The sequence below is a fragment of the Stenotrophomonas sp. PS02301 genome (assembly GCF_029959485.1).
In the GTDB taxonomy this organism is placed as follows: Bacteria; Pseudomonadota; Gammaproteobacteria; order Xanthomonadales; family Xanthomonadaceae; genus Stenotrophomonas; species Stenotrophomonas maltophilia_Z.
This window is the reverse complement of record NZ_JASCOO010000012.1, coordinates 1-56,043: the sequence shown is the minus strand read 5'-3', so window position 1 is coordinate 56,043 and position 56,043 is coordinate 1. Positions and strand designations below refer to the sequence as shown.

The 56,043-nt window shown below is 67.1% G+C and carries 48 protein-coding genes (1 of these 48 only partly in view); 26 read left to right on the top strand and 22 right to left on the bottom strand.

The window, feature by feature from the left end; all coding sequences use genetic code 11:
- Both QMX81_RS05240 and smpB read right to left on the bottom strand, forming a co-directional pair.
- A protein-coding gene (locus QMX81_RS05240; RefSeq protein ID WP_282259351.1) for a GNAT family N-acetyltransferase crosses the window boundary here: on the bottom strand, positions 1-407 show its 5' portion. The gene continues 22 nt to the left of window position 1, outside the view; the window shows 407 of its 429 coding nt (coding positions 1-407); its start codon is at positions 405-407; its stop codon lies off the left edge, out of view.
- A complete protein-coding gene (smpB, locus tag QMX81_RS05235) occupies positions 407-910 on the bottom strand; it encodes an SsrA-binding protein SmpB (RefSeq protein ID WP_088433158.1) in 504 nt (167 codons plus the stop codon). Before smpB ends, QMX81_RS05240 begins: the two co-directional genes overlap by 1 nt.
- Positions 911-967: 57 nt before the next feature.
- Here smpB and QMX81_RS05230 point away from each other — a divergent pair, with 57 nt between their 5' ends.
- Both QMX81_RS05230 and QMX81_RS05225 read left to right on the top strand, forming a co-directional pair.
- A complete protein-coding gene (locus tag QMX81_RS05230) occupies positions 968-1,396 on the top strand; it encodes a type II toxin-antitoxin system RatA family toxin (protein WP_026069778.1) in 429 nt (142 codons plus the stop codon).
- Positions 1,397-1,399: 3 nt separating this feature from the next.
- Positions 1,400-1,660 carry an RnfH family protein gene (locus QMX81_RS05225; protein ID WP_121042054.1) on the top strand — a complete coding sequence of 87 codons (261 nt, stop codon included), beginning with the start codon at positions 1,400-1,402 and terminating at the stop codon, positions 1,658-1,660.
- A 16-nt stretch (positions 1,661-1,676) separates the two neighbouring features.
- Here QMX81_RS05225 and bamE read toward each other — a convergent pair whose 3' ends face one another.
- A complete protein-coding gene (gene bamE, locus QMX81_RS05220) occupies positions 1,677-2,069 on the bottom strand; it encodes an outer membrane protein assembly factor BamE (protein WP_121042056.1) in 393 nt (130 codons plus the stop codon).
- A gap of 104 nt (positions 2,070-2,173) precedes the next feature.
- Here bamE and fur point away from each other — a divergent pair, with 104 nt between their 5' ends.
- Positions 2,174-2,581 carry a ferric iron uptake transcriptional regulator gene (gene fur / locus QMX81_RS05215; protein WP_070470227.1) on the top strand — a complete coding sequence of 136 codons (408 nt, stop codon included), beginning with the start codon at positions 2,174-2,176 and terminating at the stop codon, positions 2,579-2,581.
- Positions 2,582-2,707: 126 nt separating this feature from the next.
- On the opposite strand, the gene recN is transcribed toward fur, so the two are convergent.
- A complete protein-coding gene (gene recN / locus QMX81_RS05210) occupies positions 2,708-4,369 on the bottom strand; it encodes a DNA repair protein RecN (protein WP_121042058.1) in 1,662 nt (553 codons plus the stop codon).
- Between the two features lie 125 nt (positions 4,370-4,494).
- On the opposite strand from recN, the gene hrcA reads away from it, so the two are divergent.
- From hrcA to QMX81_RS05180, 6 genes are all read left to right on the top strand, one after another.
- Positions 4,495-5,562, top strand: a complete 1,068-nt coding sequence (gene hrcA / locus QMX81_RS05205) for a heat-inducible transcriptional repressor HrcA (protein ID WP_088433152.1) — start codon at positions 4,495-4,497, stop codon at positions 5,560-5,562.
- Between the two features lie 82 nt (positions 5,563-5,644).
- Positions 5,645-6,160 carry a nucleotide exchange factor GrpE gene (grpE, locus tag QMX81_RS05200; RefSeq protein ID WP_121042061.1) on the top strand — a complete coding sequence of 172 codons (516 nt, stop codon included), beginning with the start codon at positions 5,645-5,647 and terminating at the stop codon, positions 6,158-6,160.
- A 175-nt stretch (positions 6,161-6,335) separates the two neighbouring features.
- Positions 6,336-8,264 (top strand): molecular chaperone DnaK, encoded by a 1,929-nt coding sequence (gene dnaK / locus QMX81_RS05195; RefSeq protein WP_121042063.1) that lies wholly within the window; start codon positions 6,336-6,338, stop codon positions 8,262-8,264.
- A gap of 164 nt (positions 8,265-8,428) precedes the next feature.
- Positions 8,429-9,571: a molecular chaperone DnaJ gene (gene dnaJ / locus QMX81_RS05190; protein ID WP_282259328.1), complete on the top strand. Its 1,143-nt coding sequence runs from the start codon at positions 8,429-8,431 to the stop codon at positions 9,569-9,571.
- Positions 9,572-9,759: 188 nt separating this feature from the next.
- Positions 9,760-10,668, top strand: coding sequence for a pyridoxal kinase (pdxY, locus tag QMX81_RS05185; protein ID WP_282259327.1), 909 nt, complete (start codon positions 9,760-9,762; stop codon positions 10,666-10,668).
- Positions 10,665-11,777 (top strand): prephenate dehydrogenase, encoded by a 1,113-nt coding sequence (locus tag QMX81_RS05180; protein ID WP_282259325.1) that lies wholly within the window; start codon positions 10,665-10,667, stop codon positions 11,775-11,777. The genes pdxY and QMX81_RS05180 overlap by 4 nt, the downstream gene beginning before the upstream one ends.
- 147 nt (positions 11,778-11,924) lie before the next feature.
- Here the strand turns inward: QMX81_RS05180 and QMX81_RS05175 are convergent, their stop codons facing one another.
- The 5 genes from QMX81_RS05175 to QMX81_RS05155 all read right to left on the bottom strand — a co-directional run bounded on the left by QMX81_RS05175 (position 11,925) and on the right by QMX81_RS05155 (position 16,091).
- Positions 11,925-12,119: a hypothetical protein gene (locus QMX81_RS05175; protein ID WP_121042071.1), complete on the bottom strand. Its 195-nt coding sequence runs from the start codon at positions 12,117-12,119 to the stop codon at positions 11,925-11,927.
- Between the two features lie 67 nt (positions 12,120-12,186).
- Positions 12,187-13,953, bottom strand: a complete 1,767-nt coding sequence (locus QMX81_RS05170) for an ABC transporter transmembrane domain-containing protein (protein WP_282259322.1) — start codon at positions 13,951-13,953, stop codon at positions 12,187-12,189.
- On the bottom strand, positions 13,946-14,554 hold the full coding sequence (locus tag QMX81_RS05165) for a YigZ family protein (protein WP_121042075.1): 609 nt from the start codon (positions 14,552-14,554) through the stop codon (positions 13,946-13,948). Before QMX81_RS05165 ends, QMX81_RS05170 begins: the two co-directional genes overlap by 8 nt.
- A 44-nt stretch (positions 14,555-14,598) precedes the next feature.
- Entirely contained in the window at positions 14,599-15,540 is a 942-nt protein-coding gene (locus QMX81_RS05160) for a hypothetical protein (RefSeq protein ID WP_282259320.1), read from the bottom strand.
- Positions 15,537-16,091, bottom strand: a complete 555-nt coding sequence (locus QMX81_RS05155) for an RNA polymerase sigma factor (RefSeq protein ID WP_282259417.1) — start codon at positions 16,089-16,091, stop codon at positions 15,537-15,539. The genes QMX81_RS05160 and QMX81_RS05155 overlap by 4 nt, the downstream gene beginning before the upstream one ends.
- Positions 16,092-16,315: 224 nt before the next feature.
- Between QMX81_RS05155 and QMX81_RS05150 the strand changes: the two genes are divergently transcribed.
- Positions 16,316-19,177 carry an EAL domain-containing protein gene (locus tag QMX81_RS05150; RefSeq protein WP_282259415.1) on the top strand — a complete coding sequence of 954 codons (2,862 nt, stop codon included), beginning with the start codon at positions 16,316-16,318 and terminating at the stop codon, positions 19,175-19,177.
- Between the two features lie 21 nt (positions 19,178-19,198).
- On the opposite strand, the gene QMX81_RS05145 is transcribed toward QMX81_RS05150, so the two are convergent.
- Positions 19,199-19,792 (bottom strand): TIGR00730 family Rossman fold protein, encoded by a 594-nt coding sequence (locus QMX81_RS05145; protein ID WP_282259318.1) that lies wholly within the window; start codon positions 19,790-19,792, stop codon positions 19,199-19,201.
- A gap of 281 nt (positions 19,793-20,073) precedes the next feature.
- Positions 20,074-21,570 carry an aminotransferase class III-fold pyridoxal phosphate-dependent enzyme gene (locus QMX81_RS05140; protein ID WP_282259316.1) on the bottom strand — a complete coding sequence of 499 codons (1,497 nt, stop codon included), beginning with the start codon at positions 21,568-21,570 and terminating at the stop codon, positions 20,074-20,076.
- 211 nt (positions 21,571-21,781) lie between these two features.
- On the opposite strand from QMX81_RS05140, the gene queA reads away from it, so the two are divergent.
- The 6 genes from queA to fabV all read left to right on the top strand — a co-directional run bounded on the left by queA (position 21,782) and on the right by fabV (position 29,519).
- Entirely contained in the window at positions 21,782-22,849 is a 1,068-nt protein-coding gene (queA, locus tag QMX81_RS05135) for a tRNA preQ1(34) S-adenosylmethionine ribosyltransferase-isomerase QueA (RefSeq protein WP_336619080.1), read from the top strand.
- A gap of 66 nt (positions 22,850-22,915) precedes the next feature.
- Positions 22,916-24,046 (top strand): tRNA guanosine(34) transglycosylase Tgt, encoded by a 1,131-nt coding sequence (gene tgt, locus QMX81_RS05130; protein WP_121042085.1) that lies wholly within the window; start codon positions 22,916-22,918, stop codon positions 24,044-24,046.
- A gap of 154 nt (positions 24,047-24,200) precedes the next feature.
- A complete protein-coding gene (gene yajC / locus QMX81_RS05125; protein WP_121042087.1) occupies positions 24,201-24,545 on the top strand; it encodes a preprotein translocase subunit YajC in 345 nt (114 codons plus the stop codon).
- A 58-nt stretch (positions 24,546-24,603) separates the two neighbouring features.
- Positions 24,604-26,457, top strand: a complete 1,854-nt coding sequence (gene secD, locus QMX81_RS05120) for a protein translocase subunit SecD (RefSeq protein ID WP_121042089.1) — start codon at positions 24,604-24,606, stop codon at positions 26,455-26,457.
- Positions 26,458-26,476: 19 nt separating this feature from the next.
- Complete coding sequence (gene secF / locus QMX81_RS05115; protein ID WP_121042091.1) at positions 26,477-27,451, top strand: protein translocase subunit SecF; 975 nt, start codon at positions 26,477-26,479, stop codon at positions 27,449-27,451.
- 808 nt (positions 27,452-28,259) lie between these two features.
- Positions 28,260-29,519: an enoyl-ACP reductase FabV gene (gene fabV / locus QMX81_RS05110; protein ID WP_282259312.1), complete on the top strand. Its 1,260-nt coding sequence runs from the start codon at positions 28,260-28,262 to the stop codon at positions 29,517-29,519.
- A gap of 149 nt (positions 29,520-29,668) precedes the next feature.
- Here fabV and QMX81_RS05105 read toward each other — a convergent pair whose 3' ends face one another.
- From QMX81_RS05105 to QMX81_RS05095, 3 genes are all read right to left on the bottom strand, one after another.
- Positions 29,669-31,738 carry an EAL domain-containing protein gene (locus QMX81_RS05105; protein WP_282259310.1) on the bottom strand — a complete coding sequence of 690 codons (2,070 nt, stop codon included), beginning with the start codon at positions 31,736-31,738 and terminating at the stop codon, positions 29,669-29,671.
- 92 nt (positions 31,739-31,830) lie between these two features.
- Complete coding sequence (locus QMX81_RS05100) at positions 31,831-33,015, bottom strand: NAD(P)/FAD-dependent oxidoreductase (RefSeq protein ID WP_282259308.1); 1,185 nt, start codon at positions 33,013-33,015, stop codon at positions 31,831-31,833.
- Positions 33,012-33,563, bottom strand: coding sequence for a YaeQ family protein (locus QMX81_RS05095; protein WP_121042100.1), 552 nt, complete (start codon positions 33,561-33,563; stop codon positions 33,012-33,014). The genes QMX81_RS05100 and QMX81_RS05095 overlap by 4 nt, the downstream gene beginning before the upstream one ends.
- A 41-nt stretch (positions 33,564-33,604) precedes the next feature.
- On the opposite strand from QMX81_RS05095, the gene QMX81_RS05090 reads away from it, so the two are divergent.
- Complete coding sequence (locus tag QMX81_RS05090) at positions 33,605-34,489, top strand: pseudouridine synthase (protein ID WP_282259303.1); 885 nt, start codon at positions 33,605-33,607, stop codon at positions 34,487-34,489.
- A gap of 168 nt (positions 34,490-34,657) precedes the next feature.
- Here QMX81_RS05090 and QMX81_RS05085 read toward each other — a convergent pair whose 3' ends face one another.
- On the bottom strand, positions 34,658-35,125 hold the full coding sequence (locus tag QMX81_RS05085) for a YaiI/YqxD family protein (RefSeq protein WP_282259301.1): 468 nt from the start codon (positions 35,123-35,125) through the stop codon (positions 34,658-34,660).
- 301 nt (positions 35,126-35,426) lie between these two features.
- Here QMX81_RS05085 and QMX81_RS05080 point away from each other — a divergent pair, with 301 nt between their 5' ends.
- From QMX81_RS05080 to QMX81_RS05065, 4 genes are all read left to right on the top strand, one after another.
- Positions 35,427-35,636: a cold-shock protein gene (locus QMX81_RS05080; RefSeq protein WP_017356920.1), complete on the top strand. Its 210-nt coding sequence runs from the start codon at positions 35,427-35,429 to the stop codon at positions 35,634-35,636.
- A 161-nt stretch (positions 35,637-35,797) separates the two neighbouring features.
- Positions 35,798-36,490 (top strand): glutathione S-transferase, encoded by a 693-nt coding sequence (locus tag QMX81_RS05075; RefSeq protein WP_282259297.1) that lies wholly within the window; start codon positions 35,798-35,800, stop codon positions 36,488-36,490.
- A gap of 37 nt (positions 36,491-36,527) precedes the next feature.
- Entirely contained in the window at positions 36,528-38,093 is a 1,566-nt protein-coding gene (locus QMX81_RS05070; RefSeq protein WP_282259295.1) for a protein adenylyltransferase SelO, read from the top strand.
- 42 nt (positions 38,094-38,135) lie between these two features.
- Positions 38,136-38,672, top strand: coding sequence for an adenine phosphoribosyltransferase (locus QMX81_RS05065; RefSeq protein WP_121042110.1), 537 nt, complete (start codon positions 38,136-38,138; stop codon positions 38,670-38,672).
- A 104-nt stretch (positions 38,673-38,776) separates the two neighbouring features.
- Here QMX81_RS05065 and dbpA read toward each other — a convergent pair whose 3' ends face one another.
- Both dbpA and QMX81_RS05055 read right to left on the bottom strand, forming a co-directional pair.
- A complete protein-coding gene (dbpA, locus tag QMX81_RS05060; protein ID WP_259260417.1) occupies positions 38,777-40,159 on the bottom strand; it encodes an ATP-dependent RNA helicase DbpA in 1,383 nt (460 codons plus the stop codon).
- A gap of 33 nt (positions 40,160-40,192) precedes the next feature.
- A complete protein-coding gene (locus tag QMX81_RS05055) occupies positions 40,193-41,269 on the bottom strand; it encodes a YeiH family protein (RefSeq protein WP_282259287.1) in 1,077 nt (358 codons plus the stop codon).
- A gap of 104 nt (positions 41,270-41,373) precedes the next feature.
- Between QMX81_RS05055 and QMX81_RS05050 the strand changes: the two genes are divergently transcribed.
- Positions 41,374-42,270: a LysR family transcriptional regulator gene (locus QMX81_RS05050; protein ID WP_282259285.1), complete on the top strand. Its 897-nt coding sequence runs from the start codon at positions 41,374-41,376 to the stop codon at positions 42,268-42,270.
- Positions 42,271-42,305: 35 nt separating this feature from the next.
- Complete coding sequence (locus QMX81_RS05045) at positions 42,306-44,189, top strand: ATP-binding cassette domain-containing protein (RefSeq protein ID WP_282259283.1); 1,884 nt, start codon at positions 42,306-42,308, stop codon at positions 44,187-44,189.
- A gap of 45 nt (positions 44,190-44,234) precedes the next feature.
- On the opposite strand, the gene QMX81_RS05040 is transcribed toward QMX81_RS05045, so the two are convergent.
- Together QMX81_RS05040 and QMX81_RS05035 are read right to left on the bottom strand one after the other, a co-directional pair.
- Entirely contained in the window at positions 44,235-44,696 is a 462-nt protein-coding gene (locus QMX81_RS05040) for a cytochrome c (RefSeq protein WP_019183110.1), read from the bottom strand.
- Between the two features lie 8 nt (positions 44,697-44,704).
- Positions 44,705-45,097, bottom strand: a complete 393-nt coding sequence (locus QMX81_RS05035) for a c-type cytochrome (RefSeq protein ID WP_282259280.1) — start codon at positions 45,095-45,097, stop codon at positions 44,705-44,707.
- 204 nt (positions 45,098-45,301) lie between these two features.
- On the opposite strand from QMX81_RS05035, the gene QMX81_RS05030 reads away from it, so the two are divergent.
- From QMX81_RS05030 to QMX81_RS05020, 3 genes are read left to right on the top strand one after another with little or no spacing between them, the layout of a single operon-like run.
- Entirely contained in the window at positions 45,302-46,447 is a 1,146-nt protein-coding gene (locus QMX81_RS05030; RefSeq protein ID WP_121042120.1) for an efflux RND transporter periplasmic adaptor subunit, read from the top strand.
- A complete protein-coding gene (locus QMX81_RS05025) occupies positions 46,444-49,953 on the top strand; it encodes an efflux RND transporter permease subunit (RefSeq protein ID WP_282259275.1) in 3,510 nt (1,169 codons plus the stop codon). The genes QMX81_RS05030 and QMX81_RS05025 overlap by 4 nt, the downstream gene beginning before the upstream one ends.
- Entirely contained in the window at positions 49,950-53,048 is a 3,099-nt protein-coding gene (locus QMX81_RS05020; protein ID WP_152151647.1) for an efflux RND transporter permease subunit, read from the top strand. Before QMX81_RS05025 ends, QMX81_RS05020 begins: the two co-directional genes overlap by 4 nt.
- Before the next feature lie 138 nt (positions 53,049-53,186).
- Here the strand turns inward: QMX81_RS05020 and QMX81_RS05015 are convergent, their stop codons facing one another.
- Genes QMX81_RS05015 through QMX81_RS05005 form a run of 3 tightly spaced genes read right to left on the bottom strand, consistent with a single transcriptional unit; the run spans position 53,187 to position 55,849 of the window.
- A complete protein-coding gene (locus QMX81_RS05015; RefSeq protein ID WP_121042125.1) occupies positions 53,187-54,407 on the bottom strand; it encodes a TraB/GumN family protein in 1,221 nt (406 codons plus the stop codon).
- A gap of 4 nt (positions 54,408-54,411) precedes the next feature.
- Entirely contained in the window at positions 54,412-54,942 is a 531-nt protein-coding gene (locus tag QMX81_RS05010; RefSeq protein ID WP_121042128.1) for a GNAT family N-acetyltransferase, read from the bottom strand.
- Positions 54,943-54,961: 19 nt separating this feature from the next.
- Positions 54,962-55,849 carry a carbon-nitrogen hydrolase gene (locus QMX81_RS05005; RefSeq protein WP_121042130.1) on the bottom strand — a complete coding sequence of 296 codons (888 nt, stop codon included), beginning with the start codon at positions 55,847-55,849 and terminating at the stop codon, positions 54,962-54,964.
- Between the last annotated feature and the right edge of the window lie 194 nt (positions 55,850-56,043).

Below are 56,043 nucleotides of genomic sequence, written 5' to 3'. Positions count from 1 at the left end.
AGGCGCTGATGCCCGGGCGGAAACGCCTGCAGCCGGCCGAACACCTCATAGCCCTGCTTGAGATAGAAGCCCTCGGCCTGCCAGGAGAAGGTATCCAGCGTCACGGCGTGTGCGCCGAGCGTGCGCGCCTGTTGTTCGGCATCGGCCAGCAGCGCCTGGCCCAGGCCTTCGCCGCGACGGGTGTCGTCGACCCACAGCGCATGCACCATCAGCCAGCCCCCGCAGACATCGGCGGCGATCCCGGCCACCACCTGGCCGGCGGCGTCGTGGATCACGCGGTTGACCGGCTGGTCGTCCAGGGCGTCGCCACTGGCGGCCTGGTTGAAGGCCAGCAGACCAGCGAACACCGCGCGGGTGTCCTCGGCGCTGGCCGGCTGGATGCCCGCTGCGGGCACCGTGCGCGTCATCACGCGTCGCGGTTGTGCCGGCGCATCGTGCGCGACTTCTCGCGCGCCCAGTCGCGGTCCTTCTCGGCATCGCGCTTGTCGTGGGTCTGCTTGCCCTTGGCCAGCGCGATCTCGAGCTTGATCTTGTTCTTGCTCCAGTACATCGCGGTGGGCACGATCGTGTAGCCATCGCGCTGCACCTTGCCGATCAGCTTGTCGATCTCGCTGCGATGCAGAAGCAGCTTCCGCTCGCGACGGTCGTTGGCCACCATGTGCGAAGAGGCCTGGATCAACGGGGTGATCTGCGCACCGATCAGGTAGATCTCGCCATCACGCACATAGGCGTAGGCATCGATGATGTTGCCGCGCCCGGCGCGGATCGACTTCACCTCCCAGCCCTGCAGGGCCAGGCCGGCTTCGAAGCGATCTTCGATGTGGTACTCGTGACGGGCACGCTTGTTGAGCGCGATGGTTTTGTTGGCCGTCGCGTCCTTTGCTTTATCCTTGCCGCTGTTCTTGCTCATTTCCCTATTGTCTCCGATTCGGGCACGCCCGGTCGATTCATCAGACATCTGTATCGCATGCCAACTATCCGCCGTAGTGCCCTGGTCGAACATTCGGCTGCCCGCATGTTCGACCTGGTCAATGATATTGACGCCTATCCGCGCCGCTTCCGCTGGTGTTCGGCCTCGCAGATCCTGGAGTCCGGCCCGGACCGCCTGGTTGCGCGCCTGGATCTGGGCTTTGGGTCGTTCTCGACCTGGTTCATGACCGAGAACACGCTGCAGCGCCCGCACAGCATCGATATGCAGCTCAAGGACGGGCCGTTCAAGCGCCTGCACGGGCGCTGGGAATTCCATGCGCTGGCCGAGGACGCCTGCAAGGTTACCCTGACGCTGGAGTTCGAGCCGACCTCACGCCTGCTCGGTCCGGCCCTGGCGCTGGGCTTCCAGGGCCTGGCCGACCGCATGGTGAATGATTTCGTCCGCGTCGCCGACGCCCAGGACTGAGCCATGATCACCGTCGAGGTGGTGCTGGCCTGGCCCGATCGGGCCGCGTCGCGGGTGCTGTCGCTGCCCGAAGGCACTACGATCGCCCAGGCCATCGCCGTGGCCGCTATTGACGGCAGCGCGCAATGCCCGGCAGTGGCCGTGCACGGCCTGCTGGCCAAGCCGGATCAGGTGCTGCGCGAGGGCGACCGGGTCGAGCTGCTGCGTCCGCTGCTGGCCGACCCGAAAGACAACCGCCGCCGGCGCGCACGCGCCGGCGGCTGAGTGAAGAAGTCAGGCCTCAGCGGCCGCGCTTCTTCTTGTCCTTGGGCAGGTTGCGGCCGAACTGGCGCACCGTGCTGCGGGCCAGCTGGGCATCATCGCTGGCGAAGTACTCGCCGTCCCAGCGGGTGACCGCGTCGTTCTCGAAGTAGACGGTGAAGTTCTTCACGTCCGTCTTGCCCACGCGGTTCACGCGCTGGCTGGCGGTGTAGTCCCAGCGCTGGGCGTGGAACGGGTCCGCGACGGAGGGCGTGCCGAGCAGGGCACTGACCTGCTGCTTGCTCTGGCCCACCTGCAGCTGACCGACGGCCTGCTCCCGGATCAGGTTGCCCTGATAGATGGGTTGCTTGTAAATGATGCCGCAGCCCGTGGTGGACAGGGCAACGGCGGCGACCAGCAGGAGATTGCGCATCGGGGAATGGCGTTTGGGGAAATCGAGTCGATGATACACTCCTGACGTGTCGCCGCGACCCAATCCGAGGCAGCTGGCGCTAAATCGCCAATGAACGGAGAAGTATGGAAACCCACGACCTGCGCAAAGTCGGCCTGAAGGTGACCCATCCGCGTATGCGGATCCTGGCGCTGCTCGAGCAGCGCAATGCCAGTCACCACATGACCGCCGAAGACATCTACCGCCAGCTCCTGGAGCACGGGGATGAGATCGGCCTGGCCACGGTGTACCGGGTGCTGACCCAGTTCGAGGCCGCCGGCCTGGTGCTGAAGCACAATTTCGAAGGCGGCCAGGCCGTCTACGAGCTGGACCGCGGTGGCCACCACGACCACATGGTCGATGTGGACAGCGGCAAGATCATCGAGTTCGAAAGTCATGAGATCGAGGAGCTGCAGCGCAAGATCGCGGCCGACCATGGCTACGAGCTGGAAGAGCACTCGTTGGTGCTCTACGTCCGCAAGAAGCGTCGGTAACGGCCTGCCGGCCGCCCGGATGCGATCAAAAAACCCCGGGCATGCCCGGGGTTTTCGTTTTCAGGGGGAGGCGCCGGTTCCGGCGGGGCGCCGGCCAGCGGCCGGCACTAGCCGATCACGGGGGCCTCAGGCCTGCAGCAGCTTGCGCGCCGCCGCCCGGGCTTCCTTGCTGACTTCCACGCCGCCCAGCATCCGGGCCAGCTCTTCTTCGCGGGCCTTGGTATCGAGCTTTTCGACCGCGCTCTGGGTCATGCCGTCCACCGGCGCCTTGCTGACCCGGTAGTGGGCGTGGCCCTTGGAGGCGACCTGGGGCAGATGGGTGACGCACAGCACCTGACGCTTCTCGCCCAAGGCGCGCAGCTTCTGCCCGACGATGTCGGCCACGGCGCCGCCGATGCCCGAATCGACCTCGTCGAAGACCATGGTCGGCACCGCATCCAGGCCCAGCGCGGCGACTTCGATCGCCAGCGAGATACGGGACAGCTCACCACCCGAGGCGACCTTGCGCAGGGCGCGCGGTGGCTGGCCGGCGTTGGCGGCGACCAGGAACTCGACCCGCTCGGCGCCGTTCGGGTCCGGCTTGGCCACGGTCTGGGGCTCGATATCGATCAGGAACTGCCCGCCGCCCATGCCCAGCTCGCCGATCAGGGTGGTGGTGGTGTCCGACAGGGCCTTCGCGGCCTTGCGGCGGCTCGCGCTGAGCACCTCGGCCACGGTCTTCCACTGGCCGGCGGCACGGTCGATCTCGCCGGCCAGGGCCTGCAGACGCTCGTCGGCGCCGCGCAGCTGTTCGACTTCGGCTTCCATGGCGTCGCGGTGTTCGCCCAGCGCTTCCATCGGCACCCGGTGCTTGCGGGCGAGGTCGTGCAGGCGGCCCAAGCGGCGCTCGATATCCTCGAACTGCTCCGGGTCGGCATCCAGGTCGTCATGCACGCGATCGAGCAGGGACAGCGCTTCGTCCAGCTGGATGGCGGCGCTGTCGAGCAGGGCATCCACCTCGCCGAGTCGGCTGTCGTGTTCGGCCACGCGGGCCAGGTCATGGCGGGTCTGCTGCAGCAGCTGCAGGACCGAGACCTCGTCATCCCCATTGAGGCGGCTGACGGCCACGTCGCAGGCGCCGATCAGCGCGCTGGCATGGGCCTGGCGGCGGTGGCTGCTGCCCAGGGTGGCGATCGAGGCCGGGTCCAGATCCTCACGCTTGAGCTCGCTGAGCTGGTGCTCCAGGTAGCCGATCCGGTCGCTCACGTCGCCCTGGCGCGAGAGCGCCTCGGCTTCATCGACCAGCGTCTGCCAGCGTGCCGCGGTCTGGCGGACCTGGGCGCGCTCGGCGTCGTTGCGGGCGAAGGCATCCAGCAGCGAGAGCTGCGAGGGGCGCGAGAGCAGCGCCTGCTGTTCGTGCTGGCCGTGGATCTCCACCAGCATGCCGGCCAGCTCGGTGAGCTGGGTCAGCGTCACCGGGCGGCCGTTGATGAAGGCGCGCGAGCCACCGTCGGCGCGGATCACCCGTCGCAACTGGCACTGTTCTTCGTCGTCCAGCTCGTTGTCGCGCAGCCACTGGCGCGCCGGCGCGTCGGCCAGCGGCGCGAATTCGGCCGAGAGCTCGGCGCGCGCGGCACCGTGGCGGACCACGCCGCTGTCGGCGCGCAGCCCGGACAAAAAGCCCAGCGCGTCCACCATCAGCGACTTGCCCGCGCCGGTTTCACCTGAGACCACGGTCATGCCGGCGCCGAATTCCAGCTCGGTGGCGCGGACGACCGCGAAATCCTTGATCGATAGATGTCTAAGCATGGTCTACGTTGTACACGAGGGGTGTCTCCAAGCCGCGCACGCTAGCATGGGCCGGGGGCGTCTCCAATGACTTGCCAACGCCCCGTGCAGCCATTATCTAAGTGGGCGTCTCACAGGCTGATTCCATGCATCCTTCCGCGTCCCATCTCGCCCCGCGCGCCCGCCATCTGCTGCGGACGCTGATCGCGCGCCACATCCAGGATGGGGAGCCGGTCGGCTCGCAGACCCTTGCCCGGCATGCCGGCCTGGACGTCAGCCCGGCCACGATCCGCAACATCCTGGGCGACCTGGAAGACCTCGGCCTGCTCAGTTCGCCGCATACCTCGGCCGGCCGGGTGCCGACCGCGCACGGCTACCGGGTGTTCGTGGACAGCCTGGTCAAGATGCAGCCGCCGGGCGAGGGCGAGCTCAGCCGCCTGCGCACCGAGCTGGCCACCGGCACCGGCACCCAGGCCCTGCTCGGCAGTGCCTCGGAGCTGCTCTCGGCGATGAGCCATTTCGTCGGGGTGGTCAGCGCCCCGCGCCGGGAGCAGTTCGCGTTCCGGCATATCGATTTCGTGGCGCTGGACGCGCGCCGGGTGCTGGCGATCCTGGTGTTCGCCGACAACGAGGTGCAGAACCGGGTGATCGAGCCGCGCCGCGGCTTCAATCCCGGGGAGCTGGAGCAGGTCGCCAACTACCTCAATGCCAACTGCGCCGGTCGGCCGCTGGCCGAGATCCGGGCCCGCCTGCTGCTGGAGCTGCGCGATGCGCAGTCGGAAATGGAGCAGTTGCTGGCGCACAGCATCGAGCTGGCCGAGCAGGCGATGGTGCCGCCGGCCGATGACATGGTGCTGGCCGGGCAGACCCGCCTGATGGGCGTGCAGGACCTGTCCGATCTGGAGCGCCTGCGCGAGCTGTTCGATGTGTTCGCCAGCAAGCGCGAGATCCTGCAGCTGCTCGAGCGCACCATCCAGGCCCCGGGCGTGCGCATCTTCATCGGCGAAGAGACCGGGGTGATGCCGCTGGAGAGCGTCTCGCTGGTCACCGCCCCGTACTCGGCCGATGGCCAGGTGCTGGGGGTGCTGGGGGTGATCGGCCCGAAGCGGATGGCCTACGACCGCATGATCCCGCTGGTGGAAGCCACCGCCCAGGTGCTGGGGGCCGCGCTGGGCTCGCCCGCTGGCGGCGGATTGTCCCGCGATCGCGCATAAAGCGGCCCTGGACTCTTGAATCCCGTAGCCGCGCCCACATAGGGGTGGGTGGAGGCGGAGAGTCACCGCCAAGGATCCGGAAATGAACCAAGATCAGTCAGATATCGCATCCCAGAATCCCGCCGGCGAGCCCGGCGCTGAGCCGTCCCTGCAGCAGCAGCTGGACAGCCTGCACAACGAGCTGGCCCTGCTGCGTTCGGAGTCGCTGCGCGAACGCGCCGACCTGGACAACCAGCGCAAGCGCGTTGCCCGCGACGTGGAACAGGCGCGCCGCTTCGCCAACGAAAAGCTGCTTGGCGAGCTGCTGCCGGTGTTCGACAGCCTCGATGCCGGCCTCAATGCCGCCGGCAGCGAGCCGAGCCCGCTGCGCGAAGGTCTCGAACTGACCTACAAGCAGCTGCTCAAGGTCGCCGCCGACAATGGCCTGACCCTGCTCGACCCGACCGGCCAGACCTTCAACCCGGACCACCACCAGGCCATCAGCCAGGTCGACGCGCCCGGCGCGGCGCCGGGCAGCGTGGTGCAGGTGTTCCAGAAGGGCTACCTGCTCAACGACCGCCTGCTGCGGCCGGCGCTGGTCGTGGTGGCCCGCGACTGACCCACGGGTCGGTCCGCCGGGCCAGGCCCGGCGGTTCGACCGGACGCTGAACGCGTTGGGTCGCCATCGGACACTGTGTTTGATGGACGGCTTGAAAGTGTCCGCAGCGTCCCACACATCCCATTCATAACCCGGCAGCTGCCGGATGTACCCAGAACTTTCAGGAGTCTCCCTCATGGGCAAGATCATTGGTATCGACCTCGGCACCACCAACTCGTGTGTGGCGATCATGGACGGCGGCAAGGCCCGCGTCATCGAAAATTCGGAAGGCGATCGCACCACGCCCTCCATCGTCGCCTACACCAAGGACGGCGAAGTCCTGGTCGGCGCCTCGGCCAAGCGCCAGGCGGTGACCAACCCGAAGAACACCTTCTACGCTGTCAAGCGCCTGATCGGCCGCAAGTTCACCGACGCTGAAGTCCAGAAGGACATCGCGCACGTGCCCTACGGCATCCTGGCCCATGACAACGGCGACGCCTGGGTCCAGACCAGCGACGGCAAGAAGATGGCCCCGCAGGAAATCTCCGCCCGCGTGCTGGAGAAGATGAAGAAGACCGCCGAAGCGTTCCTGGGTGAGACCGTCACCGAGGCCGTGATCACCGTGCCGGCTTACTTCAATGACAGCCAGCGCCAGGCCACCAAGGACGCCGGCCGCATCGCCGGTCTGGAAGTCAAGCGCATCATCAACGAGCCGACCGCTGCTGCCCTGGCCTATGGCCTGGACAAGGGTGACGGCCGTGACCGCAAGATCGTTGTGTACGATCTGGGCGGCGGCACCTTCGACGTGTCGATCATCGAGATCGCCAACGTCGACGGTGAGAAGCAGTTCGAAGTGCTGGCCACCAACGGTGACACCTTCCTGGGCGGCGAAGATTTCGACAACCGCGTCATCGAATACCTCGTCGACGAGTTCAACAAGGACCAGGGCATCGACCTGCGCAAGGATCCGCTTGCCCTGCAGCGCCTGAAGGATGCCGCCGAGCGCGCCAAGATCGAGCTGTCCACCAGCCAGCAGACCGAAGTGAACCTGCCGTACGTCACCGCTGACGCGTCGGGTCCGAAGCACCTGAACATCAAGCTGACCCGCGCCAAGCTGGAAGCGCTGGTGGAAGACCTGATCAAGAAGTCGATCGAGCCGTGCCGCATCGCGCTGAACGATGCCGGCCTGCGTTCGAGCGACATCGGTGAAGTGATCCTGGTCGGCGGTCAGACCCGCATGCCGAAGGTGCAGCAGGCGGTGACCGAGTTCTTCGGCAAGGAACCGCGCAAGGACGTCAACCCGGACGAAGCCGTGGCACTGGGTGCTGCGATCCAGGGCGGCGTGCTGGGCGGCGACGTCAAGGACGTGCTGCTGCTGGACGTGACCCCGCTGTCGCTGGGCATCGAGACCCTGGGTGGCGTGTTCACCAAGATCATCGAGAAGAACACCACCATCCCGACCAAGGCCTCGCAGGTGTTCTCCACCGCCGAGGACAACCAGTCGGCCGTGACCGTGCACGTGCTGCAGGGTGAGCGTGAGCAGGCCCGCTTCAACAAGTCGCTGGCCAAGTTCGATCTCTCCGGCATCGAGCCGTCGCCGCGCGGCCTGCCGCAGGTGGAAGTGTCCTTCGACATCGACGCCAACGGCATCCTGCACGTGTCGGCCAAGGACAAGAAGACCAACAAGGAACAGAAGGTCGAGATCAAGGCCGGTTCGGGTCTGTCCGAGGACGAGATCGCACGCATGGTCGCCGACGCGGAAGCCAACCGCGAAGAAGACAAGAAGTTCCATGAGCTGGTCCAGGCCCGCAACCAGGCTGATGCGCTGATCCACGGTACCCGTACCGCGATCACCGAACACGGCAGCAAGGTCGGTGGCGATGTGATCGGCAAGGTGGAGTCGGCCCTGGCCGATCTGGAAATCGCGATGAAGAGCGATGACAAGGCACAGATCGAAGCCAAGTCGAAGGTGCTGGAAGAAGCCGGCCAGGCCCTGTTCGCGGCCTCCGCGGCGGCCGAGCAGGGTGGCGCGGCACCGGGCCCGGATGCCGGTGGCAACAGCGGCGCGCACGATGATGTGGTCGACGCCGAGTTCACCGAAGTCAAGGACGACAAGAAGTCCTGATCCGGACACGACACGGGACGTTGCGCAGGCAGCGTCCCGTTGTCATATCCCCCTTCTGGTCCTGACAGCCGTATCCCGGCCTGTCGGGGCGCCCGGCGAAAGAGCGGACCTGGTGCCGCTCTTCCGCTTTGACGAATCCCGACTTCCGGAACCCGATTCAAGTTATGAGCAAGCGCGATTACTACGAAGTGCTGAGCGTGTCCCGCACCGCCAGCGATGAAGAACTGAAGAAGGCCTATCGCCGTTGCGCGATGAAGTTCCATCCGGACCGCAATCCGGGTGACAACGAGGCCGAGGCCGCCTTCAAGGAATGCAAGGAAGCCTACGAAACCCTGTCCGACGGCAACAAGCGCCGGATGTACGATGCCCACGGCCACGCGGCGTTCGAGCACGGCATGGGCGGCGGTGGCGGTGGCGGTGGTCCGGGTGGCCCGGACATGGGCGATATTTTCGGTGACATCTTCGGCAACATCTTCGGCGGTGGCGCCGGTGGTGGTGGTCCGCGCCAGGCCCGTCGTGGCGCCGATATCGGCTACGTGATGGAGCTGGACCTGGAAGAAGCGGTGATGGGCGTGGAGCGCCGCATCGAGATTCCGAGTCTGGTCGAGTGTGATGACTGCAACGCCAGCGGCTCGGAAGATGGCAAGGTCGAGACCTGCTCGGTCTGCCGTGGCCAGGGCCAGGTGCGCATCCAGCGTGGCATCTTCGCGATGCAGCAGGCCTGCCACCACTGCAACGGCCGTGGTCAGATCATCCAGAACCCCTGCAAGACCTGTCACGGCAATGGCCGTGTCGAGGAAGACAAAGTGTTGTCGGTCAAGGTGCCCGCGGGCGTCGACACCGGCGACCGCATCCGCCTGTCCGGTGAAGGCGAGGCCGGTCCGGCCGGCACCCCGGCAGGCGATCTGTACGTGGAAGTGCGGGTGCGCGAGCACGCCATCTTCCAGCGCGACGGCGACGACCTGCACTGCGAAGTGCCGATCCGCATCTCGCAGGCGGCCCTGGGCGATACCGTCCGTGTGGCCACGCTGGGCGGTTACGCCGAAATCCGCATCCCGGCCGAGACCCAGACCGGCAAACTGTTCCGCATGCGTGGCAAGGGCGTGCGTTCGGTGCGCAGCCGCAGCGAAGGGGACCTGTACTGCCGCGTGGTGGTGGAGACCCCGGTCAACCTCACCCCGGAGCAGCGCAAGCTGCTGGAACAGTTCGAAACCACCTTCACCGGTGAGGAAGCGCGCAAGCATTCGCCGAAGTCGGCGACCTTCATCGATGGCGTGAAGGGCTTCTGGGACCGGATGACGTCTTAAGCGTCACGGGTTCCTGTGAACTACCGAAGGCCCCCTGGAAACAGGGGGCTTTTTTGTGCGCGGACGGCGGTGTGTGGTCCGCGCGCGGAAAAGCGGGCCTCTCCGGGCCGCCGGTGCTCTCGACACGGTCCCCCGCTCGACCCACCTTCCGCCGCGCCTGGAGAGACTCACAGGCGTAAAATGTCGGCATGAACGAATCCCTCGAAAGCCACCTGGTCCACGGCCGCCGCCAGCGCCCGGACGGTCCGTCGCCGGTCGACGTCATCTCGGTCCAGTCCCAGCTGGTGTACGGCTATGCCGGCAACAGCGCGGCTGTGCCACCGCTGCGCGCGCTGGGCGTGCGCGTGGCCGAAATCCCCACCACGCTGCTCAGCAACGCGCCGTTCTATGAAACCACGCGCGGCCGTGTGCTGCCCTCGGACTGGTTCGCCGACCTGCTGCTCGGCGCCGGTGAGCGTGGCCTGCCGCAGCGGGCGAAGATGCTGGTCTCCGGCTACTTCGGCAGCGTCGGCAACGGTGCGGCCTTCGCCGACTGGCTCGATGCGGTGCTGCCGTCCTCGCCGCAGCTGCGCTACTGCCTGGACCCGGTCATTGGCGACACCCACACCGGCCCTTATGTCGAGCCGGGCCTGGAAATCGTCTTCGCCGAGCGTCTGTTGCCGCATGCCTGGCTGGTCACGCCCAATGCCTTTGAACTGGGCCGCCTGACCGGCATGCCGAGCCTGGCCCAGGACGATGCGATCGCCGCCTCGCAGGCGCTGCTGGCGCGTGGCCCGGAGTGGGTGCTGGCGCACAGCGTCGGCGGCGATCCGGGCCAGCTGGTCACGCTCGCGGTGAGCCGCGACGCGATCTGGCGCTGGTCCTCCCCGCATCTGCCGGTGGACGTGGCGGGTACCGGCGACGTGCTGATGTCGCTGTTGGTGGCGTTCCTGCTGCGGGGAGAAACCTTCGAACAGGCGATCTCGCGCGCCATCGCCGGCGTGCATGTCGCGCTGGAGACCACGCTGGCCAACGGCCACGAAGAGTTCGATGTTCTGGCCGCGGCGCCGGCGGCGCTGGCACTGCCGGATCGCTTCGTTCCCGAGCGCCTGGCGTGAGTCTGACGCCGGTGGTGGGCATCGTCGGCAGCGACGGTGCCTACGGGCGCTGGCTGCGCCGGTTCCTGGAGCAGCGCCTGGGTCTGGAGGTGATCGGCCACGATCCAGCCGATCCGCAGTCGGAGAGCCCGGAGACCCTGCTCGAGCGCGCGCAGGTGCTGATCTTCTCGGCACCGATCCGGCACACGCCCGCGCTGATCGCCGACTACGTGGCCCGCTCGGCCGGTCGTGAAGCCGGTCGCCTGTGGCTGGATGTCACCTCGGTGAAATCGGCCCCGGTGGAGGCGATGCTCACCTCGCAGGCCGAGGTGGTGGGCCTGCATCCGATGACGGCCCCGCCCAAGGCGCCGACGCTGAAGGGCAGGGTGATGGTGGTCTGCGAGGCGCGCCTGTCGCGGTGGCAGCCGTTCGTGCAGCAGCTGTGCGAGGCACTGGAAGCGGAGTGCGTGCGTGCCACGCCCGAGCACCACGACCAGGTCATGGCGCTGGTGCAGGCGATGGTGCATGCCACGCATCTGGCCCAGGCCGGTGTGCTGCGTGAGTACGCGCCGCTCCTGGGTGCCTTGCCGGCGTTGATGCCGTATCGCTCGGCCTCGTTCGAGCTGGATACCGCGATCATCGCGCGCATCCTCTCGCTCAATCCGGCGATCTACGAAGACATCCAGTTCGGCAATCCGCACGTGGCACCGATGCTGGACCGGCTGCTGGCCCAGTTGCAGCAGTTGCGGGCGCAGCTGGAGAAGGGCGATGACGCGGCGCGCGCAGCGTTCCGCCAGCAGTTGCTGCTGGACAACCGCGACAGCCTGGGCGCGGAGGTGCTGGCCGATGGCAATTACACCTTTGAGCGGGTCGGCTACCTGCTGGCCGATCTCACCGAACGCAACGCGATCAGTGTGCACCTGCCCGAAGACCGGCCCGGCTCGTTGCGCGAGTTGCTGCACGTGTTCGAGCGGCACCGGGTCAGCCTGGCTTCGATCCATTCATCGCGTACGCCGGCCGGTGAGGTGCACTTCCGGGTGGGCTTCGTGGCAGGCAGCGATGCCCTCGCACTGCAGGCGGCGGCCATCGAGATCGATGCCTCCGGTATCGGCCGTGTGCTGGTTCGTTGACACGGTGCGCTGCAGCATTCATCCACAGGGGGTGTGGATGATCTGCGCACAAACGTGTGGATAAGTGCGTACGCGCCTTGCCGTAAAAGGCTGTCAAGATGCTTGGTCAAAAATTGACCAACATCCGCGTAACTTTTTTTCAACGCCTCAGGTGACGAGGGTCAGCTCGCCACCCGCCGTGCGGAACTCGCGGCCGTCGCGGATCAGATGGCGGCCATCGGCCAGCTCGTAACGCGCACTCTGGCCGCTGCCTGCAGCGGCATCGGCCTGCTCATCCTTGAACTCGATGATGACGTAATCGTCGCCGTTGGCATCCGTGGCGGGGAACTGTCGGAACGACATGAAACACCTCCTGCAGCGCATCCAGTGAGGGCTGCAGGATGCGATGGCCGGTGTTACCGGCCCGTCATCAATCGATGAATTGCAGGCGCGCCAGTTCGGCGTAGAGACCGCCCTCGGCCAGCAGCTCGGCATGCGTGCCCTGGGCGACGATGCGGCCGTGGTCCATGACCACGATGCGGTCAGCCTTGAGCACGGTGGCCAGGCGGTGCGCGATCACCAGCGTGGTGCGGCCGGCCATCAACCGCTCCAGCGCCTGCTGTACGGCGCGCTCGCTCTGTGCATCCAAGGCGCTGGTGGCTTCGTCGAGCAGCAGGATCGGGGCGTCCTTGAGCAGGGCGCGGGCGATCGCGATGCGCTGCTGCTGGCCACCGGAGAGGCGCGCACCGCGCTCGCCCAGCTCGCTGGCATAGCCTTCGGGCAGTGCCTGCAGGAACTCATCGGCCTCGGCGGCTTCGGCCGCGCGCTGCACCTCCTCATCGGTCGCCTCCAGGCGCCCGTAGCGGATGTTCTCGAACGCACTGCTGGCAAACAGGGTGGGCTGCTGCGGCACCAGCGCCAGCTGTTCGCGCAGCTGCGCCGGATCGACCTCGCGCAGGTCCACGCCATCGACCAGGATGCGACCGGCCGCGGGATCGTGGAAGCGCAGCAGCATCGACAGGATGGTGCTCTTGCCGGCGCCGGACGGGCCGACCAGCGCGACCGTTTCACCCGGGCGCACGTGCAGATCCACATGGTCCAGCGCAGCGGTATCCGGGCGCTGCGGGTAGTGGAACACCACATCCTCGAAACGGATCTCGCCGCGCAGTGGCTGCGGCAACGGGGTGGGATGGGCCGGGGCGGTGATCTCCACGTCTTCCTGCAGCAGCTCGGCAATGCGGCCCATGCCGCCCGACGCACGCTGCAGCTCGTTCCAGACCTCGGCCAGCGCACCGACCGAACCGCCGCCGATCAGCGCATACAGCACGAACTGACCCAGCGTACCGGCGCTCATGTTGCCGTCGATCACCTCGTGCGCGCCCAGCCACAGCACGCCGACGATGGCACCGAACACCAGCACGATGGCGCTGGCGGTGACGATCGACTGGGCGCGGATGCGGCGGCGGGCGGCACCGATCGCATCGCCCAGCGCGGCATTGAAACGGCCGCGCTCATACGGCTCACGCGCGTGCGCCTGTACGGTGCGTACCGCCCCCAGGGTTTCAGAGGCCAGGCTGTTGGCATCGGCGATGCGGTCCTGGCTGGCGCGCGCGATATTGCGCAGGCGGCGGGCGCCGATGATGATCGGCAATACCGCCAGCGGAATGCCGACCAGCGACCACGCCGCCAGATGCGGGCTGGTCACGAACAGCATCACCAGGCTGCCGACCACGGTCACGCTGCTGCGCAGGGCCACCGACATGGTCGAGCCGATCACGCTGCGCAGCAGTTCGCTGTCGGCGGTCAGCCGCGAGACCAGCTCGCCGCTGCGGCTGCGGTCGTGGAAGCCGGCACCCAGCGTGATCAGATGGGCGTAGAGGCGGCTGCGCAGATCGGCGACCACCTTTTCGCCCAGCAGCGAGACGAAGAAGAAGCGCGCGGCGGTGGCCAGCGCCAGCACCACCGCGACCAGGAACAGCAGGGCGAAGGCCTTGTTGATCTGGCCGCCACTGGTGAAGCCGTGGTCGATCATCTGGCGCACCGCGACCGGCAGGCTCAGGGTGGCCACCGAGGACACCGCCAAGGCCACCAGCCAGGCACTGAACAGCCCGACGTGCCGGCGGACGAACGGCCACAAGGTGTTCAAGCTGCCCAATCGGCGCATCGGCGTGTCGTTCGGAACGGGTGCGTCAGTCATTCGATGGGCCTGGTTCGATGCGGGATTCAATACGGACACGATCACGAGTGGCGTCGCGGAGGCGGTTTTTCAACGGTTCGACCTGATCGGCTGGCAAGCGCAGGTGCAGGTTCACACCGTCGGCGGTGAACGCTTCGTCCACTTTCTCGGCCAGATGGGCGCCCAGGGCGGCATGCAGCGGGCCCAGATCCTCGAAGCCGGCCTGCACGTCCAGCTCGGCCATGGCGATCAGGGGCAGCCGTGGTGCCAGCCGCAGGCACTCGGCGGCGGTACCGCCATACGCGCGGACCAGGCCGCCGGCACCGAGCTTGATGCCCCCGTACCAGCGTGTCACCACCACCATCACCCGATCGAAGCCCTGGCCATCAATGGCGGCCAGGATCGGGCGGCCGGCGGTGCCGGATGGCTCGCCATCGTCGCTGGAGCGGTAGTCGTTGCCGTAGCGGTAGGCCCAGCAGTTGTGGGTGGCATCGGCGACGGCGACCTGCTGCAGGAACTCCAGCGCGGCCGCCGCATTCTGGATCGGCGCGGCATGGGCGATGAAGCGGCTGTGCTTGATCTCCAGGCTGTGGCTGACGGGGGTGGCGAGCGTATCGGGCATTCCCATCATTCTAGTGGGGATGCCTGATCACCGTACGCGCCGCGTCAGTTCTCGAGCAGCTGGCGGAGATCGCGCGGGATGCGCACTTCCGGGTACTGCTGCAGATAACGCTCCAGGCTGGCACGTGCGGTATCCACATCGCCGGCATCGCGTCGCTCGCGGATGCGCTTGAGCCATTGCTTGCGCGGCAGTCCGGCATCGGCAGCGACGGCCTGGTGAAGGGCACGTACCGCCTCGTCTGCCGAGGCGGGCGCCGCCATCGGCCCGGCGGCGCGGCGCATCACGCCGGGAGCGCTGGGCGCGGGTTTGGCTGGCGCTGCGCTTTTTAGCGCCGCACGCGGTGCTTCGCGGTCCATCGTGGAGCCGGTCACCACGACGCTGTCCAGCGCCGGTTCGCTTGTGTCCATGGCATACGCCGATGCCGCCTCCGGCGCTGGTGCGGAAACAGGCGGCGCGGGTGCCGTGATCACTTCCGGGCGGGGCGGGGCGGCCGTCCGCGCATGCTCGGGCGCAGGCGCCGCGGTTGGCGCGGTGGCGGCCGCTGTGTCTTTCGCCATGCGCGCTTGCTGGACCACGGGCGGTGCAGCGACCGGGGCCGGTGGCGGTGCGGCGTCCAGCGCCGGCGCAGCCTCCGTCCTTGCCGTGCTCGATGCGGCGGCGCCCGGTACGGGTGCGGCAACCGGTTCGGCCAGCGGTGGCGCGGGTGGTTCTTCAGGCTTGAGCTGCCAGGCGATGCCGACCGCGAAGATCACCGAGGCGGCGAGGCCGAACACCGCCGGCAGGCGCGAACGCGGGCGCGTTGCCCGCACCGGCGCAGCCGGCGGCAGCTTCCAGGTAGCAGCGTCCGCAGCCGGTGCTTCCACGGCGGTACGCGCGGCCGCGAGTACGGCCTCGTCGATCGCCGGTGCGGGACCGGTCGCGCTCGGCCGACCCAGCAGCCGGGCCAGTTCGCGTTCTTCCGGGGTCAGCGAATCCGGGCGGTTCATCCGCTCAACCCCGCGCGTAGTTTGTCCATGGCATAACGCAGTCGCGATTTGACCGTCTCACGGCCGACGCCGGTAATCTCGGCGATCTCTTCCAGGCTCAATTCCTGTTCCAGACGCAGTTGCAGGACCTCGCGCTGCTCCGGCGGCAGCTGCTCCATTGCCAGCTGCAGCTGGCGGCGTTGTTCGAACTCTGAAAGCTGCGTTTCCGGGGTGCGCGCATCGGCGATCGCCGCGACCCGCTCATCGGCGTCGATCGGGGCCGCAGGCCGGTGCCTGGCCGCACGCCAGTGGTCGTTGAGGCGGTTGTGGGCGATCCGGAACAGCCAGGTGGTGAAGGCGGCGTCCGGCTGCCAGCCGGCGCGCGCGGCGATCACGCGCTGCCAGACATCCTGGAACATCTCATCGGCCAGCGCGCCATCGCGCAGCTGGCGCAGCAGGAAGCTGTACAGACGGCTGCGATGACGGCCATACAGCGCCCCGAACGCACGCAGGTCGCCGCCGGCCCAGGCCAGCATCAGCGCTTCATCGGTCGGCAGGGCAAGGGCGTCCACGCCGCACAGAGTAAGCGCTGCGGGGGTGTTCGCATAGTCGACGGCGCGCGCGGCGGCGGAGCGGGATGGCATGGCGATGACCTGGGGCACGGCAGTAACAACGTCCAGCAGCGCCGGATGGGGTTGAAGCGCTTCCATTGCCCCCCGGTCTGCGCGTTATGCTCGCAGGACAGGGGAGGTGCCGGGCAGCCGGCGCCCGAGAGACGAGCGACGTGTCCAGCCAGATGGTGACCTCTTCAGTGCAACGGGACGGTGATGCGGTGATCCCTGCCGCGGTCGCCACGGCGTTGTGCGCCCTGTTGCCGGCCGGGGCGGCGATCACGCTGGCCTGGTCGGATCCGGTGCTGGGCGAGGGCGCTCTGGACCACCCTCAGGGCCGCACCCCGCCGGCGGACGCTGTTCCCGCGCGGCGTCAGGCGACCTCGGCCGGCATGGCGCTTCAGCAGCGCTGGAGCCACAGCGGCGCCGACCTGACGCTGGAGGTGACCCTGGCCGCCGGGACGACACCGCCGGACACGTGGTGGGCGTTGGCGCGCTCCCTGTTCCAGAGCACCCTGCTGCTGGCGAGGCAGCGCCGCGAGATCGCCTCCCTGGAGGAGTCCAAACGCCTGCAGCAGGCGCTCTATGAAATCGCCGATCTGGCCGGTGCGGATCTGGAAATGGCCGAGATGCTGCGCCACTTCCATCGCGTGCTCAATTCGCTGATGTACGCGCAGAACTGTTTCATCGTCGAGTACGACGACATCCGCCACCGGGTCCGCTTCCTGTATTTCGCCGACCAGAAAGATGATTTCGTTGCTGACCCGGATCGCAGCTACGAAGAACACGAAATGCCGCGCAGCCTCACCTTCGCGCTGCTGCGGCATGGCGAGCCATTGAGCGGGCCCTCGCGGGAGCTGCTGGCCGTCCTTGATGACGAGCACGACCCCGAGCGTGGGCCGGAAAGCCTGGATTGGCTGGGCGTGCCGATGCTGCGCGATGGGCGGGTCTGTGGTGCCATCGTGGTGCAGAGCTACGAGCACCGGGCGCGTTATGGCGAGGCCGACCGCACCCTGCTGGGTTATGTCGCCCAGCACATCCTGACCGCGATGGACCGGCGCCAGGCGCAGGTGCAGCTGGAACGCCAGGTCGAGCGCCGCACGGTCGAACTGCAGCGCGCCAACCGCAACCTGCAGGAAGAAGTCGTCGAGCGCCGTCGTGCCGAAAAACTGCAGCTGGCGCTGTTCAACATCGCCGAGCTGGCGATGAGCGCTGAATCGCTGTCGCAGTACTACGGCCAGGTGCACGGCGTCGTCGGGACGCTGCTGGATGCACGTAACTTCTATATCGCCCTGGTCAACGAAAAAGGCGACGGACTGGAGTTCGTGTACTCGGTGGACGAGTACAACCCGTCGCGCGCACCGCGCCCCTTCAGTGAAGGCCTGACCGAGTTCATCGTGCGCAACCGGCAACCGCTGCTGGCCACGCGCGAGCGCATCGATGCGCTGCGCGACAGTGGCGTGGTGCGCGAGTTCGGCGCGCGCTCGAACTGCTGGCTGGGTGTGCCGTTGTTGAGCGATGACGATGTGGTCGGTGTGATCGTGGTGCAGAGTTATTCGCCGGAGGTGGTGTTCACCGTGCACGACCAGCGGTTGCTCACCTTCGTGGCACAGAACATCGGCAACGGGCTGTCCCGCCAGCGCGACCAGGAGCGGCTGCGCAATGCGCATGCCGATCTGGAACAGCGCGTGGACGAGCGCACCCGCGAGCTGGCCGACGTCAACGACAGACTGCTGGGCCAGATCGGCGAGCGCCTGCGTGCCGAACAGCGCCTCACCCACCAGGCCATGCACGACGCGCTGACCGGGCTGCCCAACCGCCTGCATCTGCTGGATCGGCTGGAAGACGCGATCGTGCGTGCGCGCACCAACGAGAGCCAGGGCTTTGCCGTGCTGTTTCTGGACCTGGATCGCTTCAAGCTGGTCAACGACAGCATCGGCCATGCTGCCGGTGACCAGATGCTGGTGGAGGTGGCCAAGCGCATCGTCTCGATGATCTCCGCGCAGGACGTGGTCGCGCGGCTGGGCGGCGATGAGTTCGCGATCCTGCTCCAGTGCGGTGATGGCCTGGCCTCGGCGCTGGAGTTTTCCCAGCGGATGCTGGTGGCGCTGGAAGAGTCGATGTGGGTGAAGGGGCGCGAGCTGTTCCCCTCGGGCAGCCTGGGTATCGCCATGTGGAACCCGCGCTACCGCAACGGCGAGGAACTGGTGCGCGATGCGGATGCGGCGATGTACCGCGCCAAGGCGCAGGGCAATGATCGCTGCGCCGTATTCGATGAGGCGATGCGCGAGCAGGCCCTGCGCAGCCTGGATCTGGAGGCGGACCTGCGCCGGGCCATCATCAACCGGGATTTCATGCCGTTCTATCAGCCGATCGTGCGGCTCAGCGACGGCGAACTGGTCGGCCACGAGGCGCTGCTGCGCTGGCAGCATGAGCGCCGCGGGCTGCTGCTGCCGAGTGCGTTCCTGGATCTGGGCGAAGAGAGCGGCCTGATCGAACAGGTGGACTGGCTGCTGTACGAACAGGTGATCACCCAGCTCGCGCGCGGTGGCCGTGGCTATCTCTCGGTGAACGTATCGCCGCGCCACTTCCGCTCGGCCGATTTCAGCACGCGCCTGTTCGGCCTCATCGAAGCGGCCGGTGCCGATCCGCACCGGTTGCGGCTGGAGATCACCGAGGTGGCGCTGCTCGATGACGGCCCGCGGACACTGCGCATCCTGCAGACCCTGCGTGAGCGTGGGGTGCTGGTGCAGCTGGATGATTTCGGCACCGGCTTTTCGGCGCTGTCCTACCTGCACCGGTTCCCGATCTCGACGCTGAAGATCGACCAGTCCTTCATCGCCGGCCTGCACGGGCAGGACATGCAGAGCACGCATGCGCTGGTGCAGGGCGTGCTGTCACTGGCGCGCACGCTGGGCATCGAAACGGTGGGTGAGGGCATCGAAACCCAGGCCCAGCACGACACGTTGCTGCAGCTCGGCTGCGATTACGGCCAGGGCTATCTGCTCGGCAGGCCGGCCCCGATGGCAACCACCGCGACGGCCTGAACCGTCGCGGCGCCGCAGGGATCAACGCAGCGCGTTGGCCCGCTTTTCGTCGATCCACTTGGAGGCCTGCGCCGGCTCGTAGGCACGCATCCAGGTCAGCATTTCATCGATGTCCGAGCCATACCACAGGTCCGCGCGCTGGGCCGGGTGCAGGAAGCGCTCTTCGACCATGCGATCGATCATGCCGATCAGCGGGGCATAGAAGCCGTCCACATCCAGGAACGCGCAGGGCTTGTTGCCGATGCCCAGCTGGCGCCAGGTCAGCATCTCGAAGATTTCTTCCATGGTGCCGAAACCGCCGGGCAGGGCGACGAACGCATCGGAGAGGTCGAACATGCGCGACTTGCGCTCGTGCATCGAACCGACGATTTCCAGCTCGGTCAGGCCGCGGTGGGCCACTTCCCAATCGGCCAGCTGCTGCGGGATCACGCCGGTGACTTCACCGCCGCCGGCGAGCACGGCGTTGGCCACGGTGCCCATCAGGCCGACGTTGCCGCCGCCGTAGACCAGGCGCAGGCCGTCGCGGGCGATGCGGTCACCCAACGCGATGGCGCGCTCGGTGTAGACCGGCTTGCTGCCGGGGTTGGAACCACAGTAAACGCAAATCGACTTCATTGGATCTTCCTGTTGTCCGAATCTGTAGCGACCGGAAACGAAAAAGCCCCGCCGATGACCGGTGCGCTGGTCTCGTGACGGGGTGTCGTTCCGCAGGTGCGGTGGCGGATTATCGCGCGTTTCGGGCGCGGGGGCCAATCGGCCATCGGTGACGACGGCCGAGCAACGGTCGGCTCCACCGGGATGGCGCACCGGGGCAGAGCCGGCCGTTGGTCGCCTGCCGTTTCTCGTACCGTCGGTCGGCGACCCCCTGCGGGTTCACACCCGCAAGGAAGCCGGCCTCAGGCCGCCTGCGACTGCTCCCGGCGCGGACCTTCCTTCAACGCGCGGCCGACCAGGCCGACCAGCAGGTCCAGCTCCTCGCCGTCCATGCCGAAGTGCGGGGTGAAGCGCAGCGAGTTCTCACCGCCATGGATCACATTGATGCCATGGTTGCGCAACCACTCTTCGGTGGAGCCGGTGCCGTAGCACTTGAACTGCGGGGCCAGCTCGCAGGAGAACAGCAGGCCGGTGCCCTGGACCTTGGTGATCAGCCCGCCCAGCTCGGTCTTGAGCTGTTCCAGCTTGCGCACGGCTTCCTGGCCGCGCACGCGGATGTTCTCGCGCACCTGCGGGGTCAGCAGCGACAGTGTGGCGCAGGCCACGTCCAGCGCCCGCGGGTTGGAGGTCATGGTGTTGCCGTAGATGCCCTTGCGATACAGCTGCGCGGCGTGCCCGGTCACGGCCAGCACGGAGAGCGGGAACTGCGCCGCATTGAGCGCCTTGGAGTAGGTTTCCATGTCCGGCACGTCCAGGCCTTCAAAGCCCGGGTAATCCACGATCGACAGCACGCCGTGCGCGCGCAGGCCGGCCTGGATCGAGTCCAGCAGCAGCAGGCTGCCGTGCTGGCGGGTCAGTTCGCGGGCCAGCGCATAGAACGCGGGCGGCACCGAGCGGCCGGGGTCGCCTTCGCCCATCACCGGCTCCAGGAACACCGCTTCGATGAACCAGTGGTTCTGTTCGGCCTCGGCGAACACGCGCTTGAGCGCCACTTCATCATAGGGCGCGATCGCGATGACCGTGTCCTCGCCGCGGTAGCTGGCCAGGTGCTGCATGTAGGTCTTGCGACTGGAGTCGGAATACAGGCCCGGGCGGTCGGTGCGGCCGTGGAAACTGCCCTTGACCACCACGCGCTTGATTTTCGCACCGGCGTGGCGGGCGCCCGGATCGGTCTGCAGCTTGGCGTTGACGTCGGCGATGCGGGCAGCCAGCCCGACCGCTTCGGAGCCCGAATTCAGGCACATGAAGTGGCTGTACGGGCAGCCGCCGCGGCGGTGGCCGATCTCCTTGCGCAGGGCCTGGATGAAGCGCTGCTGGGACAGGCTGGGCGTCATCACATTGGCCATGACCTGCGGGGCCGCCATGGCCTCCATCACCGCCTCGGGGGTATGGCCGAAGCCGAGCATGCCGTAGCCGCCGGCGTCGTACAGCACCGCGCCCTTCAGGGTGACCACCCATGCGCCACGGGCGGCGAGGGCAACGTACGGGGTGACCGCATCATCGGCATAGAAATTGACGAAGCCCTCCTGCATCGCATCGATCTGGGCGCGCTCGTCCAGTGCCAGCAGGCCGCCAAGATCGGCGCGCACGCGCTCGAATTCAGCGGCGGCGGCGTCGATGGCGGCGACCAGGGCAGGGTGGCCGGCGGCCAGGCGTTCGAGGGTGGCGTCATCCAGGCCGGTGGTGAGGCGGGTGCCGGGCTGGGCGCGGAGCGGGGCGAGACGTTCGATGAAGCTCATTGCAGATCTCCTGAAACGATGGCGGCACGGCGGAAAAGCAAAACGCGCGTCTATTCGCGCGCGCTTCGGGCATTCCTGCTCGTGCATCAGACTTCCGGCTCGATGCTAGCACGCGGTTTTTCGCGCGATAACCCCGTCAAAAACTGTTGCAAAGCAGCATTTTGCGCGACGTTTGGCGAATCCTTCGTTGCCACCGAGGGCCAGTCGTACAATGGCCGACATTGCCTACACGTTGCCGTGCGCTGCCTTGAAGAAGTCCGATTTCAACTACGACCTGCCGCCTGAACTGATTGCCCAGGCTCCGCTCGCCGAGCGCTCGGCCAGCCGCCTGATGGTGGTGCCGCCGGCCCCGGCCGCGTTTGATCACCGCCAGGTGCGCGATCTGCCCGACCTGCTGCAGCCCGGCGACCTGCTGGTCTTCAACGACACCCGGGTGATCCCGGCGCGTCTGTTCGGCCAGAAGGCCAGCGGCGGCCGTGTCGAGATCCTGATCGAGCGCCTGCTCGGTGGCCAGCAGGCCCGCGCGCAGGTTGGCGCCAGCAAGTCGCCCAAGCCGGGCAGCCGGATCGCACTGGATGCTGGTGGCGAGGCCGAGGTGCTGGGCCGCGACGGCGAGTTTTACGTGCTGCAGTTCCATGTGCCCGAGGCGCTGGAACAGTGGCTGCTGCACGCCGGCCGGCTGCCGTTGCCGCCCTACATCCAGCGCGAGCCGGGCGTGGACGACCGCGAGCGTTACCAGACGGTCTTTGCCCGCGAGATCGGCGCGGTGGCCGCCCCGACCGCCGGCCTGCACTTCGATGAGGCCCTGCTGGCCACGTTGAAGGACAAGGGCGTGGATTTCGGCCACGTGACCCTGCACGTGGGCGCGGGCACCTTCCAGCCGGTCCGCGTGGACGATCTGAAAGAACACGTGATGCACCGTGAGTGGCTGAACGTCGGCGCCGAGCTGGTCCAGCAGGTGCGCCGCACCCGGGCTGCGGGCGGCCGGGTGATCGGCGTCGGGACCACCGTGGTGCGTGCGCTGGAAAGCGCCATGCGCGACGGCGAACTGCTGCCCTACGCCGGGGAAACCCAGATCTTCATCACCCCGGGCTACCGGATCCGCAGCGTGGACGCGATGGTGACCAACTTCCATCTGCCGGAAAGCACGCTGCTGATGATGATCTCGGCGTTTGCCGGCCAGGCCCGGGTGATCGAGGCCTACCAGGCCGCGATCGCGGAAAAGTACCGCTTCTTCAGCTATGGCGATGCGATGCTGCTGTTCCCGCAGGGGGACTGACGGCCGCAGGGCAGGCGCGGCCGTTTTCGGCGACAATGGCAGACTATCTGCCCGAATGACCGCTCCATGTCCCGACTCCAGTTCCAGCTCCAGACCACCGACGGTCGCGCCCGCCGCGGCCGCCTGACCTTCCCGCGCGGGACCGTGGAAACCCCGGCCTTCATGCCGGTGGGCACCTATGGCTCGGTGAAGGGCATCCTGCCGGAGCAGATCCGCGCGCTGGGTGCGGAAATCATCCTGGGCAACACCTTCCATCTCTACCTGCGCCCGGGCCTGGACGTGATCGCCGACCACGGCGGCCTGCATGGCTTCGCGCGCTGGAACGGCCCGATCCTGACCGACTCCGGCGGCTTCCAGGTGTTCTCGCTGGCCCACCGCCGCAAGATCACCGAGCAGGGCGTGACCTTTTCCTCGCCGACCGACGGCGCCCGCGTGTTCCTGGGCCCGGAAGAGAGCATGCGCATCCAGAAGGTGCTCGATTCGGACGTGGTGATGATCTTCGACGAGTGCACCCCGTACCCGGCCACCGAGCCGGTCGCGCGCACCTCGATGGAACTGAGCCTGCGCTGGGCGCAGCGCAGCCGCAACGCGCACGATGAACTGGGCAATGACGCAGCGCTGTTCGGCATCGTCCAGGGCGGCGTCCATCACGACCTGCGCAGCCGCTCGGCCGAGGGCCTGCAGCAGATCGGCTTCGATGGCTACGCCATCGGCGGCCTGGCCGTGGGCGAGCCCGAGCACGAACGCAACGCCATGCTCGACCATATGCACCCGATCCTGCCGGCCGACCGGCCGCGCTACCTGATGGGCGTCGGCCGCCCGGAGGACCTGGTCGAAGGCGTCGCCCGCGGCGTGGACATGTTCGATTGCGTGATGCCGACCCGCAATGCCCGCAATGGCCACTATTTCACCTCGTTCGGCACGGTGCGCATCCGCAACGCCCGCTACGAGCGCGACATGGACACCATCGAGCCGGGCTGCGGCTGCCATGCCTGCACCAGCGGCTATACCCGCTCGTATCTGCGCCACCTGGACCGCTGTAACGAGATGCTGGCGCCGATGCTGGGCACCATCCACAACCTCTATTACTACGAGACGTTGATGGCCGACATGCGTGCCGCGATCGCGGCGGGAACCTTTACCGCCTTCCGCGAGTCTTTCTACGCGGCTCGTGGAGCGGTCACGCCTGCGCTGTAAAGTGACCCCCGCCGGCCGATCCGGCGCGCCGACCCTGCCAAACGGCCCAAGGACGAACTCCCGGGGCCATGGCATACTTCGAGGCTGACCCCCGTTTCGCGGCGACTCCCTGACCCTTCAAGGGGCAGGGCGCCTCCCAACCCAAGGACACACTATGAACCTGCTCGCCTTCCTCATTCCCACCGCCAACGCCCAGGCCGCCGGTGGCCAGTCGCAGGGCATGGGCCTGACCACCCTGCTGTTCCCGATCATCCTGATCGCGATCATGTACTTCCTGATGATCCGCCCGCAGATGAAGCGCCAGAAGGAACACAAGGCCATGCTGGAGAAGGTCAAGCGCGGTGATGAAGTGCTGACCAACGGCGGCATCGCCGGCGTGGTCACCGACATCGGCGACAACTTCATCACCATCGAAGTGGCCGAGAACGTGCGCATCCGCGTGCAGAAGGGCGCCGTGGGCAATGTGCTGCCGACCGGCACGCTGAAGTCGGCCAACTGATCCACCTCCTTTCCGTTCAACCGCGGTGCCGGGACGGGCACCGCGCGGGACCCAAGCAATGCTCGAATTTCCACGCTGGAAGTATTTCCTCATCCTGATCGTGCTGGCGGTCAGTGCGTTGTACGCACTGCCCAACATCTACCAGAAGGACCCTGCCGTGCAGATCACCGCCAATCGTGGCGGGCAGATCGACGACGCCCTGCGCGACCGCGTGCTGGGTGACCTCAAGCAGGCCGGCGTGGAGCCGTTGTCGGTGGCCAAGGAAGGCGACAGCCTGATCGTGCGCCTGCCGACGCTGCAGGCGCAGACCGCCGCCAACGACGCCCTGCGCGACGAGATGGGCGAGGACTACGTGGTTGCCCTGAACCTTGCCTCCACCGTGCCGGAGTGGCTGAGCGACCTCGGCGCCAAGCCGATGGTGCTGGGCCTGGATCTGCAGGGCGGCGTGCACTTCGTGCTGCAGGTCGACCAGAAGGCCGCACTGGACAAGCGTCTGGACGCCTACGCCGAAGACGTGCGCACCAGCCTGCGCGATGCCCGCATCGCCTACCAGTCGGTCGAACGCCGTGGCGACAACACCATCGTGGCGAGCATCAGCCCGTCCGCCGGTGCCGATGCCGCCGCGCGTGCCCGCGAAGTGATGGTCAAGGCGCAGCCGACGCTGGGCTACGAGGTGGCGGGCAACCGCATCACCGTGAGCATGCCGGAGGCCGAACTGACCGCGATCGCCAACGGCGCCATCGAGCAGAACGTCAACACGCTGCGCAACCGTGTCAATCAGCTCGGTGTTTCCGAGCCGATCATCCAGCGTCAGGGTGCCGACCGTGTGGTCGTGCAGCTGCCGGGTGTGCAGGACACCGCCGAAGCCAAGCGCATGATCGGTGCCACCGCGACGCTGGAATACCGCGCCGTGGTCGAGGGCAATGCCCAGGACGCGATCACCAGTGGCCGCATTCCGCCGGAGGCCAAGGTCTACCAGCAGCGTGACAATCGCGGCCCGATCCTGCTCAACAAGCGCGTGATCGTGACCGGTGACCAGATGGTCGCCGCACAGGCCACCACCGACCAGAACGGCGCCGCGGCGGTGAGCGTGACGCTGAACAATGTCGGCGGCCAGCGCATGTTCGATTTCACCAGCGCCAACGTCAACAAGCCGATGGCGGTGGTCTACACCGAGCGCATCCCGACCGTGAACGTGGTCGATGGCAAGGAAGTGCGCAGCTTCCGCGTCAAGGAAGAAGTGATCTCGGTCGCCAATATCAACGGCGTGTTCGGCAAGAACTTCCAGACCACCGGCCTTGAGAAGACCGAGGCGGAAAATCTGGCCAAACTGCTGAAATCCGGTTCGCTGGCTGCACCGATGGACTTCGTTGAAGAACGCATCGTCGGCCCGAGCCTGGGTGCGGAGAACGTCGAGCGCGGCGTGACCGCGGTCGGCTTCGCGTTCCTGTTCACCCTGATCTTCTTCACCGTGTACTACCGCATGTTCGGCGTGATCACCTCGGTGGCCATGCTGTTCAACCTGCTGATCGTGGTGGCGGTGATGTCGCTGTTCAGTGCGACGATGACGCTGCCCGGCTTCGCCGGTCTGGCGCTGTCGATCGGCCTGTCGGTCGACGCCAACGTGCTGATCAACGAACGTATCCGTGAAGAGCTGCGGGCCGGCATGCCGCCCAAGACGGCCATCGTGGCCGGTTACGAGAAGGCTTCCGGGACCATCCTGGACGCCAACCTCACCGGCATCCTGGCGGGTGTGGCGTTGTATGCGTTCGGTACCGGTCCGTTGAAGGGCTTCGCCGTGACCATGATCGTCGGCATCCTGGCCTCCATGTTCACTGCAATTACCGTCTCGCGTGCCCTTGCCGTGCTGGTCTACAGCCGCCGCAAGAAGCTCAAGACCCTGGCCATCTGACGGGAAGCGAATAGAAACCATGAAACTTTTCCCGTTGCATCTGATCCCGAACGACACCAAGTTCGACTTCATGCGCACCCGCTGGGTGGCCATCGGTCTGGCGGCGCTGGTGTTCATTGCCGCCATCGGCTGCATTGCCTTCAAGGGCTTCAACTACGCGCTGGACTTCACCGGCGGCACCGTGGTCGAAGTCCGCTTCGACAAGCCCGCTGACGTCGATGCCGTGCGCGAGCATCTGGAAGGTGCCGGTTATGCCGGTGCCCAGGTGCAGAGCTTCGGCAGCGGCAGCAATCTGCTGATCCGTCTGCAGCCGCAGGAGATGGCCGAAGGCGAGAACGCCGGTGAGGCCAACAACCGCACCGCCGAAGCCGTGCAGAAGGCGATCTCGATGGAGGGCAACCAGGCCGCCATCGTGGGTGCCGAGTTCGTCGGCCCGCAGGTCGGTAAGGAGCTGGCGCTGAACGGCCTGTACGCGGCGCTGTTCGTGCTGATCGGCTTCCTGATCTACATCGGTTTCCGCTTCGAGTGGAAGTTCGCGATGGTGGCGATCATCACCACGCTGTTCGACGTGCTGGTGGTGGCGGGTTACTTCTCGCTGAGTGGCCGTGAGTTCGATCTGACCGTGCTGGCCGGCCTGCTGTCGGTGATGGGCTTCTCGATCAACGACACCATCGTGGTGTTCGACCGTGTGCGTGAGAACTTCCGCAGCCTGCGTGTGGAGCCGCTGGAAGTGATGAACCGTTCGATCAACCAGACGCTGTCGCGCACGATCATCACCTCGCTGGTGTTCTTCCTGTCGGTGCTGGCGCTGTATCTGTACGGTGGTGGTTCGCTGGAAGGGCTGGCGCTGAGCCAGATGATCGGTGCGGTGATTGGTACGCTGTCGTCGATCTTCATTGCCTGCCCGCTGCTGACCATGGGCGCGCTGGCGGTGACCAAGCAGGATCTGCTGCCGAAGGCCAAGGACGTGGAAGCGTTGGAGCGTCGTCCGTAAGGTTTCTGGTGGTTTGAAACATCCGGGAGGCCGCGCATTGCGCGGCCTTTCTTTTTGTTCAGGGCCAGAGCCAGAGCCAGGGCCGAAGCCAGAGCCAGAGCCGAAGCCAGAGCCAGAGCCAGAGCGGCGCCTTGGATGCTCACTGTTGGAGGGCGACGGATAGCGCTGTGCTGGACCCGCCGTAAACCCATCCCTGGGGGCTCGTGAGCGCCATCCATGGCGCTCCAACGGTCCTGCACATCGCTATCCGTCACCCTCCAGACAGGGGGCTGGATGGCGGTTGGTAGGGCAGAGCGAAGCAAGGCAAAGCCACGCAAAGCAAAGCCACGCAAAGCAAAGCAACGGCACCCGCGCTGGCGTGGATCTACGTAGGGCAAGAATCGGTCTTGGCATTGGTGACTCTCTGCACGCGCGATCCTGGTTCGGCGACAGTCGGCCAATCTCCAGGATTCAGCATCCAATGCACTCGTCATAACGCCAGGTGTTCCGTGTAGAGCCACGCCATGCGTGGCGGCTCTCCCGTCCGCAGCGGCCGTGTGTCAGGCAGGGGCCGGTGAGGGCAGGGCGGGACCGTCACCCGCAGGGATGCGGGTGTCGAGCCTCCAGGGACGGATTCACGGCGCGTCCCGGTCTGCCCTCACCGGTCCCAGGCCTACAGGGAACAACACGGCGCCATACACCCCCGTCGGTTGTACTCCGCAGCGCTGCGCACTACGATCCCTTGCGTTCCGCGCAGCCGCTCCGGTGGCGCGCGACCTCCCTTTTCATCGCGCCGGTCCGCCCTGCGCCAGTCCCCCTCGAGGTTTACATGGTCATCAAACCGCGTGTGCGCGGCTTCATCTGCGTCACCACCCATCCCGTCGGCTGCGATGCGGCCGTCAAGCAGCAGATCGATTACATCCAGTCCAAGCCGAAGATCACCAACGGCCCGAAGAAGGTGCTGGTGCTTGGCGCCTCCACCGGCTACGGGCTGGCTGCGCGCATCACCGCTGCCTTCGGCAGCGATGCCGCCACGCTGGGTGTGTTCTTCGAGCGCCCGGGTACCGAGACCAAGCCCGGCACCGCTGGCTGGTACAACACCGCCGCGTTCCATAAGTACGCCGATCAGGCCGGTCTGTACGCCAAGAGCGTCAATGGCGATGCCTTCTCCGATGAGGTCAAGGCCAAGGTCATCGAGCTGATCAAGCAGGACCTCGGCCAGGTCGACCAGGTGGTGTACAGCCTGGCCGCGCCGCGCCGCAAGCATCCCAAGACCGGTGAAGTGATCAGCTCCACGCTCAAGCCGATCGGTGCGCCGATCACGCTGCGTGGCCTGGATACGGACAAGGAAGTGATCACCGAGACCACGATCGAGCCGGCCACGCCGGAAGAGATCGCCGGCACCGTCGCCGTCATGGGCGGCGAAGACTGGCAGATGTGGATCGATGCGCTGCTCGAGGCCGGTGTGCTGGCCGAGGGCGCGACCACCACGGCCTTCACCTACGTCGGTGAGGAGATCACCCAGGCGATCTACTGGAACGGCTCCATCGGTGCGGCGAAGAAGGACCTGGACGAGAAGGTCGTCGGCCTGCGCCAGAAGCTGGCCCCGATCGGTGGCGATGCGCGCGTGTCGGTGCTCAAGGCGGTGGTCACCCAGGCCAGCTCGGCGATCCCGACCATGCCGCTGTACCTGTCGCTGTTGTTCAAGGTGATGAAGGCCAAGGGCACGCACGAAGGCTGCATCGAACAGCTCGATACGCTGTACGACATCCTCTACGGCGGCAAGGAGGCCGGCACCGCAACCGAGCGCCTGCGCCACGATCTGGTTACCGATGGCGGGCGCAAGGTCGCGCTGATCGATGACGCCGGCCGCCTGCGCGCGGACTACAAGGAAATGGCGCCGGAGGTGCAGGGCGAGGTGGTCGCGCTGTGGCCGCAGGTGACCAACGAGAACCTGTACGAGATCAGCGATCTGGCCGGCTACAAGGCCGACTTCCTGCGTCTGTTCGGGTTCGGCGTGGAGGGCGTGGATTACGACGCCGATGTCGCCACCGATGTGAAGATTCCGAACCTGGTCGAGATGGCCTGATCGGAAGGAGGGATGCCGACCAACGGTCGGCATCCACCGGTGCGGTGCGTGCCCGGATGGCCGCGCGGCGCGTCCGTTGATGCCCGGGCGGTGCGGCTCCTGATGCGCAGGAGACGGCAGGTCACGACCGTGGGTCGTGACGCATCCCGTCAACTGAAATCGAAATTCATCACCGGGCCGGCCGGGCCGACGAACTCACCCTGCACGTAATCCACGCCGGCACTGAAGAGCAGGCTCATCGAGTTGGCATCGGCGACGAATTCGGCGATGGTCCGGATGTTGGCGGCCTGCGCACGCGCGGTGATCTCGCTGATCTTCTCGCTGTGCTCGCGCGTACGGGCGAAGTCGGAGGTGAAGTCGCGGTCCAGCTTGAGGAACTGCGGCTGGAAGTGCGCCAGCAGCTGGAACGAATCCAGTCCTGAGCCGAACTGCTCCAGGCCGATCCGGCAGCCCAACGGGGCGACCGCGGCCAGGAACTGCTGGGCATTGCGCAGGTGGGTGAACACCTTGGCCTCCGGCGCGTGCAGCCACAGTTGTTCGCCCGGCACGCCTTGCGCCTCCAGTTCGCGCCGGAGCGTGGCGATCATCTGCGGGTCGTTGAACGACTCCGGGGTGATCTTCACCATCAGGTGGGTCACATGGCCCTCGCGCTTGCGCGCCGCGAGCATGCCGATCGCGTGGGTGACCACCCAGCGGTTGATGTCGGCCAGCAGGCCATGGTCCTCGGCGATGCCCAGGAACGCGTTCGGGCTGAGCAGCTCGCCGTTGTGGTCCAGGCGCAGGTAGGCCTCGTACAACTCCAGTGCCTCGCCCTGCAGGCTGAGCACCGGCTGGTAATGCAGCTGGAAGCCATCGCCGGCCAAGGCCTGGCGGATGCGTGCCACCCAGTGCTGGATGCGCTCTTCTTCCACGCGATCCACCGCGGCCGGATCGAACACGCGGGTGGTGTTACCCAGTTCCAGGGCGGCCTGGGTGCACTCGGTCGCGCGCGCCAGCACCTGACCGATGCTCGCAATCTTCTCGCCCACCTGCACACCGCCCACGCTGACGGTCACGGTGGCCGAGCGCTCGCCGATGCTGAACACCTGCGCGGCGAAGGCCTCACGGATATGGTCGGCCAGGGCGACGGTCTGCGCGTAGGGGGCCTCGGTCAGTACGGCAAAGCTGTGCTCGCCGAAGCGGGCCACCTGTGCGGTGTCGCCAACCGATTGGGCCAGCACGCGGGCGAGGGCGCCGATCAGCGCATCGGCCGAGTCCAGCCCGATCTCCGGCAGCAGGCGCGCGTAATGGTCCGGCTCGATCAGCAGCAGGCCGAACTGGCCCTCGCTGCGGCCGGCCTGGGCCACCGCATGCTCGACGTGCAACATGAAGGTCGGGCGGTTGAGCAGGCCGGTGACCTGGTCGCGCTGGCGCAGGTCCTCCACCTCGCGCGCCAGTTCCGGATCGAACTCCATGCGCCGGCGGAACACCACCTGCAGGCAGGATTCGCCCTCGTAGCTGGCCTGGGTGAACTCCATGGTCGCGGCGAACACGGCGCCGTCCTGGTTGCGCGCATCCACCTGGTACTGCGGCGGCGGCGCATCGCCCTTGCTCATGGATTTGAGCAGCTGCTTGAAACCGTCCACGTGCTGGGGGGCGACCATGTCCAGCAGCGAGATGCCTTCCACATCGTCGAAGTTCTCGTAGCCGAACATCTCCAGGTAGGCCTCGTTGGCCCGGATGTGCATGCCTTCGTGGATGTAGGCGATCGGGTCGCGCGAGGACGAGATCAGCGCATCGCAGCGGCGCTCGGTCTCGCGCATCTGCGCCTCGATCCGGCGCAGCCCGCGGCGCGCGTGCAGATCGGTCCATTCGTTGCGCACTACCGCCAGCAGGTGCTCGGGGCGGTGGCGCAGGGCGATGGCGCGGATGCCATTGGCCCCGGCCTCGACCCACTCGGTTTCGTTGATCGATTCGGCCAGCAGGATCATCGGGATGTCCTTGCCGCTGGCCGCGATCTGCTGGGTCACCTGCAGCAGCGGGATGCTCTGCGCTGCGGCGACCAGCACCAGGTCGATCGGCTGGGTACCCAGTGCCTGGGCCAGTTCCTCACTGTGCTGCGGGCGCGTCGGGCGCACCGCGATGCCGCTGTTGCGCAGCGTGCTGACGATGGTCTCGGCGTTCTCGCCGCTGTCGTCCACGATCAGCAGGCGGACCGTCATGTCATTCGCGTTCTGCATTCACTACTCCCCGGACTGCAAACTTGATACACGATGCGTGTGACTACGTCCATGCGGCAAACGGTAGCCGATCATGGCACGCTGGTTCCGGCTCAGGCCACGCTGCCCGCGGCATGGCCACAGGCCCAGGCCCACTGGAAGTTGTAGCCCCCCAGCCAGCCGGTCACGTCCAGCACCTCCCCAATGAAGTGCAGGCCGGGAACCACGTGCGATTCAAACGTACTGGAGGACACCTTGCGGGTGTCGACCCCGCCCAGCGTCACTTCGGCGGTACGGTACCCCTCGGTGCCACTGGCCACCAGCGGGAAATTCTGCAGCAGCTCGGCCGCCTCGCGCAGCTGTGGCTCGTCGATCTGGCGCACCAGCCGGTCCGGCAGCCAGTGCTCGCACAGGCGCAGCGCCAGCCGGCGCGGCAACACCTCCGAGAGCACCGTGCGCAGTTCGGCGGCACCGCGTTCGGCCTTCATCCGGCGCAGCCACTCCAGCGCGTCCTGGCCCGGCAGCAGGTCCAGCCGCAGCTCGTCGCCCGGCTGCCAGTACGAGGAGATCTGCAGGATCGCCGGGCCGCTGATGCCGCGGTGGGTGATCAGCATGGAGTTGCGGAACTCGGTGCCGTTGCAGCGCGCTTCGATCGGCAGGGCCACGCCGGAGAGGTCGTTGAGGCGCTCCTGATGCTTGCCACTCAGGGTCAGCGGCACCAGCCCGGCGCGGGTCGGCAGGACCTCATGACCGAACTGGCGGGCCAGCTCATAGCCGACGCCGGTCGCGCCCATGCTCGGGATCGACAGGCCACCCGTGGCCACCACCAGCGAGGCGGCATGGAAATGCCCTTGCGTGGTGTGCACGTGGAAGCCGTCCGCGCCGCGCTCCACCTTCTGCACGCCGCAGTCGGTGCGGATCTGCACGCCGGCGGCCAGGCATTCGTCCACCAGCATCTTCACGATCTGCTTGGAGGAGATATCGCAGAACAGCTGGCCCAGCTCTTTTTCGTGATACGCGATGCCGTGCCGCTCCACCATCTCGATGAAATGGTATGGCGTGTAACGGGCCAGCGCGGATTTGCAGAAGTGCGGATTGGCCGACAGGAAATTGGCCGCCGTGGTGCCGGTGTTGGTGAAGTTGCAGCGCCCGCCGCCGGACATCAGGATCTTCTTGCCAACCTTGTTGGCATGGTCGATCACCTGCACCAGGCGCCCGCGTTTGCCTGCGGTCATCGCACACATCAGCCCGGCAGCGCCGGCCCCGATGACCAGCACATCACAGCGGATCACACTCACGCCTGCGGCTTCTGCTTGCGCCAGGTGGGGATGACGCTGAGCTGCGCCTTGTCGGACGTCAACTGCACTTCGCCGTCCTGGATCTGCACGTCCCACTGCATCGTGCGTTCGATCTGCGCGCCCCATTCGGTGACGAACTCGCCCGGCAGGTCCATGACCTCCAGCGTGGACAGCTTCTTCAGCGCGGAGGCGTTGCGGTCCCACCAGATGTCGGCGGCGCGGCCGCCGTAAGTGACCAGCTGCACCGCACGCGCGCGGCCGGCGGCCTTGCGCAGGCGCGAATCGTCGGGCTGGCCCAGTTCGATCCACAGCTCGATGTCGCCGGTGTAATCGCGGCGCCACAGGTCCGGCTCGTCGTCCACGCTCAGGCCGCGGCCGAACTCCAGCCGGTCATCGGCGTTCAGCGCGAAGGTGAGCAGGCGCACCATCAGGCGGTCATCGGTCTCGGACGGGTGCTGGGCCAGCGTCAGCGTATGGCTGGCGTAATAGCCGCGATCCATGTCGCTGATCTGCAGTTCGGCCTTGCGGATGGTGGCGGTGAGGGCCATGGGGATACCTGAAACAAAGAGCGCCATGATAATGGTTCGCCATGAGCCCGTCCGATCCGATCCTCGTTGCCCCCGCACCCAGCCGCCTGCAGTTGCCCCCCGGCGACTGGCCGAGCCTGCTGGACGGGCTGTGCGCGCGCTTTCCGCGCATCGACCGCGCGCAGTGGGCAGGCCGCTTCGCCCGGGGGCGGGTGCAGGACGCGCAGGGCAGGGCGCTCGCGCCGGATCAGGCCTGGCAGGTGGGGCTGGAGATCGTGTATTTCCGCGAGGTGGCCGATGAGCCGGCGATTCCTTTCGCCGAGGCCATCGTCCACCAGGACGCGCACCTGCTGGTGGCCGACAAGCCGCACTTCCTGCCGGTCACCCCTGCCGGCGGCTACGTGCGCGAGACGCTGCTGGCCCGGCTGGTGGCGCGCACCGGCAACCGGGATCTGGTGCCGCTGCACCGCCTGGACCGGCTGACCGCCGGGCTGGTGCTGTTCTCCACCCGGCCAGACAGCCGCGATGCCTACCAGCGCCTGTTCCGCGAGCGGCGCATCGAGAAGGTGTACGAAGCGCTGGCGCCGGGACTGCCCGAACTGCCGTTCCCATTAGAGCGGCAGACCCGCTTGGTCCCGGGAGAGCCGTTCTTCCGCATGGCCGAGGAGCCCGGCGAGCCCAATGCGCGGACCCGCATCGAGGTGATCGACGGCACCGGACCGGTCTGGCGCTACCGACTGCACCCGGTGACCGGCCGCAAGCACCAGCTGCGCGTGCACATGGCCGCGCTGGGCGCCCCGATCCTGGGGGACGACCTGTACCCGGAGCTGCACGCGGATGCGCCGGCGGACGTGCCGCTGCAGCTGCTGGCCAAGGAATTGGCGTTCGATGACCCGTTGACCGGGGAGCGGCGCACGTTCGCCAGCGGGGTGTCGCTTCACCTGTAGGGCCGGCCGCTGGCCGGCTGCCGGGATCTGTGGTGGTCACCAGATGCGACGGAGGAGCCGGCCAGCGGCCGGCTCTACCGACACCGGCCCCTCAGCCATGCCGGACCCTTTCCACACCGAACCCTCAGCCGGCCAGCGGTTCATCAGGGTGCTGACGGTTCATCAGCCTTAACGTTTGGCCAGCCAACGGTCCAGTTGCGCGGCAAAGGCCTGCTTGTCGCGCGCATGCAGCGGCGGAGGGCCGCCTGTCTGAACGCCCGAGCCGCGCAGTTCCTCCATGAAATTGCGCATCGACAGCCGCTCGGCCATGTTGTTGGGGGTGTACAGGTCGCCGCGCGGGTTCAATGCGACGGCCTTTTTGTCCAACACCAGGGCCGCCAGCGGGATGTCCTGCGTGACGACCAGATCGCCCGGCTGGACCCGTTCCACGATCACGCTGTCGGCCACATCCAGGCCCGGCGGAACCTGGATGGAGCGGATGAAACGGGACGGAGGGGTCCGCAGCCAGTGGTTGGCGACCAGGGTCATCTCGATCCCGGCACGCTCTGCGGCACGGAACAGGATCTCCTTGATGACGGCCGGACAAGCGTCGGCGTCCACCCAGATGTGAACTTTAGGGGTCGGGGCATCAGTCATTTGGCTGATCTTAAGGTAGGAAAAATCTGAATAGGGGGTGCGATTTCGTGTAGGATCGCCCGACCCCTTGTCCTGTCAGGCGGGAGGGGGAGGATGGCTGAATCAACCAGCTATCGCTTTTTCGGTAAAACACGAGTATCGTCACCCACACTGTGTTTGCTAGGGTCACCGTGAATCGTGGCCTGGTGCAGTTGATCTCACGATCTGCTCATCGATCCGCTTTACCAACGCCTGCAACTCAGTCTCGGCTCCGATACGCGGCGGCCGCGATTATTTCAACTATTGTTTCAGGAGTTAGTACATGTCTGATCGTCAGCAGGGCACCGTGAAGTGGTTCAACGACGCCAAGGGCTTCGGCTTCATCACCCCGGAAAGCGGCCCGGACCTCTTCGTGCATTTCCGCGCGATCCAGGGCACCGGCTTCAAGTCGCTGCAGGAAGGCCAGAAGGTGACTTTCGTCGCCGTGCAGGGCCAGAAGGGTATGCAGGCTGACCAGGTGCAGGCGGTCTAATCGACCCCCCGCAACCGTAAGGTCGCCTAAAACGCCGGAAGCGAAAGCTTCCGGCGTTTTTTATTGGGCGGCATTCGGCCATCGTCGACGCAGATCCCGTTGAAGACGGCATCGTTCCCGTCGCCCGGTTACGATGCCGCTTTGACCCTGCGGAACCCTCGATGATCAAGGTGCACCATCTGGACCACTCGCGCTCGCTGCGCGTGTTGTGGATGCTCGAAGAACTGGGCCTGCCGTACCAGGTCGTCAACTACCAGCGCGATCCGAAGACCTGGCTGGCACCGCAGGCGCTGCGCGACGTGCACCCGCTGGGCAAGTCGCCGGTGCTGCAGGACGACGCGCTGGTGCTGGCCGAATCCGGCGCGATCCTGGAATACCTCGCCGACCGCTACGACAGCGGCCGCCAGCTCTCCCCCGAGCCGATGCCGGCCCAGGCCCCCGAACGCGTGCGTTACCGCTACTGGATGCACTACGCCGAAGGCTCGGCGATGCCGCCGCTGGTGATGACGCTGGTGTTTTCGCGGCTGCGCAATGCGCCGATGCCGTTCTTCGCCAAGCCGATCGCGCGCTCCATCGCCGACAAGGCGCTCAACGGCTTCGTGCGTCCGCAGGTGAAGCTGCACATGGACTGGATGGAACGCGAGCTCGGCCAGTCGCCGTGGTTCGCCGGTGAGCGCTTCACCGCCGCCGATATCCAGATGAGCTTCCCGATCCAGGCCGCCGCCGCGCGCGGTGGCGACATGGCCTCCTACCCACGGCTGCAGGCATACCTGGCCCGGATCGAGCAGCGCCCGGCCTACCAACGTGCGGTGGAGCGCGGCGGTCCGTTGAACCTCGGCGGCGGTTCGCGCTGAACTTGCGGGGCAGCCGGTCTGCCCCCATTTCATACCGATGAGCACCCGGCCCCTGCGTTTCGACAACCGTTTCATCCGTGACCTGCCCGGCGACCCGGAAACCGGCCCGCGCGTGCGCGAGGTGCGCGAGGCTGTGTGGTCGTCGGTCATGCCGACGCCGGTCGCCGCGCCACAGCTGCTGGCGTACTCGCCGGAGGTGGCCACGCTGCTGGGCATGGGCGAGGACCTGATCGAGAGCGAGGATTTCGCACGGGTGTTCGGCGGCAATGCGCTGTATGCCGGGATGGCACCGTGGGCGGCCAACTATGGTGGCCATCAGTTCGGCCATTGGGCGGGGCAGCTCGGCGATGGCCGTGCGATCTCGCTGGGCGAGCTGCTCACCCCGGACGGTGCGCACTGGGAGCTGCAGTTGAAGGGCGCCGGGCGCACACCGTACTCGCGGGGCGCCGACGGGCGTGCGGTGCTGCGCTCGTCCATCCGCGAGTTCCTGTGCAGTGAAGCGATGCATCACCTCGGCGTGCCGACCACGCGCGCGCTGAGTCTGGTCGGCACCGGCGATGCCGTCGTGCGCGACATGTTCTACGACGGTCACCCTGAAGCCGAACCCGGCGCGATCGTGTGTCGCGTCGCGCCGTCGTTCATCCGCTTTGGCAGCTTCGAACTGCCGGCCTCGCGCGGTGACACGACGTTGCTGCGGCAGTTGGCCGATGTCTGCATCGCGCGCGATTTTCCTGCGCTGGCAGAGGCGGGCGAGGCGCGCCATGCGCGCTGGTTTGCCGACATCTGCGAGCGCACCGCGGTGCTTGTCGCGCATTGGATGCGCGTGGGTTTCGTGCACGGCGTGATGAACACCGACAACCTCTCCATCCTCGGGCTCACCATCGATTACGGCCCGTATGGCTGGGTCGAGGATTACGATCCCGAGTGGACCCCCAACACCACCGACGCGCAGGGCCGACGCTATCGTTTCGGCACGCAGCCGCAGGTGGCGTACTGGAATCTCACCCGGCTGGCGCAGGCGTTGGCGCCGCTGTTCGAGGATGTCACCCCGCTGCATGACGGGCTGGCGCGTTTCCAGCAGGTGCATGCGGACTGCGAGCGCGCCGACATCGCCGCGAAGCTGGGCCTGGATAGCTGCCGCGATGAGGATGTGGCGTTGATGGCCGCCTGGCTGGAGATCCTGCACGAGGGCGAGATGGACATGACCCTGGCCTTCCGTGGGCTGATGGCGCTCGATCCTGCATCGCCTTCCGTGGTGGTGCTGGAGGAGGCGTTCTACAGCCCGGCCCGTCGCGACGCGGTGCTGCCGTCGCTGCAGGCATGGCTGCAGCAGTACGCGGCGCGCCTGCGCGGCGATGGCCTGAGTGCACAGGCGCGTCAGCAGCAGATGGGCCGCGCCAACCCGCGCTACGTGCTGCGCAACTGGCTGGCGCAGGAGGCGATCGAGCAGGCGGAGCAGGGCGACCTCAGCGGCTTGCATACGCTGCTGGAGGTGCTGCGGCGGCCGTATGAAAGGCAGCCGGGGCGCGAACACTTCGCGGCCAAGCGGCCCGAGTGGGCGCGCGTGAAGGCCGGCTGCTCGATGCTGTCCTGCAGCTCGTAAGCGCCTCGGTTACCCTATGCCACCCCGTTCGTTCCCAGACCCATGACCGAGTCTTCCGCCACGCCCGCCTGGGCCGGCCGCCTGCGCGACATCGCCGATTTCCCCAAGCCGGGCATCCTGTTCAAGGACATCATGCCGCTGCTCGCCGACGGCCCGGATTTCGCGGCCGCCATCGATGCGATGGTTGCGCCCTGGCGCGATGCCAACCTGCAGGCAGTGATGGGGATCGAGTCGCGCGGCTTCATCCTCGGCGCGGCCATGGCGCGGGTGCTGGGCGTGGGCTTCGTGCCGGTGCGCAAGCCGGGCAAGCTGCCGGGCAAGGTGCTGCGCCAGGATTACACCCTGGAATACCGCACCGACAGCATCGAAGTGCACGCCGATGCCTTGCCGGCCGGCGCACGCGTGCTGGTGATCGATGATGTGCTCGCCACGGGCGGTACCCTGCTGGCGGCGTTGTCGCTGGCCCGCCAGCTGCAGGTCGAGGTGGTCGGTGCGGCCGTGCTGGTGGAACTGGCCGGCCTCGGTGGCCGCGACCGCTGGACGAGTGACGTCCCGCTGCTGGCCAACCTGGTCTATTGATCCGGGAAGCCGCGCGGGCGTGACGGCACCGGTAGTGCCGGCCGCTGGCCGGCACCTCGAACGCCTCGAGGAACGTGCAGCCGACCAACGGTCGGCTCTACCGCTCAGACATCCATCTTGCGGACGCGGAACCGGCGGCCCTTGATCTTGCCGGCCTCCAGCTGGGCGATCGCCCGGCCGGCATGTTCGCGCGCAATGGCCACGTACGAGCGCGTGGCGTAGATGTCGATCTTGCCGATGTACTTGGCCGCCAGCCCGGCATCGCCGGTCAGTGCGCCGAGGATGTCGCCCGGGCGCAGCTTGTCGGTCTTGCCGCCATCGATGCGCAGCGTGGTCATCGCGGCCTGCGGCAGCACCGGCGGGCGTGCGGTGGCCAGCGGCGTCTTCTGCCAGTCCAGCGGCTTGCCCTGTGCCATTTCCAGCGCATCGGCGCGGTTGCGCTCGCGGTGCGTCACCAGGCTGATGGCCAGGCCCGTTGCACCGGCGCGGCCGGTGCGGCCAACGCGATGCTCATAGGTTTCGATATCGGTCGGCAGCTCGTAATTGATCACCGCGGCCAGATCCTGCACATCCAAGCCACGCGCGGCGACGTCGCTGGCAACCAGCACGTTGCAGCTGCGGTTGGCGAAGCGCACCAGCACTTCGTCGCGGTCGCGCTGTTCCATCTCGCCGTGCAGCGGCAGCGCAGAGAACCCGAACTGCTGCAGCGAAATGGCGACATCGTCGACATCGCGGCGGGTGTTGCAGAACACCACGGCCGATTCCGGCGTGTACTTGAGCAGCAGGCCGGCCAGCGCCTTCTGCTTCAGTGCCAGCTCGGTCTCGCAGAACAGGTGGCGGATCGCGGGCGCGTGATCGGCGCCTTCCACGGTCACTTCCACCGGGTCGCGCAGCAGCACGCGGGCGATCTCGCGGATCTCATCCGGGAAGGTCGCCGAGAACAGCAGCGTCTGGCGGTCCTTGCTGGTGCGTCCGGCGATCTCGCGGATCGGCTCTTCAAAGCCCATGTCGAGCATGCGGTCGGCTTCATCCAGCACCAGCGTGGTCACGCCGCCCAGATGCAGCACGCGCTTGCGGCCCAGTTCCTGGATGCGCCCGGGGGTGCCGACCACGACCTGCGGATCGTGCGCTTCCAGCGAGGCCAGCTGCGGGCCCAGCGGCATGCCGCCGGTCAGCACCAGCAGCTTCAGGTTCGGAATGCCGGTGGCCAGCTTGCGGATCTGCTTGCCGACCTGGTCGGCCAGCTCACGGGTCGGGCACAGCACCAGCGCCTGGGCGCGGGTCACCGATGGGTCCAGCGCCTGCAGCAGGCCCAGGCCGAAGGCGGCGGTCTTGCCGCTGCCGGTCGGGGCCTGTGCGATGACATCGCGGCGCTCGAGGATGGCCGGCAGGCTCTGGGCCTGCACGGGGGTGAGCGAGGTATAGCCCATGGCATCGATGCCGGGCAGCAGCGCTGGTTTCAGCGGCAGGGAGGAGAATTCAGACATGCGGTAGTGTCGCAGAAGTCCGCCCGGCGTGCCTCAGCCCAGCAGCGCGTGCACGCCCAGGTTGATCCCCAACCCACCCGCCAACAGCCAGCCGAACAGCAGCAGCGCCAGCAGCAGCGGCTTCATCCCGGCCCTGCGCAGCGCCGAGGCATGCGTGGTCAGACCGAGCGCGGCCATCGCCATCGCCAGCAGCACGGTGTCCAGATCGATCGCCGCGCTGACGATGGCCGCCGGCAGCACCTGCAGCGAATTGAACCCGGCCACCGCGACGAAGCCGAACGCGAACCAGGGCACCACGATCCTGGCGCGTTGGCCGGACGCGGCCGTCGCGCCGCCGCGTGCCAGCAGCATCGACAGCCCGATCAGGAACGGCGCCAGCATCATCACCCGCACCATCTTGGCGATCACGGCGGTGTCGGCCGCAGCTGTGCTCACGGCGCGGCCGGCGGCGACCACCTGGGCGACTTCGTGCACGGTCGAGCCGGTGAACACGCCGTAGGCCTGCGCGGACATCGGGATCCACCCGTGCGCGAGGTTGAGCTGGTACAGCAGCGGGTACAGGAGCATCGCGAGCGTGCCGAACACCACCACGGTGGACACGGCCACGGTCACCTGTTCGGCGCGCCCGCGCACCACCGGCTCGGCTGCCATCACCGCCGCCGCCCCGCAGATCGAGCTGCCCGCGCCGATCAGCAGGGCACTTTCCTTCTCGAGCCCGAACCACCGCGTGCCGGCCCACCAGGCCAGCGCGAACGTGCTGGTCAGCACCAGCGCATCGACCAGCACCCCGCTGATACCGACCTGGCCGATATCCTGGAAGGTCAGGCGCAGGCCGTACAGCACGATGCCTGCCCGCAGCAGCCAATGCTTGGAAAAGCCGACCCCGGCACCGGCATGCGCCGCCAGCCGCGGGTAGGCAGTGTTGCCCACGGCGATGCCGAGCACGATGGCCAGGGTCAGCGCGCTGATGCCGTGCGCCTGCAGCCACGGCAGCGGCGCCAGGCCCATGGCCGCAGCCGCAACGGCGCCGGTCAGCAGCAGCCCGGGCAGGCGGCCGCGCCAGCGCTGCGCGGTGGTGGGTGAAGGCAGGGCGGCGGCAGAGGTGTTCACAACGGTCTCCAGTCAAAGCACCGGCATAGCCTGCGCGTTGCTGATGAACCTGTAAAACGCATTGTTTCTGTAATTTCGACCTGTTTAGTGCGTTAATTGGCGGCATGCACCTCACCCTTCGCCAATGGCAGGTTTTCGTCTCCATTGCCGACGCCGGCACCACGGCTGCGGCGGGCGCGCAGCTGGCGTCGTCGCAGTCGGCCACCAGCGCCGCGCTCAATGAACTGGAGAGCCAGCTGGCCAGCCCACTGTTCGACCGGATCGGGCGCCGGCTGGTGCTCAACCCGCAGGGACGGGCGCTGCTGGATCCGGCCCGCGCGCTGCTGGTCACCGCCGCCGATCTGGAGCGGCTGGCCGGCGCAGGGCAGTCCAATGCCGGCGTCTTGCCTCTGCTGCTGCGGCTCGGGGCCAGCACCACGATCGGCAACTACCTGCTGCCATCCCGCGTCGCCGCGCTGCTGGCCGATAACCCGCAGGCGCAGGTGGACCTGCGGATCGGCAACAGCGCAGATGTGGTCGCGGCCGTACAGCGCCTGGAGGTCGATCTGGGCCTGATTGAAGGCCCGTGCCATGAAAGCGGCCTGCAGGTGCTGCCGTGGCAGCGCGATGATCTGGTCATCGTGGCCGCGCCGGGCACGACGCCCACGAGCATGGATGTCGCGGCGCTGGCGCAGGCCCGCTGGCTGCTGCGTGAGCCGGGTTCGGGCACCCGCGAGGCGGTCGAGCAGGCGCTGCTGCCGCACCTGCATCACTTTGCCCGCGCCATGCAGATGGGCAGTACCGAGGCGATCAAACAGGCCGCTGCGGCCGGGCTTGGCCTGGCGTGCCTGTCGCGGCATGCGGTGGCCGATCTGCTCGCGCTGGGCAGCTTGAGCGTCGTGGAAACGCCGGTGCCGCCGATGTCGCGCCAGCTGTGGGTGGTACGCCATCCGGGCAAGCGGGTGCCCGCGGCGCTGTGGGCGCTGCTGGGGCTGCCTGCGGACGCGTTCGGTCAGGAGTAAGCGACGCGGTTGCCGCCAGACCGTACAATGGTCGGATGCCTCTGATTACTCTGCAAAACGTCGACTTCAGCGTCGGCGGCCCCCTGTTGCTGGAAAAAGCCGAATTGTCGATCGAGCCGGGCGAGCGTATCGCCCTGATCGGGCGCAACGGCGCCGGCAAATCGACCCTGCTCAAACTGCTGTCCGGCGATCACAAGCCCGATGACGGCGAAGTCCGCGTGCAGCAGGGGGTGCGCATCACCCGCCTGGAACAGGAGGTTCCGCACGGTGCCGCCGGCAGCGTGTTCGACGTGGTCGCCGATGGTCTGGGCGAACTGGGCCAGTGGCTGGCCGAGTTCCACCACCTGAGCATGGCCGACGATTTCGACGGCGATGCGCTCTCGGCCGTGCAGGCCAAGATCGATGCCGCCAACGGCTGGGGCCTGGATCAGCGCGTCAGCGAGACCCTGACCAAGCTCGACCTGGACGGCGATGCCGAATTCGCGCGCCTGTCCGGCGGCATGAAGCGCCGTGTGCTGCTCGGCCGCGCGCTGGTGTCCTCGCCGGATCTGCTGCTGCTCGACGAACCGACCAACCACCTGGACATCGAAGCCATTGACTGGCTCGAAATGTTCCTCAAGAACTGGAACGGCAGCGTGGTGTTCGTCACCCATGACCGTCGCTTCCTGCGTGCACTGGCCACCCGCATCGTCGAGATCGACCGCGGCCAGGTCACCAGCTGGCCGGGCGACTGGGCCAACTACGAACGTCGCCGCGAAGAGCGCATGAACGCGCAGGCGCAGGAAAACGCGCGCTTCGACAAACTGCTCGCGCAGGAAGAAATCTGGATCCGCCAGGGCATCAAGGCCCGCCGCACCCGCGACGAAGGCCGTGTGCGCCGCCTCAAGGCGATGCGCAACGATCGCTCGCAGCGCCGCGAACTCGGCGGCAACGTGCGCATGGAAGCGGCGCAGGCGGAGAACTCCGGCAAGAAGGTCATCGACGTCAAGGACATCTCGTTCGCCTTCGGCGAGCGCGTGATGGTCAAGGATTTCAGCACCGTCATCCTGCGCGGCGACCGCATCGGCCTGATCGGGCCGAACGGCAGCGGCAAGACCACGCTGCTCAAGCTGCTGCTGGGCGACCTGCAGCCGCAGAGCGGCGAAGTGCGTGCCGGTACCAACCTGCAGATCGCGTATTTCGACCAGTACCGTGCGGTGCTGCGCGAAGACTGGACCGCGATCGAAAACGTGGCCGAGGGCCGCGATTTCATCGAGTTCAACGGCAAGCGCAAGCACGTGCATGCCTACCTGCAGGACTTCCTGTTCTCGCCCGAGCGCGCCCGCGCGCCGATCACCCGGTTGTCCGGTGGTGAGCGCAACCGCCTGCTGCTGGCCAAGCTGTTCGCGCAGCCGTCCAACCTGCTGGTGATGGATGAACCGACCAACGATCTGGACGTGGAAACCCTCGAGCTGCTCGAAGAGCTGCTGAGCGACTACACCGGCACGTTGCTGCTGGTCAGCCATGACCGTGACTTCCTGGACAACGTGGTGACCTCCACGATGGTGATGGAGGGCGACGGCGTGGTCGGCGAGTACGTTGGCGGCTATACCGATTGGCAGCGCCACGCCGCACGCGTGGCCGCCGCGGCTGCGTCCGCACCGGTGGTGGCGGCCAAGCCGGTTGCTGCGGCTGCTGCCGCTGCCGCGCCGGCCGAGCCCAAGCGCAAGCTGAGCTACAAGGACGCGCGCGAACTGGAACAGCTGCCGCTGAAGATCGAAACGCTGGAGAAGGACGTCGAAGGCCTCACCGCCGCGATGAACGACCCGGCGTTCTATCAGCGCAGCGCGCCCGACATGGCCGCGCACAATGCGAAGCTCGCCAAGGTGCAGGCCGAGCTGGATGCCGCGTACGCGCGCTGGGAAGAGCTGGACGCCTGATCCGGCGATCAATGTAGAGCCGACCGTTGGTCGGCTCCACCGTCGTCACTTCAAGCCGTGCAGATCCCGCAGCTGGGTCGGTCGTGAGCCGAAATATGCAGCCAGATCGGCGATGTCCTGATCACTCAGGTCGGTCGCCTGCGGGGTCATCAGCGCGTGCTGGCGATCCCCCGCGCGGTAGGCCTGCAGGCTGTGCGCCAGGTAATCCCCGTACTGCCCACCCAGTTTCGGGTAGGTCGGGTCGATCGGCTTGTTGCCGTCCGCCCCGTGGCAGTCGATGCAGCTCTGGCCGGTGGCTTTGCCCTTGACCTGGGCACGCGCCTCACCGGCGGCGATGCGGCCGGCCGGCAGGCCAGCGGAGGAGCCGGACCCGTGTTCACCACTGGCGTGGCCCGGATCGGCGGCGGAATCTGCGCTGTTCTCCACCTGTGACTGCGAACACGCAGTCATCAGCAGGGCAACGGACAGGGCGATGGCATAACGCTGGAGTGGCGTGGCTTTCGACATGAGCGCGCTTATTTGACGGTGGACAGGTAAACAGCGAGATCGGCGATCTCCTGTTCGCTGAAACTCATCGACTGCGCCTGCATCGTCGGATGCTTGCGCTTGCCGTGGCGGTACTCGGTCAGCGCCTGGCTGAGGTACTCATGGGTCTGCCCGCCGATCTTGGGCACTTTGTAGCTGGGGTAGGCGTTCTTGTACCCGGTGATGCCGTGGCACCCCTGGCACGTGTAGGCCAGGACCCGGCCATTGTCGAACCGGCCGGTGACGGCGGCAGGCGCCGGCGCGGTGGCGGCCGGAGCGGGGGTGGCAGGTACAGCAGGAGCGGGTGTTGCGGCCTGTGCGGCGGCCCCGAGGGGCAGGAGGACGGCCAGAACGAGACAAGCGGCGAGCGGCTGCGGGCGCATGATGTCCTTTTCCGATAAACGGGTCTGGTCGTTCCGGCGTGGGGTACGGAACTGGGCCGAGTATAGCCTGCCATTTCATCTAGCTGAAACCGGCCCCCGGAAGCCATCGCCGCAGGTCACCATGACCTTTGGGATATGGTGTGGTCGTGACGTGGTGCATTACTTTGCTACCACACCTGCCCACGCATCCTTAGGGACACGACGATGTCGCGACATTCTTTCCTGCTCGGCCGCACCGGACGCTGTGCCGCTGCACTGCTGATCACTTCCACCCTGCTGCTGAGCGGCTGCGGTGGCGCCGGCCCCGCCGAAGCCAACGCTGCTGAAAAGGACGGCAAGGCCGAGAAGAAGGTCGATGCGGTACCGGTCGAAGCCGTCGCCGCCAGCCGTCGCGCCGTCGCCGCCAGCTACACCGGCACGGCCGCACTGGAACCGCGGGGCGAGTCGCAGGTGGTCGCCAAGACCTCCGGCGTCGCGCTGGTCGTTCTGGTCGAAGAAGGGCAGCAGGTACGTGCCGGTCAGCCGCTGGTGCGGCTGGATCCGGACCGTGCGCGCCTGGCCGTTGCCCAGAGCGAAGCGCAGATGCGCAAGCTGGAGAACAACTACCAGCGCGCCCACAAGCTGGTCGGCCAGCAGATGGTCAGCGCCGCCGATGTCGACCAGATCAAGTACGACCTCGACAACGCGCGCGCGCAGTACCGGCTGGCCACGCTGGAACTGTCCTACACCACGGTGATCGCGCCGATCTCGGGCGTGATCGCCTCGCGCTCGATCAAGACCGGCAACTTCGTGCAGATCAACACGCCGATCTTCCGCATCGTCGACACCTCGCGCCTGGAAGCCACACTCAATGTGCCCGAGCGCGAGCTGGCCACGCTGCGCCCGGGCCAGCCGGTGACGCTGATCGCCGACGCGCTGCCGGGCAAGACCTTCCCGGGCACGGTGGACCGCATCTCGCCGGTGGTCGATGCAGGCAGTGGTACGTTCCGCGTGGTCAGCGGCTTCGGCGAAGATGCTGAAGGCCTGCAGCCGGGCATGTTCGGCCGCATCCGCATCGACTACGACCAGCGCGCCGACGCGTTGGTGGTGCCGCGCCTGGCGCTGCTGGACGACGGTGAACCGGCGGTATTCCGCGTGCGCGAGGGCAAGGCGGCGCGCGTGCCGGTCAAGCTCGGCTATGCCGAAGGGCCGTGGGTGGAAATCCGCGAAGGCCTGGCCGCCGGTGATCAGGTGGTCACCGCCGGCAAGGTGGCGCTGCGTGATGGCACCGCGGTGCAGGTGATCGGCACCAAGCCGGCCGCCACCGCTGCGGCCACGCCGGCGCCGGCCAAGGCGGAGAGCCGTCAATGACAGCGGCCGGCAACGACCACGGCAACGATCCGCACCAGGGCGATCGCTCCGGTGCCCACGGCGGCGGCCTGGTGGAGTTCGCCACCCGCCGCCGCGTCACCATCGCGATGTTCACCGTCACGCTGATGCTGTTCGGCTTCATCGCGCTGGGCAACCTCAAGGTCAATCTGCTGCCCGACCTGAGCTACCCGACCCTGACCGTACGCACCGAATACACCGGTGCAGCGCCGGCGGAAATCGAAACGCTGATCACCGAGCCGGTCGAAGAAGCCGTCGGCGTGGTCAAGAACCTGCGCAAGCTCAAATCGATCTCGCGCACCGGGCAGAGCGATGTGGTGCTCGAGTTCGCCTGGGGCACCAACATGGACCAGGCCAGCCTGGAGGTGCGCGACAAGATGGAAGCGCTGAACCTGCCGCTGGAGGCCAAGTCCCCGGTGCTGCTGCGCTTCAATCCGTCCACCGAGCCGATCATGCGTCTGGTGATCTCGGCGAAGACCGATCCATCCAGCGATGCCGAGGCCGTGCGCCAGCTCACCGAGCTGCGCCGCTACGCCGATGAAGACCTCAAGAAGAAGCTGGAGCCGGTTACCGGCGTGGCGGCGGTGAAGGTCGGCGGCGGTCTGGAGGATGAGATCCAGGTCGACATCGACCAGCAGAAGCTGGCCCAGCTCAACCTGCCGATCGACACCGTCATCAAGCGGCTCAAGGAAGAGAACATCAACATCTCCGGCGGTCGCCTGGAGGAAGGCTCGCAGCGTTACCTGGTGCGTACCGTCAACCAGTTCGCCGATCTGGAGGATATCCGCAACCTGCTGGTGACCACCCAGAGCAGCAACGGCAGCGCGGCCGATGCAGCGATGCAGCAGATGTTCGCCATCGCCGCCTCGACCGGCTCGGATGCCGCCGTGGCCGCCGCCTCGGCCGCGCAGAGCGCATCCAGCAGCAGTTCCACCAACATCGCCAACGGCGTGCCGGTGCGGCTCAAGGATGTCGCCACCGTGCGCCAGGGTTACAAGGAACGCGAAGCGATCATCCGCCTGGGCGGCAAGGAAGCGGTCGAGCTGGCGATCTACAAGGAGGGCGATGCCAACACGGTCTCGACCGCTGAAGCGCTGCGTGCGCGCCTGGAGCAGATCAAGGGCCAGGTGCCCGGCGATGCCGAGCTGACCACGATCGAAGACCAGTCGCGCTTCATCGAACACGCCATCAGCGACGTCAAGAAAGACGCCGTGATCGGCGGCATCCTCGCCATCCTGATCATCTTCCTGTTCCTGCGCGATGGCTGGAGCACGTTCGTGATCAGCCTGTCCCTGCCGGTCTCGATCATCACCACGTTCTTCTTCATGGGCCAGCTCGGCCTGAGCTTGAACGTGATGTCGCTGGGCGGTCTGGCGCTGGCCACCGGCCTGGTGGTGGATGACTCGATCGTGGTGCTGGAGAGCATCGCCAAGGCGCGCGAGCGGGGCCTGAGCATCCTGCAGGCCGCCATCGTCGGCACCCGCGAAGTGAGCATGGCCGTGGTCGCCTCGACCCTGACGACCATTGCGGTGTTCCTGCCGCTGGTGTTCGTGGACGGTATCGCCGGCCAGCTGTTCCGCGACCAGGCGCTGACCGTGGCGATCGCGATCGCGATCTCGCTGCTGGTCTCGATGACCCTGATCCCGATGCTGAGCTCGCTCAAGGGCCGCCCACCGCTGGCCTTCCCGGAAGAACCCACGCATCAACCGTGGCAGCCGGACAGCCGCTGGCTGAAGCCGGTCGCCGGCAGCCGTCGTGGCGTGGGCACGCTGGTGCGCTGGATCTGCTTCGGGATGGCCTGGTCGGTGATCCGCGTCTGGCGCGGCCTGGTGGCCGTGGTCGGCCCGGTGATGCGCAAGGCCAGCGATGTGGCGATGAAGCCGTACGCCGGTGCCGAGCGCGGTTACTTGAAGCTGCTGCCGGGCGCGCTGCATCACCCGGGCAAGGTGCTCGGTCTGGCCGCGCTGGCCTTCGTCGGCACGATGGCGCTGGTGCCGATGCTGGGTGCGGATCTGATCCCGCAGCTGGCCCAGGACCGCTTCGAAATGACCGCCAAGCTGCCGGCCGGTACACCGCTGAAGCAGACCGATGCGCTGGTCCGCGAGATGCAGCTGGCCCATGCCAAGGATGACAGCATCGCCTCGCTGTATGGGGTCAGTGGCAGCGGCACCCGCCTGGATGCCAGCCCGACCGAGAGTGGCGAGAACATCGGCAAGCTGACGGTGGTCATGGCCGGCGGCGGCAACGCGCGCACCGAAGCGGCGATCACCGAGCGTCTGCGTGAATCGATGCAGCAGCACCCTGGCGTGCAGGTCGATTTCGCCCGCCCGGCGCTCTTCAGCTTCTTCACCCCGCTGGAAGTGGAACTGCGTGGCCAGGACATGGCCACGCTGGAGACGGCCGGCAAGGCGCTGGCCGCGATGCTGCGCAACAACCCGCACTATGCTGACGTCAAATCCACGGTGGAAGAGGGCTTCCCGGAGATCCAGATCCGCTTCGACCAGGAGCGCGCCGGTGCCTTGGGCCTGACCACGCGGCAGATTGCCGATGTGGTGGTCAAGAAGGTGCGCGGTGACGTGGCCACGCGCTACAGCTTCCGCGACCGCAAGATCGACGTGCTGGTGCGTGCCCAGGAAGGTGACCGGGCCAGCGTGGACAGCATCCGCCGGCTGATCGTCAATCCGGGCAGCAACCGGCCGGTGACGCTGGATTCGGTGGCCGAGGTGGTCGCCACCAACGGCCCCAGCGAGATCCATCGCGCCGACCAGACCCGCGTGGCGGTGGTCTCTGCCAACCTGCGCGACATCGACCTGGGCGGCGCCGTGCGCGAAGTGCAGGACATGGTCGCCAAGCAGCCGCTGGGTGCGGGTGTGGGCATGCATATCGGCGGCCAGGGTGAGGAGCTGGCCGACTCGGCACGCTCGCTGATCTTCGCCTTCGGCCTGGCGATCTTCCTGGTGTATCTGGTGATGGCCTCGCAGTTCGAGTCGCTGCTGCACCCGTTCGTCATCCTGTTCACCATCCCGCTGGCGCTGGTCGGCGCGATCCTGGCGCTGATGCTGACCGGCAAGCCGATCTCGGTGGTGGTGTTCATCGGCTTGATCCTGCTGGTGGGCCTGGTAACCAAGAACGCGATCATCCTGATCGACAAGGTCAACCAGCTGCGCGAGGCCGGTGTGCCCAAGCGCGAGGCACTGGTGGAGGGCGCGCGTTCCCGCCTGCGGCCGATCATCATGACCACGTTGTGCACGCTGTTCGGCTTCCTGCCGCTGGCGGTGGCGATGGGCGAGGGCGCGGAAGTGCGTGCGCCGATGGCGATCACCGTGATCGGTGGCCTGCTGGTCTCCACCCTGCTGACCCTGGTGGTGATCCCGGTAGTGTACGACCTGCTGGATCGTCGTGGAGACGCCTACTACCGCGAGCGTGGCCGCCACCTCAAGACGCCGCTGGCCGATGCCGGCCATGACACCGCACAGGAGCCGGCATGAGCATTGCCGAGTTCTCCATCCGCCGGCCCATCACCACGATCATGTGTTTTGTGTCGTTGGCGGTGGTGGGCCTGATCGCCTCGTTCCGGCTGCCGCTGGAAGCGCTGCCGGACATCTCCGCGCCGTTCCTGTTCGTGCAGGTGCCGTATACCGGTTCCACCCCGGAGGAGGTCGAGCGCAACATCATCCGGCCGACCGAAGAAGCGCTGGCAACGATGACCGGGATCAAGCGCATGCGCTCCTCGGCCACGTCCGAAGGCGCCAGCATCTTCATCGAGTTCACCGACTGGGACCGCGACATCGCCATCGCGGCTTCGGACGCCCGCGAGCGCATCGATGCGATCCGCAGCGATCTGCCCGACGACCTGCAGCGCTACAACGTGTTCAAGTGGTCCAGCAGCGACGACCCGGTGCTGAAGGTGCGCCTGGCCAGTGCCACCGACCTGACCGGCGCCTACGACATGCTCGACCGCGAGTTCAAGCGGCGGATCGAGCGCATTCCGGGCGTGGCGCGGGTCAACATCTCCGGTGCCCCGCCGAACGAGGTCGAGATCGCGATCAGCCCGGACCGGTTGACCGCGCACAACCTGAGCATCAACGAGCTCAGCGACCGACTGCGCACCCTGAACTTCTCGATCTCGGCCGGGCAGATCGACGACAACGGCCAGCGCGTACGCATCCAGCCGGTAGGCGAGATCACCGACCTGCAGGAACTGCGCGATCTGGTGATCGACAACAAGGGCCTGCGCCTGGGCGATATCGCCGAGATCCGGCTCAAGCCCACCCGCATGAACTACGGGCGGCGCCTGGACGGCAACCCGGCCGTCGGCCTGGATATCTACAAGGAGCGCAGCGCCAACCTGGTGGAGGTGTCGCGTGCCGCGCTGGCCGAAGTGGAGGCGATCCGCACGCAGCCCTCGATGCGCGATGTGCAGATCAAGGTGATCGACAACCAGGGCAAGATGGTGACGTCTTCGCTGCTGGAGCTGGCCGAGGCGGGTGCGGTCGGCCTGCTGCTGTCGATCACGGTGCTGTTCTTCTTCCTGCGCCATTGGCCGTCCACGCTGATGGTGACCCTGGCGATCCCGATCTGTTTCGTGATCACGCTGGGCTTCATGTATTTCGCCGGCGTCACCCTCAACATCCTGACCATGATGGGCCTGCTGCTGGCGGTCGGCATGCTGGTGGACAACGCCGTGGTGGTGGTGGAGAGCATCTACCAGGAACGCGAGCGCATGCCCGACCAGCCGCGGCTGGCCTCGATCATCGGCACCCGCAACGTGGCCATCGCGCTGAGCGCCGGCACGCTCTGCCACTGCATCGTGTTCGTGCCGAACCTGTTCGGCGAGACCAACAACATCAGCATCTTCATGTCGCAGATCGCCATCACGATCTCGGTCTCGCTGCTGGCCTCCTGGCTGGTCGCGGTGAGTCTGATCCCGATGCTGTCCGCGCGCATGCAGACGCCCAAACTGGTGCATTCGGACAGCGGCGTGATCGCACGCCTGCAGCGCCGCTACGCCACACTGCTGCAGTGGACCCTGGAGCACCGCGGTTGGAGCGTGTTCGGCATCGCGATGGTGATCCTGATCAGTCTGGTGCCGATGAAGCTGACCAAGATCGACATGTTCGGTGGCGAGGGGGGCCATGAGGTGTTCATCGGGTACAACTGGAAGGGCGCCTATACCTTCGGGCAGATGTCTGAGGAAGTGGCGCGCGTCGAACGCTACCTGGACGACAACCGGCAGGCGCTGCATATCACCCAGGTGTATTCCTGGTACAGCGAGCAGGAAGGCAGCAGCACGATCGTGACGTTCGACACCGCGCACGCGAAGAACATGCCGGCCGTGCAGGAAGCACTGCGAAAGGGGCTGCCTCGCTCGGCGCGTGCCGATTACGTGGTCGGTAATTCGGGCGAGGGCAATGGCGGAAGCGGCAATAACCAGGTGCAGGTGCAGCTGGTCGGCGACTCGACCAAGATGCTGCAGGAGATCGGCGAGGAAGTGGTGCCGCTGCTGGCCCAGCGCAAGGAGCTGCGCGACGTGCGCATCGACAACGGCGAAAAGGGCAGCGAGTTGTCCATCCATGTGGACCGCGAGCGCGCGGCAGCCTTCGGCTTCAACGCCGAGCAGGTCGCCAGTTTCGTCGGCCTGGCCCTGCGTGGCGCGCCGCTGCGCGAGTTCCGCCGCGGTGACAGCGAAGTGCCGGTATGGGTGCGCTTCGCCGGTGCCGAGCAGAGCAGCCCGGAGGACCTGGCCAGCTACACGGTGCGCACTGGCGACGGCCGCTCGGTGCCCTTGCTGAGCCTGGTCGATGTGGCAATCAAGCCGTCGGCCACCCAGATCGGCCGCACCAACCGTCAGACCACGCTGACCATCAAGGCCAACCTGGCCGAGAAGGTGACGGTGCCGGACGGCCGCAAGGCGATGGAAGAAACGCTCAAGCCGATGAGCTTCCCGGCCGGCTACACCTTCAGCTTCGACGGCGGGGATTACGGCGACGACGACCAGGCGATGTCGCAGATGATGTTCAATCTGGTGATCGCGCTGGTGATGATCTACGTGGTGATGGCCGCCGTGTTCGAGTCGCTGCTGTTCCCGGCGGCGATCATGAGCGGCGTGCTGTTCTCGATCTTCGGCGTGTTCTGGCTGTTCTGGATCACCGGCACCTCCTTCGGGATCATGTCCTTCATCGGCATCCTGGTGTTGATGGGGGTGGTGGTGAACAACGGCATCGTGATGATCGAGCACATCAACAACCTGCGCCGCCGTGGCATGGGCCGGACCCAGGCGCTGGTGGAAGGCTCACGCGAGCGCCTGCGCCCGATCATGATGACGATGGGCACCGCGATCCTGGCGATGATCCCGATCTCCATGACCGACACCCAGCTGCTCGGCAATGGGCCGCCGTACTACCCGATGGCCCGCGCCATCGCCGGCGGCCTGGCGTTCTCCACGGTGGTGAGCCTGCTGTTCCTGCCGACCATCTACGCGATGCTCGATGACATGAGCACCGCGGTGTCGCGGATCATCCGGCGCGCGCGTGGCCGCGGCGTGGATGCTCCGGTGGTCGAACCGGGCGCAGAATCGGTTTGAGGGTGCATGGAGGCCCGTTGGGCGGGCCTCCTTTTTTTCGCAGACCGCATCCACGCATGCACTACCCGCGACTCCCACATTCGCGCACAAAAAAGGCCACGCATTGCGTGGCCTTTCGACTCACAGCCGGCGCGGGAATCACCCCGCGACCTTGCCCCACACCTGGAACCCGGTCAGCCACAACCCGAGCATGCTGCCCAGGTTGGTCAGCATGAAGGTCAGCACCACGCGGGTCACCCGGTTGCGGTACCAGCCCTTGACGCTCTGCGCATCGTCGCGCAGCTTCAGGAAATCCTCGTAGGCCGGCTTGCGCAGGCGCGCTTCCACCAGGGCCGAGAACGCTCCGGTCGGGATGCTCAGCCGGAACGGCTTGAACGGGGCCACCACGATCGCGGTCAGGATGCTCAGCGGATGGCTGCCGGCCAACAGGCAGCCCAGGCCGGCCAGGCCGCCGGTGTACATCGCCCAGACCGCCAGCAGTTCGCTGCCGACACCCAGGCCACCGCGATAGAAGCCCACGCCGATACCGGTCAGCACGATGGCCAGGATCGCCAGCGTGATCCACGGAATGTTGCGCTTCTTCGGCACGTCTTCCAGCGACTCGCGCAGCGGGCCCGGCGCGTCGGTGTCGGTTTCCAGGTACTTGGCCAGGCCGGCCAGATGACCGGCACCGACCACGGCCAGCACTTCGCGCTGGGCCGGATCATGCACTTCGCGCAGGCGCGTGGCCATGTAGCGGTCGCGCTCGCCGATGATGGTTTCGTACAGGGCAGGGCTCTCGCTGGCGAACTCGCCGAAGCTGGCCTCGAGCATGTCGCCCTGCTTGAGCTTCTCGATCTCGTCTTCGCCGACTTCCTCGGACGCGAACAGGCCAGCGCCCAGGCCCATCACCAGCTTGATCTTGCCGAAGAAGCCCAGGCGCTGCGAGGCACGCCGGAAGGTCAGCCCGACCTCGCGGTCGATCAGATGCACGGGCAGGTTGCGCTCGTTGGCCAGGGTAACCGCGCGCTTGAGCTCGGCACCCGGCTCGATCTCGAGCTGTTCGGCCAGGCGGCGCTGGTAGGCGGCCAAGGCCAGGTTGGCCGCGAACAGGGCGACGCGGCCCTTGCGGATCACCTCGACCAGGTCGAGCTTGGCCAGCGCATCCGGGTCGGTCAGTGCCTGCAGGCGCTGCGCGTCCAGTTCGACCGCGACCGCATCGAAGCGGCCACTTTCGATCGCACGTTCCACCGCTTCCACGCTGGCCTGCGAGACGTGCGCGGTGCCCAGCAGGGTGTAGCGCACGCCATCGCGTTCGACGATGCGGACGGGCTGGCCGGCGAACAACGTGTCGCCGGCGTCAATCAGGGTATCGGTCATTGCATCATTCATTCGAAGGGGCGCTGTCGGCACCATCGCCGAGCGCGCGCTGCATCTGGACGGTATCCAGCCAGCGGCCATGCTTGCGGCCGAGGCCGCGGAAAACGCCGACGGTATGGAAACCGAAACGCTCGTGCAGTTTGATGGAGGCGGTGTTGGTGGGCTCGCCGATCACGGCCACCATCTGCCGGTAACCGCGCGCGACGCAGGCATCGATCAGCCCCTGCATCAGTGCGGTGCCGACACCACGGCCCTGGAACGCCGCATCCACATAGACCGAGTTCTCCACGGTCCACTGATAGGCGATCCGGCCGCGGTAGGTATTGGCGTAGGCATAGCCGGCCACCTGGCCATCGACCTCGGCCACGATGTATGGAAAGCCGCGGCCGACGATGTCCTGCATGCGGCGGCGCATTTCCGCCGCCTCCGGGATCTCGTACTCGTAGGTGTTGACGAAGTCGGTCACTTCCACCGCATAGATCGCGGTGATGGCCGCGATATCGGCATCGGTGGCGTCGCGCAGGTGCACGGTCACGGTGGGGTGTCCTGGTCGGTCAGTCGATGTAGCGCTTGAGCAGATCGCCGTACGCATCGATGCGGCGGTCACGCAGGAACGGCCAGATCCGGCGGACGTGTTCGCTGCGCTGCAGGTCCACATCGCAGACCAGCACGGTCGGCTCGCCACCGGCTTCGGCGATGAACTCGCCCTGCGGGCCCAGCACGTGGCTGTTGCCCCAGAACTGGATGCCCGAGGCACCCATCGGCGAGGCTTCATGGCCGACGCGGTTGCAGCTCAACACCGGCACGCCGTTGGCCACGGCATGGCCGCGGTGACTGAGCACCCACGCATCGCGCTGGCGGCCCTGTTCGTCGCGCTGGTCGTCCGGGTCCCAGCCGATCGCGGTGGGGTAGAGCAGCAGCTCCGCGCCGGCCAGCGCCATCAGGCGCGCCGCTTCCGGATACCACTGGTCCCAGCACACGAGCACGCCGAGGCGACCCACCGAGGTGTCGATCGGGGTGAAGCCCAGATCGCCCGGGGTGAAGTAGAACTTCTCATAGAAGCCCGGATCATCCGGGATGTGCATCTTGCGGTACTTGCCGAGCAGGGTGCCGTCTTTCTCGAAGACGACCGCGGTGTTGTGGTACAGCCCGGCAGCGCGACGCTCGAACAGCGAGCCGACGATCACCACGCCATGCTTCTTGGCCAGCGCGCCCAGGCGCTCCGTGCTCGGGCCCGGGATCGGCTCGGCCAGATCGAATTCATCCACCGACTCGTGCTGGCAGAAGTACGCACCGTTGTGCAGTTCCTGCAGCAGGATCAGCTTGGCACCCTGCGCGGCCGCTTCAGCCACGCGCGCTTCGATGACGGCCAGATTGGCCTCGGCATCGCCGTGGTTGCGCTCCTGGATCAGGGCGACGGAAAGGGTGTGGCGTGAGCTCATCCGGAGACGGTCCTGCAAGGGGAAAAACGCAGTTTATCGCGGATGGGTGCACGCAGCGTGCTGGCTGCTAAATGGGCAGCCGCGTGGTTTGCGGGCTGCGGCGGCTGGGCTGGCGGGTGCGGAGGGGCGGGACGCGCCGTAAACCCATCCCTGGGGGCTCGTGGGCGCCATCCCTGGCGCCCGGCCGGCGGTCG

Bases quoted from the DNA above. Each gene is read 5' to 3' on its own strand.
- smpB (WP_088433158.1), bottom strand. From the start codon at position 910: ATGAGCAAGAACAGCGGCAAGGATAAAGCAAAGGACGCGACGGCCAAC.
- QMX81_RS05230 (WP_026069778.1), top strand. From the start codon at position 968: ATGCCAACTATCCGCCGTAGTGCCCTGGTCGAACATTCGGCTGCCCGC.
- QMX81_RS05225 (WP_121042054.1), top strand. From the start codon at position 1,400: ATGATCACCGTCGAGGTGGTGCTGGCCTGGCCCGATCGGGCCGCGTCG.
- bamE (WP_121042056.1), bottom strand. From the start codon at position 2,069: ATGCGCAATCTCCTGCTGGTCGCCGCCGTTGCCCTGTCCACCACGGGC.
- fur (WP_070470227.1), top strand. From the start codon at position 2,174: ATGGAAACCCACGACCTGCGCAAAGTCGGCCTGAAGGTGACCCATCCG.
- recN (WP_121042058.1), bottom strand. From the start codon at position 4,369: ATGCTTAGACATCTATCGATCAAGGATTTCGCGGTCGTCCGCGCCACC.
- hrcA (WP_088433152.1), top strand. From the start codon at position 4,495: ATGCATCCTTCCGCGTCCCATCTCGCCCCGCGCGCCCGCCATCTGCTG.
- grpE (WP_121042061.1), top strand. From the start codon at position 5,645: ATGAACCAAGATCAGTCAGATATCGCATCCCAGAATCCCGCCGGCGAG.
- dnaK (WP_121042063.1), top strand. From the start codon at position 6,336: ATGGGCAAGATCATTGGTATCGACCTCGGCACCACCAACTCGTGTGTG.
- dnaJ (WP_282259328.1), top strand. From the start codon at position 8,429: ATGAGCAAGCGCGATTACTACGAAGTGCTGAGCGTGTCCCGCACCGCC.
- pdxY (WP_282259327.1), top strand. From the start codon at position 9,760: ATGAACGAATCCCTCGAAAGCCACCTGGTCCACGGCCGCCGCCAGCGC.
- QMX81_RS05175 (WP_121042071.1), bottom strand. From the start codon at position 12,119: ATGTCGTTCCGACAGTTCCCCGCCACGGATGCCAACGGCGACGATTAC.
- QMX81_RS05170 (WP_282259322.1), bottom strand. From the start codon at position 13,953: ATGACTGACGCACCCGTTCCGAACGACACGCCGATGCGCCGATTGGGC.
- QMX81_RS05165 (WP_121042075.1), bottom strand. From the start codon at position 14,554: ATGCCCGATACGCTCGCCACCCCCGTCAGCCACAGCCTGGAGATCAAG.
- QMX81_RS05160 (WP_282259320.1), bottom strand. From the start codon at position 15,540: ATGAACCGCCCGGATTCGCTGACCCCGGAAGAACGCGAACTGGCCCGG.
- QMX81_RS05150 (WP_282259415.1), top strand. From the start codon at position 16,316: ATGGTGACCTCTTCAGTGCAACGGGACGGTGATGCGGTGATCCCTGCC.
- QMX81_RS05145 (WP_282259318.1), bottom strand. From the start codon at position 19,792: ATGAAGTCGATTTGCGTTTACTGTGGTTCCAACCCCGGCAGCAAGCCG.
- QMX81_RS05140 (WP_282259316.1), bottom strand. From the start codon at position 21,570: ATGAGCTTCATCGAACGTCTCGCCCCGCTCCGCGCCCAGCCCGGCACC.
- queA (WP_336619080.1), top strand. From the start codon at position 21,782: ATGGCCGACATTGCCTACACGTTGCCGTGCGCTGCCTTGAAGAAGTCC.
- tgt (WP_121042085.1), top strand. From the start codon at position 22,916: ATGTCCCGACTCCAGTTCCAGCTCCAGACCACCGACGGTCGCGCCCGC.
- yajC (WP_121042087.1), top strand. From the start codon at position 24,201: ATGAACCTGCTCGCCTTCCTCATTCCCACCGCCAACGCCCAGGCCGCC.
- secD (WP_121042089.1), top strand. From the start codon at position 24,604: ATGCTCGAATTTCCACGCTGGAAGTATTTCCTCATCCTGATCGTGCTG.
- secF (WP_121042091.1), top strand. From the start codon at position 26,477: ATGAAACTTTTCCCGTTGCATCTGATCCCGAACGACACCAAGTTCGAC.
- fabV (WP_282259312.1), top strand. From the start codon at position 28,260: ATGGTCATCAAACCGCGTGTGCGCGGCTTCATCTGCGTCACCACCCAT.
- QMX81_RS05105 (WP_282259310.1), bottom strand. From the start codon at position 31,738: ATGCAGAACGCGAATGACATGACGGTCCGCCTGCTGATCGTGGACGAC.
- QMX81_RS05095 (WP_121042100.1), bottom strand. From the start codon at position 33,563: ATGGCCCTCACCGCCACCATCCGCAAGGCCGAACTGCAGATCAGCGAC.
- QMX81_RS05090 (WP_282259303.1), top strand. From the start codon at position 33,605: ATGAGCCCGTCCGATCCGATCCTCGTTGCCCCCGCACCCAGCCGCCTG.
- QMX81_RS05085 (WP_282259301.1), bottom strand. From the start codon at position 35,125: ATGACTGATGCCCCGACCCCTAAAGTTCACATCTGGGTGGACGCCGAC.
- QMX81_RS05080 (WP_017356920.1), top strand. From the start codon at position 35,427: ATGTCTGATCGTCAGCAGGGCACCGTGAAGTGGTTCAACGACGCCAAG.
- QMX81_RS05075 (WP_282259297.1), top strand. From the start codon at position 35,798: ATGATCAAGGTGCACCATCTGGACCACTCGCGCTCGCTGCGCGTGTTG.
- QMX81_RS05070 (WP_282259295.1), top strand. From the start codon at position 36,528: ATGAGCACCCGGCCCCTGCGTTTCGACAACCGTTTCATCCGTGACCTG.
- QMX81_RS05065 (WP_121042110.1), top strand. From the start codon at position 38,136: ATGACCGAGTCTTCCGCCACGCCCGCCTGGGCCGGCCGCCTGCGCGAC.
- dbpA (WP_259260417.1), bottom strand. From the start codon at position 40,159: ATGTCTGAATTCTCCTCCCTGCCGCTGAAACCAGCGCTGCTGCCCGGC.
- QMX81_RS05050 (WP_282259285.1), top strand. From the start codon at position 41,374: ATGCACCTCACCCTTCGCCAATGGCAGGTTTTCGTCTCCATTGCCGAC.
- QMX81_RS05045 (WP_282259283.1), top strand. From the start codon at position 42,306: ATGCCTCTGATTACTCTGCAAAACGTCGACTTCAGCGTCGGCGGCCCC.
- QMX81_RS05040 (WP_019183110.1), bottom strand. From the start codon at position 44,696: ATGTCGAAAGCCACGCCACTCCAGCGTTATGCCATCGCCCTGTCCGTT.
- QMX81_RS05035 (WP_282259280.1), bottom strand. From the start codon at position 45,097: ATGCGCCCGCAGCCGCTCGCCGCTTGTCTCGTTCTGGCCGTCCTCCTG.
- QMX81_RS05030 (WP_121042120.1), top strand. From the start codon at position 45,302: ATGTCGCGACATTCTTTCCTGCTCGGCCGCACCGGACGCTGTGCCGCT.
- QMX81_RS05025 (WP_282259275.1), top strand. From the start codon at position 46,444: ATGACAGCGGCCGGCAACGACCACGGCAACGATCCGCACCAGGGCGAT.
- QMX81_RS05020 (WP_152151647.1), top strand. From the start codon at position 49,950: ATGAGCATTGCCGAGTTCTCCATCCGCCGGCCCATCACCACGATCATG.
- QMX81_RS05015 (WP_121042125.1), bottom strand. From the start codon at position 54,407: ATGACCGATACCCTGATTGACGCCGGCGACACGTTGTTCGCCGGCCAG.
- QMX81_RS05005 (WP_121042130.1), bottom strand. From the start codon at position 55,849: ATGAGCTCACGCCACACCCTTTCCGTCGCCCTGATCCAGGAGCGCAAC.